This window comes from Kitasatospora sp. NPDC127121 (assembly GCF_042677305.1).
GTDB lineage: Bacteria > Actinomycetota > Actinomycetes > Streptomycetales > Streptomycetaceae > Kitasatospora.
On sequence record NZ_JBHXTQ010000080.1, the window covers coordinates 1 to 42,766 of the forward strand.

Genomic DNA, 42,766 nt, shown 5'->3' on the forward strand with positions numbered 1-42,766 from the left:
CCCACGACGCGCGCGGGAGTTCGAAGGCGTATCCGGGGGCTCCGGCGGGTCCCGCCCTAGCCGCAGAGGGTCCCGAAGGTGTACCCGCGCGCCTTGAGGGTGGAGAGGATCGTCGGAAGTGCGGCGGCCGTCTGGCTGCGGTCTCCGCCGCCGTCGTGCAGCAGGATCACCGAGCCCGGGCGGACGTTCTTCAGCACCCGGGACTGGATGGCCGCCGTTCCCGGCCGGGACCAGTCGGTCGGGTCCACCGACCACAGCACGACCTGCTTGCCGAGCGCCGCCGCGCGCGAGCGCACCGCGCCGTTGACCGCACCGTAGGGCGGGCGCAGGCAGCTCGGAGTGCGGCCGGTCTGGGCGCGGATCGCCTTGTCCGTGTTCGCCACCTGGGCGTTGACGGCGGAGGCCGAGAGCCGGCGCAGGTCAGGGTGCGACCAGGAGTGGTTCTGCACGCTGTGGCCCGCCCGGGCGACCTGCCCGGTGAGCGCCGGGTGGGCGGCGACGTTCTGCCCGATCTCGAAGAACGTCGCGCGCACACCGTAGCGGGCGAGGATCCCGAGGATCCTCGGCGTGTAGGTGGGGCTGGGGCCGTCGTCGAAGGTGAGGTAGACGACCTTCCCGCCCTGGTCGGCCTTGGCGCCCTGGTAGGCCTTGGCGCCCGCCGCCTCGGCGGGTGCGGCCGGCACCGCGACCGCCGCTCCCGCCACCAGGGCGACGGCGAGTGCGCCGATCGCGGTCCGAATCCGCCCAACCGCCCTGCGCCTGCCGGAATGTACGGCCATGCCTGCCCCCTGCCCCTGGTGCCGGAACCGCCCTGTACCGACCAGTCTGCGCCGAAGGGCGCCGCCGCCGCGACCGGCCGGGGGTGAATTCGGCCAGCTGCTCGGCGGGTTGACCAGCGGCGAGCGGCGGGAACTGGCCGGGCACGGCACCGGGCACGGCGACCGCCCCCGGTGGGGATCCACCAGGGGCGGCAACCCCGTTGCGGGGCCGGGCCGTTCAGCGCGAGGCGCGGCCGTGCAGGACCAGCGCCCGGGTCAGGGCCGCCAGGCCCCCCGTGCAGAGCAGCGTGCGGAGCATGTTGGTGGCCACCCAGGTGCCCTCGAACTTGGCGCGCACGCCCGCGAAGTCGGTGATCTGGGACGGGTCGCCGGCCTGCGCCAGCTGGTTGTTGAGCGGGATGTTGACGCCCATGGTGACCATCAGGGCCACCACGTAGAGCACCGTCGCCCCGGCGGCCCACAGCGCCGCCTGCCGTCGCCCGGCCTTGTGCTGGAGCCAGGCCGCCACGCCCGTCGCCACGAAGGCGCCGACGAAGACCAGGCCGAACATCCCGTTCTCGATCGACTTGTTGATGTGCTGCATCGCCGTCACGTACGTCCGGTCGTCGCCCGCCGCGAGGCCCGGCATCACGGACACGTCGAAGGCGAAGAACAGGCCCGCCATCAGGCCCATCGCGATGGTGGCGCCCGCCAGGACGGGCCCGGCGGCCTTGCTCCGTGCGGCGGGGGCCGCCGAGGCGCCCGGCGCGAGGCCGCCGAAGGAGGATGGAGCGGAGTAGGAAGCTGGAGTCGCGGTCTGGTTCGAGCGCATCGGTAATCCTTCGATTTCTCCCCGGCCCCCGCCCAGCGCGGGGGCCACCACGGTGCCCGGGCACCGGCTTCCGTACCGCTCCCGGGTTCGACCCGGATGGACGGTCAGGAGGCCGGCGAGGCCCGGCACCGACGATCAACGGAACTGACTGGCCTGCGAGTTGTGCGGCACGGTGGGCGGCTCACACGTCCCAGACCCCGGACGCGGCGGCCTCGCGGGCGAACTCGGCGAAGTCCCGCGGCTCACGACCCAACGCCCGCCGCACCCCGTCCCCCAACGAGGCGTTACGACCGTCCAGGATCACCGAGAACAGCTCCGCGAAGTCCCCCGGCAGCCCCGCCTCCTCCAACACCCCCCGGTACGCCGCCTCCGACACCGCCTCGAACCGCACCTCACGACCCGTCGCCCGCGACAACTCCACCGCCACCTCCGCGAACGACAGCAACCGCGGCCCCGTCAACTCGTACACCTCCCCCGCATGCCCCGCCTGCGTCAACGCCGCCACCGCCACCTCCGCGATGTCCTCCGCGTCCACGAACGGCTCCACCGCACCCCCCACCGGCAACGCCAACTCCCCCGCCAGCACCGGATCCAGGAAGAAACTCTCGCTGAAGTTCTGGTTGAACCACGCGCACCGCACCACCGTCCACGCGGCCCCCGACTCCATCACCGCCTTCTCCCCCGCCTCCGCCGCCTCCTCACCACGCCCCGACAGCAGCACCAGACGCCCCACACCACGCCGCGCCGCCAGCCGCGCGAACGCCCCCACCGCCTCCACCGCCCCGGGAAACGCCAGATCCGGGTAGTACGTCAGATACGCCGCACTCACCCCCTCCAGCGCCGCCTCCCACGTCCCCTCGTCATGCCAGTCGAACGCCACCGCCCCCGACCGCGACCCCACCCGCACCCCGTACCCCAACCCCGCCAACCGCTCCGCCACCCGCCGACCGGTCTTACCCGTCCCACCCACCACCAGCACCACACCAGCACCGACCGGAAGATCCACAACACCCTTGGCAACCACAGCAGCCACCCCATTCGGAGAAGAAGTCGACGAAACCAGCGGACCCGGCCGGTTCTGCGAACCCTGCGCGTCCGTCCTCATGTCCACCAGTCAAATCCACTCCGGGCCGGCGAACCATAGCCTCCACACTCACATCCATGCGCGAGCGTCTACCGTCCCCCGGCGTGCCCCGAACCGGGTCCTGTCCGGCCGGACAGGACCTGGGGCGGGTCTGCTTCGCCATCCACCAGAACACACCCAACCCGCCACGAACCACCCTCCTTGAGGCGGCCTCCAGTGGATCTCCAGCGCCCGCACAGCGCCCCCACACCCCGGCCCGGGCCGCCGCAAACGGAAGGGCGCGCGTCGGGTGGGGGCAGGAGACGGACCCGGAGTCCAGGCCGGACGCGCCACCCGGGTGGGGGGGTGGTCGGCACCGGGTGGGCCGGCGGCGGCTCAGGGCAGCAGCAGGCCCGGGACGAGGACCAGGCCGACCAGGCCCGCGACCAGGGTCGGCAGGCCGGTGACGCCCATCCACACCAGGTGGCCGGCGAGCCCGCCCGGCGTGTCCGCCGACAGGCGGCCGGGCACCACCAGGACCGTGCGGGGCCGCGTCACGTCCTGCACGTCGGCGGCGCTGCACTCGTGCCGCTGCGCCGTGCCGAGCTGGTCGGTCACCCGGTAGGTGTACCGGAGCGTGCGCCGGGTGCTGCGGGAGTGGCCGCGGACGTCGTGCACCCGGTACTCCCCGAGGTAGGAGCCGGTGAACTCCGCCGGGCGGAGCTCGCCCAGTGCCTGCTGCTGGCGCCAGTAGCGGAGCTGCCAGGGCAGGTTCGCCGCCCAGGCGGCGCTCACCCACCAGGCGGTGAAGCCGGCCCAGACGAACCCGGCCCGCACGGGGTGGCCGAGCAGGGCCAGGGCGACGGACTCGGTGAGGCAGCCGGCGAACAGGGCGAGGAGGCCGAGCTGCCAGCCGGCGGGCCGCAGCGGCCTGGGCCGCCGGAACGGTTCGACGCGGATCCGCGTCGGGTCGGCCGGAGCCTCGGCGAGCCGTTTCAGCCGTTGCGCGTTGATGGCGTCGGCGAACGCCTGGGCCTTGGCGTCGGTCGTGCCCAGGCGGAACTCGGAGCGCTCGCCGCGCCCCGGCGGGTCGACCTCGACGCACAGGTCCCAGAGCACGCCCCGGCCGGGGACGGCGTGCACCCGGTGGATCCGGCCGTAGGGGATGTGGAAGGCCTCCGGTTCCTCCTGCCACACCAGCGCGGATCCGGTCATCCGCACCGAGCGCCGGCCGAACCAGGTGCGGAGTTCCCTCGGCGGTGCGAGTACTGCCTGCCCGGCCATCGCTGTTCTCGTGCTCCCCCGTGACGTGATCTCGGCCGCGTGATCATATAGCCGCGGCGGCCCCCCGAACGGCCGCGGCGGCCGGCCTCGGGCCGGCCGCCGCGACGCGGAGCGGTGCAGGTCAGCCGACCATCGCCGCCAGAACGGTGCGCCAGTCCTCGCCCGGCTCGGGGCTCAGCGGGGCGGCGAGGGTCTCCGCGCGGTAGTGCCAGGGGCGGCGGAGTTCGGGATCGGCGTCGGGGCGCAGGTCCAGCGGGCTGCCGGAGTCGAGCAGGCGCACGAGCTCACCGGTGAAGTCCGCCCAGGAGACGTGCCCGTTGACGGCGTTGACGATCCGGCCGGCCGCCGGGTTGCCGTCGGCGACGCAGGCGGCGAGCGCGCGGGCCAGGGCGGCGGAGTGCACCCAGGCGGCGCCGTACCAGGTGGAGCGGTCGCCGGGGGCGGGGGCGGGCAGGGCGATCGGGCGGCCGGCCAGGGCGGCCTGGTAGAGGTCGCCGGTGGAGCCCCAGCGGAGCTGGTCGCGCAGGCGCTGGTGCGGGCCCCAGACGATCGGGGCGCGGACCACGGTGGCCGGGCCCCGGCCGGTGGCGGCCGCCTCGAACAGGACGCGCTCGCAGTCCAGCTTGGCCTGCCCGTAGGGACTGACCGGTTCGCCGGTCGGGCCGCCTTCGGGGACGTCGGTGCCGGACGGGCGGCCGTAGGCGTCGATGCTGCTGACGAAGACGAACGGGCCGCCGCGCCAGCCCTCGACCAGGGCGCGCATCGCGGCGAGGTCGACGGCGTGCTCGGTGAAGGTGCAGGCGGCGTGGATGACGGCGTCGACGCCCTCGACCGCGCGGCGCAGGCTGTCGAGGTCGGCGAGGTCGCCCTCGGCCAGTTCGGCGCCGTGCAGGGCGGGCAGGTGGGCGGACTCGGGCCGGACCAGGGCCCGGACCGGGCGGCCCTGGGCCATCAGTTCCTGGAGGACGGCCGCGCCGACTCCGCCGGTGGCGCCGGTGAGCAGCACGGTGCCCGCGCGGGTGCGGGTGCCCGGGCGGGAGCCGGTGCGGGCGGGGGCGGCGCGGCGCTCGTCCTCGCGGGTGGCGAGCAGGGCGGCGAGGGCGCGCGGGGTGCGCTGTTCCAGCACGTCCAGGCCGGTGAGCGGCAGGCCGGTGCGGGTGCGCAGGCGTTCGGCGAGCTGGACGGCGACCAGGGAGTGGCCGCCGAGGGCGAAGAAGTCGCCGTCGGCGGGCGGGGTGGTGCCGAGCAGTTCGCCGAAGGCCGTCCGGACGGTGTCGAGCGGGCCGGACCGCTCGGGGGCGGTCGGGGCCGCGCCGGGCAGCCGGCCGCGGTCCGGGGTCCCGTCGGCGTGCCGGGGCAGCCGGTCCAGCAGGGTGACGGCGGCCGGCAGGTGGGCGGGGTCGACGTGGCGGCGCAGGGCGGCGCGCAGTTCGACGCCGGTCGGGGCGACCGGGCCGCGCACCACGGCGTAGGCGAGCGGCGGGCCGTCGGCGGTCTCGACGACGGCCGCCTCGACCACCCGGGGGTCGGCCGACAGCGCGGCGAGGGCCGGGTGTTGGGCGGTGGCCAGGCGGGTGCCGGGGAGTGCGGACAGGGGCTGGTCGGGGTCGGTGGCGACGGCGGCGAGCAGGTCCGCGAAGGCGGTGAGCAGGTGCTCGGCGGTGCTCTCGTCGAGGGCGTCCCGGTCGTGCTGGACCAGGCAGCGCGGCTGCGGGCCGTCCTCGACCAGCAGGGCGAGGCCGAACTTGGCCAGGCCCAGGTCGAGTTCGACGTCCTCGGCGGTGAGGCCGGGCAGTGTGAGCGGCTCGGCGGGGTGGACGAGGTCGCAGCTGACGGAGAGCAGCGGGGTGCCGTCGGCGCCGCGGGCCGCCGCGCCGAGCCGCTCGACGATCAGGTCGAACGGGATCTCGTGGTGCTGCTGCGCGTCGAGCAGCGCGGTCCGGGCCCGTCCGAGCACCTCGGTGAAGGTGGGATCGCCGGCCAGGTCGGCGCGCACCGCGAGGGTGTTGACGCCGAGGCCGACGGTGCGGCGCAGTTCGGGCCGCAGGCGCTGGCCGCTGGCGCAGCCGAGGGTGAGGTCGGCCTGGTCGGCGGCGGTGCGCAGGGTGGCGAAGGCGGCGGCCAGGACGACGGCGAACAGGGTGGCGCCGTGCCGGGCGCCGAGCCGGCGCAGGCCCTCGACGGTGGCGGGGGCGAGCGGGGCGGTGTGCAGGGTGGCCCGGCGCTCGCGCGCCCCGGGCGGGGTGGGCCGCAGCAGCGGCAGCGGGCGGGCGCCGGCCAGGTGTCGGGCGCGGGCGTCGGCGGCGCTGGTGAGTTCGGCGTCGCGGGTGCGCTCCTCACGGGCGTACTCGGCGTACGACGGTCCGGGCGGCGGGAGTTGGGGCGCCACGCCGTCGCGGGCGGCGACGTAGAGGGCGGCCAGGTCGGCGGCGAGGACGGGCAGCGAGCCGCCGTCGACGGCGATGTGGTGGATGTTCAGGAGCAGGGTGTGGTCCTGCGGGTCGTGTCGCAGCAGCAGGGCGCGCAGGACCGGGCCGGTGGCGAGGTCGAAGGGGCGGGCGGCCTCGGCGGCGAGCAGGGCGGGGGCGTTGTTCCCGGCGCCGTTCTCCCAGGTGGCGTCCACCGTGCGCAGCGGCACCGGGGTGACCGGGTCGGTCTGCTGGTGCGGCTGGTCGCCCTGGCGGCCGTAGCGGGTGCGCAGGACGGCGTGGCGCTCGGTGAGGCCGGTGAGGGCGGTGGCGAGGGCGGCGGGGTCGAGCGGTCCGCGCAGGCGGGTGGCGAGCGGGACGTTGTAGAGGGCGCCGCCCTGGCCGAGGTGGTCCATCAGCCACATCCGCTGCTGGGCGTGCGAGAGCGGGGCGGGGCCGGCCGGGCCGTCGCCCTGGCCGGCCGGCACGCTCTGCGGGGCCGCCGGGCGCCCGCCCGCGGCGGGGCGGTTGCGGCGGGCGCGGCGCAGCAGGTCGGCCTGGTCGGCGGTCTGGTCGACGGCCGGGTGCTCGGCGGTCATCGGGTGGCTCCTTGCGGGGTGTCGTCGTGCGCGGCGCGCAGGGCTCGTTCGAGCAGGTCGGCCTGGCCGGCGACGGTGGGGTGGCCGAGGAAGTCGGCGAGCGAGAGCTCGACGCCGAGGTCCTCGCGGAGGTCGTCGACGACCCACATGGCGAGCAGCGAGTGGCCGCCCTCGGCGAGGAAGTCGGCGGCCGGGTCGGTGATCGGGCGTTCCAGGGCGCGGGTCCAGGCGGTGGCGACGGCCTGCTGGATCGGGGTGAGGGCGGCGGCGGTGCCCGGTCCGTCGGCGGCCGTCTCGTCGGCGGCGGCGAGGGCGCGGCGGTCGATCTTGCCGGTGCCGGTCAGCGGCAGGGCGGCGAGTACGGTCCAGGCGGTGGGCACCAGGTGGGCGGGCAGCCGGTCGGCGAGCCGGGCGCGGAGGGTTTCGACGGCCGGTCGGCTGCCGTCGGCGAGGACCAGGCAGGCGGTGAGCGCGGCGTCGGTGTGGCCGGGCCGGCGGACCACGACGGCCGCCTCGGCGACCTCGGGGAACTGCAGCAGCGCGTGCTCGACCTCGCCGGGTTCGATCCGGAAGCCGCGGACCTTCACCTGGTCGTCGGTGCGGCCGTGGAACTCCAGTGCGCCGTCGGGGCGTTGGCGGACGAGGTCGCCGCTGCGGTAGGCGCGGCCGGTGCCGGGCAGGTCGCGGAAGCGCTCGGCGGTCAGCTCCGGCCGGTCCAGGTAGCCCTGGGCGAGCCGGCCGCCGGCGATCCACAGTTCGCCGACGGTGCCGGGCGCCACCGGCGCGAGCTCCTGGTCGAGGACGAGGGCGCGGGCGCCGCCGAAGGGCCGGCCGATCGGGACCGGGCCGGTGGTGCAGTCGGCCGGGGTGATCCGGTGCAGGGTGGTGAAGGTGGTGGCCTCGGTCGGCCCGTAGACGTTGAAGAGTTCGAGCCAGGGGAAGGCGCGCAGCACCGCCCCGGCGTACTCGGGCGACAGGGCTTCGCCGCCGACGGCCAGGGTGCGCAGCACGCCGAAGATCCGGGACTGCCGGGCGGCCAGGTGGTGGAACAGGGCGGTGGTGATGAACACGGTGGTGACGCCGAACCGCTCGATGTCGCGGACGAGCTCCTCGGCGGTGGGCCGGTCGGAGGGCGAGACGGCGACGGCGGCGCCGTGGGCCAGCGGGGCCCACAGTTCGAAGGTGGAGGCGTCGAAGCTGATCGTGGAGTGGAACAGGACCCGGTCGCGGGGGCCGAGCGTGAACGCGTCCTGGGCGGTGACCAGGTCGGCGACGGCGCTGTGCGGGACGATGACGCCCTTGGGCCGGCCGGTGGAGCCCGAGGTGTAGAAGAGCAGGGCGGGCGCGGCCGGCTCGGCGGCGCAGGGGGCGGCCGCACCGGCGGCGTCGGGGCCGTGCCCGGCCGGGGCGGCGGGCTCGGCCAGGACGAGCGTCGAGGTCAGCGCGAGGGTCTGCTCCTCGGCGAGTCCGGCCTCGGCGAGCAGCGTCTTGTCGCCGAGGACGAGCCGGACTCCGGCGTCCCCGGTCATCTCGGCGATGCGCTGACGCGGGTAGGCCGGGTCGAGCGGGACGACGTGGGCGCCGGTCCGCCAGATCGCGAGCTGGGCGACGACCAGGCGGGTGGAACGGGCGCAGAGCAGGCCGACGGCGCTGCCGGGGCCGATCCCCCGGGCGGCCAGGGTCGCGGCCAGCCGGGCGGAGGAGTCGAGGAGTTGACGGTACGTCAGAACGGTGGAGCCGTCGGTCACGGCGAGGGCGTCGGGGCGCTCCTGGGCGTGCCGGGCGATCAGGTCCGGGAGGGTCGCGGTGGGCATGATGGTTCCCTTCCGGGCGCCCCGGCCGCGAACGGCCGGGGCGCCCTGCGCAGGTCGTACGGGCGGGCGGGCGGTCAGACGGCGGCGGCGGCGGTCGGCTGCCGCTCCACCACCAGCCGGGCGACGGCCCGCAGGTCGGGCTGGCGCAGCACCAGGGGCGCGCGCAGCCGCACCCCGCACTCCTCCTCCAGGGCCTCCAGCAGCCGTGCGGCGGCGAGCGAGTTGCCGCCCGAGGCGAGGAAGTTGTCGCCGGGCCCGAGGTCGGCGCGGCCGAGCAGGTCGCGGCACAGGCGCAGCACGGTGCGCTCGGTGGGCGTGGCGCCCTCCTCCGCCGCGACCGGCTCGTCCGCGGCCGGGGCGAGCAGCAGGGCGGCGCGGTCGACCTTGCCGTTGGCATCCAGCGGGAAGGTGTCGACCAGACGGACGGCCGACGGGACGGCCTGCTCGGGCAGCCACGGCCGGACCGCCGCCAGCAGTTCGTCGGCGCCGGCCGCCGAGGGCCCCTCGACGGTCTGGACGAAGGCGAGCAGCCGGACGCCTCCGGTCGGCGCCGGGGCCGCGGCCACCACGGCCCGGCGCACCCGCGGGTCGCGCTCGAACGCGGCCTCGACCTCGGCGGGTTCGACCCGGACGCCGCTGACCTTGACCTGGTCGTCGAGCCGGCCGTGGAACTCCAGCACGCCGTCGGCGCCCATCACGACCCGGTCGCCGCTGCGGTAGACCCGGTCGATGCCGTCCACGCCGGGCGGCACGCCGACGAAGCGCCGGGCGGTCAGCTCGGGGTCGAGGTAGCCGGCGGCCAGGCCCCGGCCGCCGATGCGCAGTTCGCCGGCCTGGCCGCGCGGCACCGGCCGGCCGTCCTCGTCGGTGACCAGGACGACCGCGCCCGGGACGGGCAGCCCGATCGGGGGTGCGCCGGCGCCGTGGTCGAGGCCGGGCGCCATGGTGTGCACGGTGGTGGTGACGGTGGCCTCGGCGGGGCCGTAGGCGTTGTGGACGGCCGCGGTGACGTCCGGGCCGGGGGCGCGGCGCAGCCGGTCGCCGCCGATGGTGAGGTGGCGCAGCGCCAGCCCGTCCGGCCACGCGCGCGCCAGGATCGGCTCGGCGAGCGGGGTCGGCAGGATGCTGACGGTGACGCCGGCCTCGCGCCACCAGTCGGTGAGCGCGCCCGGGTCCCAGCGGACGGCCTCGGGGGCGAGGGTGAGCGCGGCGCCGGAGGTGAGGGTGGCCCACAGCTCCAGGACGTGCGGGTCGAAGGACACGCCGATCAGCAGGCTGTGCCGCTCGCCGGGGCCGAGGCCGGTCAGCTCGCGGTACCAGTGGAGCAGCGCGCCGAGGGCGGGCTCGCCGACGGCGACGGCCTTGGGGGTGCCGGTCGAGCCGGAGGTGAGCACCGCGTAGTGGGTGCCGGCGGGCACGTGGACCTGCTCGCCGGGGACGAACGCGGCGACCACGTCGGTGGTCGGGTCCAGGTCGAGCGCCAGCTGCTCGCCGCCCTGGGGCAGTCGGGCCGGGTCGCCGACCAGGCAGGCGGGCCGCAGCTGCTCGGCGACGGCCTGGAGCCGGCGCTCGCCGGGACGCGGGCCGAGCGGCAGGTGGACGGCGCCGAGCTTGGCGGTGGCGAGGGTGACGGCGGCCAGGGCGGCGGAGTGGCCGAGGCAGACGCCGACCAGGTCGCCGGGGCGGATCCGGTCGCGCAGCGCCGCGGCCACGGTGTCGGCGAGGCGGTCGAGTTCGGCGTAGCTGTAGGTGCGGGCGCCGTCGATCAGGGCGGGCGCGTCCGGGGTCCGGTGCACCCAGGTGGCGAACAGGTCGAGGACCGCGCCGTCCTGGTGCGGGCGGCCGTATTCGATGCTCAGGGTTTCCATCATCGTCTCCAGGTGGTTCAGGCCGTTGACAGGCTGTTGACAGAGCGTTGACGGTCTGTCAGTTCAGGCCCATGGAGCGGGCGATGATCACCTTCTGGACCTCGGAGGTCCCCTCGATGATCGTGGTCATCCGCACGTAGCGGTACAGGAACTCCAGCGGGTGGCCGCGCACCCAGCCGGTGGCGCCGTGCACCTGGAGCGAGCGGTCCACCGCGCGCACGGCGGTCTCGGAGGCGGTGAGCTTGGCGAGCGCCGCGTTCTCCGGCGCCTCGGTGCCGTCGTCGACCAGCCGGGCGCAGGCGAGGGTGAGCAGCTTGGAGCACTCCACCTCGGCCCGGGTGGCCACCAGGTGCTCCTGGATGTGCTGGTACTCGCCGATCACCTTGCCGAAGGCGCGCCGCTCGCGGGCGTACTCGACGCCCATGCGCAGCGCGTACTCGGCGATGCCGTTGCACATCGCGGCGACGACCAGGCGGCCCCGGGAGAGGCTGTCCATGGCGAGGGCGGTGGCCGCGCCGACGCCCTCCTCGCCGCCGATCACGGCGTCGGTGGAGACGGTGACCTGGTCGAGCAGCAGCTCGAACAGCGGTTCGCCGGACATGCCCTCGTAGCGCTGGCCGATCCGCAGGCCGGGCTGGTCGATCGGGAGGACGAAGGCGGTGGCGCCGGCGGTGGGCCCGGCCCCCTCGCCGAGGTCGGTGGCGGTGACGACGAGCACCAGGCCGGCCCGGTCGGCGTTGCTGACGAAGGTCTTGCGGCCGTTCAGCACCCAGCCGTCGGCGGTGCGCACGGCGGTGGTGGTGAGGCGGAACGCGTCGGAGCCGGCGTGCGGCTCGGTGAGGGCGAGGCAGCGGGTCTGCTCGCCGCGGACCAGCGGCACGAGGTGGCGCTCGATCTGCTCGGGGGTGCCGTGCCGCAGCAGCGGGCTGGGGCCGTCGGAGCCGGCCAGGGCGTACGGCGCGAGCGGGCAGCCGCTGCGCCCGGCGGCGTGGTGCAGCAGGACGACGGCGGTGAACGGCATGTCGGCGCCGCCGAGTTCCTCGGGGTAGTCGCCGGCGTAGAAGCCGAGCGCGGCGGAGCGCTTGCGGACGTAGGCGCGCAGTTCGGCGGGCACCTCGTCGGCGGTCTCGGGCAGTTCGGCGGCCAGCGGGACGAGCTCGCGGCGGACGAAGCTCTCGAAGGCGTCGACGAGTTCGCGGTGGGCGTCTTCGAGGACGGCGGAGGGGGCGCTCATGCGCGGTCTGCCTTTCCGGGGTGCTGGCCGGTGAGGGCGCTGGCCTGGTCGGCCAGGACGGCGTGGCGGAACAGGGTGCGCAGCGGCGGGCGGCTGCCGAGGTGCGGCTCCAGCCAGGCGGCGAGCTGGGCGGCGAGCAGCGAGTGGCCGCCGACCTCGAAGAAGTGGGACTCGGCGGTGAAGCGGTCGTGGCCGAGCACCTCGCGCCAGGCGGCGGCGATCAGTTCCTGGCCGGGGTCGGCGAAGGCGCTCTCGGCGGCCGGGGCGGCCTCCTGGGCGGGGGCCTCGTCGGCGAGCCGGGCGAGGGCGGCGCGGTCGGGCTTGCCGCCGGGCAGGGTCGGCATCGTCTCGACGGCCGTCCAGGTGGCGGGGACGAGCCCGCCGGGCAGCCGCTGGGCGAGCGCGGCGTGCAGGGCGGCCTGGTCGGGGCGGTCGGCGCCCTCCAGGAAGCCGATCAGGCGCGGGCCGGCCTGCGGGTCGGTGTGCAGCACCACCGCGCAGGAGCGGCCGCCGAGTTCGGCGGAGGCGGCGGCCTCGATCTCCTCCAGTTCGATCCGGTGGCCGCGGAGCTTGACCTGGTTGTCGGCGCGGCCGAGGAAGCACAGCCGGCCGCGCAGGTCGCGGTAGCCGCGGTCGCCGGTGCGGTAGACGCGCTCGCCGCCGAGGGCGGGCACGGTGACGAAGCGGGCCGCGGTCGGCTCCGGCAGGCCGAGGTAGCCGTCGGCCAGCAGGGCTCCGCTGACGGCGAGTTCGCCGACGCAGCCGGCCGGGAGCGGGCGCAGCGCCTCGTCCAGGACGTGCAGGCGCACGCCGTCCAGTTCGGCGCCGAGCGGGATCTCGCCGTCCTCGGCCACGTCGGCGGCGGTGACCTCGTACACGGTGGAGGTGACGGTGGCCTCGGTGACGCCGTAGGCGTTCAGCACGGTGGTGGCCTCGATCAGGCCGGTCAGCGCGCGGGCGGGCAGGCGCTCGCCGCCGAGGACGAGCAGCCGGGGCGCCCAGCGGCCGTCGCGCAGCGCCTCGCGCAGGTCCTCGCGGACGGCGAGCAGGTAGCTGGTCGGCAGGTTGGCGACGGTGACGCCGCGGGCGGCGAGCACGGCGACGAGCTCGGGCCCGGTGGGCACCTCGCGCTGCGGCACAACCAGGGCGGCGCCGGCGGCGAGCGCGGGCAGCACCTCCTCCAGCGCCACGTCGAAGGACGGGCGGGCGAACAGCAGCACCCGGTCGGCGGGGGTCAGTTCGTAGCGGGCGGCGATCGCGGCGACGTACCCGGCGAGCGCGTCGCGGCCGACCAGGACGGGCTTGGGCACGCCGGTGGAGCCGGAGGTGTGGATCAGGTAGGCGGCGCCCTCCACCACTGCGGCGGGCTCGGCCTTGGGGAAGGCCGGGCCGTCCAGCAGCGCGGGGGTGACGCCGTCGGCGGGCAGGGCGAGCGCGCTCTGCCGGGTGGCCAGCACCAGGGCCGGGGCCAGCCGGTCCAGCAGCAGGCCGAGCCGGGCGGCCGGGTCCTCGGCGGACAGCGGCGCGTACACGGCGCCGTACCGCAGGCAGGCGAGCAGGGCGACGACGCTGTCCACGCCGCGCGGCAGCACGGCGGCGACCGGCTGGCCGGGGGTGACGCCGGCGGCGCGCAGGCGTTCGGCCAGCTGGGTGACGCGGCGGTCGAGCTCGCCGTAGCTGAGGCGCTCGGTGCCGGCGATCATCGCGATCGCCGTGGGGTCGTGGGCGGCGGCCGGGTCGAGACCGGCCCGGGCGACGGCGGTGGCGGGTTCGGCGGCCGGGGCGGGGTCGAGCGCGGCCAGCGTGGCCTCGGGCCGGTCGAGGTAGCAGCGCAGCAGCTGGAGCAGGCGGTCGGCCAGCAGGGTGGCCTCGGCCTCGCCGAAGAGGTCGGCGTCGTAGTCCCAGACCAGGGTCATCCCGGCGCCGCCGTGCTTCTCGCCGACCACCCGGCGGTCGTCGGGCAGCAGCACCAGGTCGAGGTCGAAGCGGGTGGTGCCGGTGTTGAAGCCTTCGTACAGCGAGACTTCGAGACCGGGCGCCTGGACGTCCGGCAGCGCGGCGTCGTGCGCGCTGAACATCACGTTGAACAGCGGGTTGTCGGCGCCGCCGGTGTGCAGGCCGAGCCGGCGGGTCAGCTCCTGGACCGGCAGGTCCTGGTAGGGCAGCGCGCGCAGCAGGACGTCGGTCACCTCGTCGACGGCCTCGGTGCCGGGGGCGGACGGGTCCAGTCGCAGGTGCAGCGGCACGGTGTTCACGAACATGCCGACGGTGCCCTCGAAGCCCTCAGGGCGGTTGCCGACGGCGGTGCCGACGACGAGTTCGCGGTGCCCGGAGTGCCGGCGCAGCAGTTCGGCGAAGAGCGTGAGCAGGGTGCTGAACGGGGTGTGCCCGTCCTCCTTGCTGCGGGTGCGCAGCCGCTCGGCCAGGTCGGCGCCGATCGCCTGACGCATCTGGCCGCCGCGGTGGCGGCGCACCGCGGCGGGGTTGGCCAGCCCGGGCAGGGTGACCTCGCGCGGGGCGTCGGTCAGCTCCCGCAGCCAGAAGGCGAGCGCGCGCTCGCGGGCGTCCGGGTCGACGGCCGTACGGGCGTGCTGCTCGTACGAGGGCGCCTCGGGCAGCTGGTAGGGCTCGCCGAGGACGTGGGCGCGGTAGACGGTGAACAGGTCGCGCAGCAGGATCGCGAAGGAGTGGCCGTCGTGGACGAGGTGGTGCTCGACGTGGATCAGCCGGTGGTGGTCCGTGCCGAGGCGCACCAGGTGCCAGCGCAGCACCGGCGCCTGCTCGGTGTCCACCGGCTCCTCGGCCTCGGCGGCCAGCAGCTCGCGGAAGGCGGCGTCCGGGTCGGCCTCGGCGGCGAAGTCGCTGCGGCGCAGCGTCGGTTCGCAGTGCTCGGCGACCCGCTGGCCCGGCAGGCCCTCCGGGCGGGGGACCAGTTCCAGGCGCAGGCCCGGGTGGTGGGCGAGGACGGCGGCCAGTCCGGCGTGCAGCGCGTCCTCGTCGAGGGTGCCCCAGAGGTCGAGCACGGCGGTGAAGTTGTACGCACGACTGCCGGGCAGCATCTGCTCGTGCAGCCAGACGATCTCCTGCGAGGAGGAGAGCGCAAACATCGGTGACTCCCTTGTGTGGTGGGCGTGTTGGCCCTGCGGTGACGGGGCGGGCGTGGATGGCCCGGCCCTGGTTCCGGGCGCGCCGGGGTGGTGGCACGGCCCGGCGGTCGGTGTGGGGATTCGGTGGCGGCTTCGGTCCGGGGCGGGTCAGGCGTCCGGGGCGGGCGTCCTGATGCGGACGTCCGGTGCGGGTCCGGTACGGCTTCGGGTCGGGGCCGGGGCGGCTTCGGGTCGGGTCCGGATCAGGCGTCCGGATCAGGTGTCCGGATCAGGTGTCCGGCGCGGGGTCGGGCCGGGCGGGTCAGGCCGTCCGCAGGTGGCGGCGCAGCGTGGCGAGCAGGTCGTCGAAGGCGGCGGTGGCGGCGTCCTCGGGGAACCGTTCGCGGTCCCAGGCGAGGCGCACCAGCAGGTCGTCGCCGTGCGAGGCGGCGACCGCGAACGGCGCGGCGAGCGGCCGCCCGGCCAGGTGGATCTCCCGGCCGGGCACGCCGCCGAACACCAGCGGCGGGCGGCGGTGCAGGTCCTCCAGGGTGAGCATGCCGTCCAGGGCGCCCGTCCACGGGGCGCCGGCGGTGCGGGCGGCCCGGACCACCTCGTCGAACGGGGTGTCGGCGTGGTCGAGGTCGTCCCACCAGGCGTCGGCGAGGTCCTCCAGGGCGGTGGCCGCGCCGGGTACGGCGGGGTGCACCAGGGTGTTGAGGAAGCAGCCGAGCGCGGCGGGCGCGCCGGGCGGGCGGCCGCCCCACGGGTAGCCGAGGGCGAGCTGCCCGTCGGTCCGGTGCAGCCGGTGGGCGGCGGCCGCGGTGGCGTCCAGCAGTGCGGGGAAGAAGGCGGTGCGGGCGGCCCCCTCGGCGGCGGGCAGCCGGTGGCTGAGCATGCCGGTGGAGCCGGCCGCTCCCCCGCCCGTCCCGGTGACGCCGCCGAGCCGGCGGCCCCAGTGGGCCTGTGCGGCGGGTCCGCCGGCGGCGTCCTCGGCGGCCAGTTGCCGTTCGACGGCCTCCCGGTAGGCCGCCAGGGCGTCCTGGTCGGGGGCGGCGAGGGCCTCCTGGGCGTGGTCGTCCCGGGCGTAGGCGTCGGTGAGGTCGGCGGTCAGGATGCCGAGCGACTGCTCGTCGCAGGCCGCGTGGTCCACCGCGAGGGCGAGCAGTTCCTCCTCGCCGTCCGGCTCCCGGGCCACCAGCAGGCGCAGCGCGGGCCCGTCGGCGGGCCAGTCCAGCAGGGCCTCGCGCAGGGCGGACCCGGCGGTGCCGCCGGGCGGGACGGCGATCCGGGCGGCCTCGGCCGAGGGGGCGCCGACCCGCAGGACGGGCGTGCCGCGCACCGTCCCGAAGCCGCCGCACAGCGCCGGGTGCCGGGCGGCGGTGGTGGTGGCGGCGCGGGCCAGCCGGGGCAGGTCGAGGGTGCCGCCCGGGTAGGCGTGGAACAGCGGGACGACCTCGGGCCGGCCCTGCGGCGCGAGCCTGCGGGTGATCAGGAAGCGCCGCTGGGCGCCGGTGAGCGGGAGCAGGTCCGTCGGGGAGTCGGCGGCGGCGGAACGGTACCGGGCGAGGTAGGCGGCGGTGATGCTGGCGTGCACGGAACGGTCTCCGGTTTCCGGTCTCGGTTCGGTTCGGACGTCAGGCGGCGGGGCTCGTCGGGCGGCCGGGTGCGTCAGGCGGCGGGGCTCGCGACGGGCTCCTCCCCGGCCGTGGCGGCGGTTTCGGCCGGGAGGTCCCGCAGCCGGCGCAGCGGCGACAGCAGCAGCGGCACCGGGACCAGCAGGAAGCCCGCCGCGCACAGCCACAGCGCGGCGCGCGGTCCGGCCGCGTCGGCGACGGTGCCGCCGACGAGCGCGCCGATCGGCAGCGTGCCCCAGACCAGGAAGCGCATGGTGGCGTTCATCCGGCCGAGCAGCTCCGGCGGGCACAGGCTCTGCCGGAAGCTCACCTGGGCGACGTTGTAGGCCACCGCGCCGAACAGCACCACCGCCGAGGCGATCCCGAACAGCACCACGCCCGCACCCCGGCCGGACAGCGGCCACAGCAGCGCGAACGGCGCCGTCACCACGGTGGCGAGCCAGATCAGCCGGGCCTGGCCGAGCCACGCCGCCAGCCGCCCCGCGCACAGCGCCCCGGCCAGGCCGCCGACGGCGGAGGCCGACAGCAGCAGGCCGATGGCGCCCGGCGCCAGGTCGAGCACCCGCACCCAGAACACCGTCTGCACGGCCGCCAGCACGGCGGCGAACAGGTTGGACACGGCGGTCGCGGTGGCGATCGCCCGCAGCAGCGGGTGCCCGAGCACGAAGCGCACGCCCTCGGCGACCTCGGCGCGCAGCGACCGTCCGGTCGCCGGCTCCGGTTGGGGCTCCTCGACCCGGATCCGGGCGAGCAGCAGGGCGGAGGCGAGGTAGCCGACGGCGTCGGCCACGATGGCGAGCGACGCGCCGAGCAGCTGGACCAGGCCGCCGCCGAGCCCGGGCCCGACGATCTGCGCCGAGGAGCGGACCGTCTCGATCGCGCCGTTGCCCCCGACCAGTTGCTCGCGCGGCAGGACGGACGGCAGGAAGGACTGGTGGGCGACGTCGAAGAAGACCGTCGCCACCCCGGTGACCAGCGCCACCAGGTAGAGCTGGGCCATGGTCAGCACGCCGAGCGCGGCGGCCGGCGGGATCGACCCGACGGCGAGGCAGCGCACCACGTCGGCGCGGATCAGCACCGGAAGCTTGCGCATCCGGTCCAGCCAGGCGCCGGCCGGCAGGCCGACCAGCAGGAACGCGGCGGTCTCGGCGGCGGTCAGCAGGCCGACCTCGAAGGGTGTGGCATCGAGCACCACCACCGCCACCAACGGGAGCGCGACCAGGGTCACCTGACTGCCCGTCTGGGCCGTCGCGGCTCCGGTGAGCAGGAGTCGGAAGTCGCGGTGGCCGAGCAGTCGGTCGCGGCGGGGGCTTGGCGTCTCGTTCATCAGTGCGACTTTCGGTCACCACTTCGCTACTGGGCAAGCATCGCGTCCGTTTCCGGACGAACCACGGGTCGGCCCTATCGCGCCACTCCCACGACCTGCCCTTACGGCCCCCATACGGCCGAGCACGCTCCCGCCGGGACGTCCGCGCAGGCCGCCGACCAGGGACGGACCACTCGCGCGGCCACCCGGCACACCGCGGGCCCCGCACGTCCAATTCGCCGTCCGCTATGCGGGCATTCGCATTCCGGCCACCGGACGCCGTCACTCAACTTGGCTGGATCATGCGAAACACTGACTGTCCGTCACCTGATCGTGATATCGGCCGCGCCGCGGGAGGCCGTGGGAAGAAGCACCCGCGCCGCCGGACGGGCCGGGCCGGGCCCCGCCGCTCAGTCCGCCTCCCGGCAGGTCACCGCCAGCACCGCCATGTCGTCGTCCCGCGGCCCGCCCGTCCACCGCTCCACGTCCGCCACCAGCGCGTCGACGGCCTCCTGGGGGCCGTCGAACGGGCCGAGCGGGCCCAGGGCGAGCAGCGGATCGTAGAACTCCCCGGCCGCGTCCCGGGCCTCCGTCACCCCGTCGGTCACCAGCAGCAGCGTGCACCCCGGCGGGAACGGCCGGGTCTGCGGCACCGGCCGGGCCACGCCCAGCGAGCCCATCCCGAGCGGCAGCCCCGGGTCGGCGGCGTCCAGCCGGCGCACCGCGTCCGGGCCGCCCAGCAGGTACGGCCCCGGGTGCCCGCAGTCGAGCGTGCGCACGACGTCCTCACCCGGCGGGAACTCGACCAGCAGTGCCGTGATGAACCCCTCCAGCCGCACCTCCTCGGCCAGCAGCGCGCTCTCCCGGGCGAGCGCCCGCTCCAACCCGTCGGCCAGCGCCGCGAGGTCCGGCGCGCGGTGGGCGTCCTCCCGGAACGCGCCGAGCAGCACCGACACCGCGCCGACCGCCTGCAGCCCCTTGCCCCGGACGTCCGCGATCAGCACCCGTACGCCGTACGGGGTCGCCTGCAGCGCGTACGCGTCGCCGCCGATCAGTGCCTCGGTCTGCGCCGCCCGGTAGCAGGCGGCGACCGACAGCCGGCCCACCCGCGCGGGCGGCTCGGGCAGCACCGCCCGCTGGGCGGCCTCGGCCACCGACCGCACCTGCGCCAGCCGCTCCCCGTGCCGGGCGACGACGCGGTTGACCCAGACGCCGAGCAGCGCGGCGAAGGCCGTGTTCACCAGCTCCAGGTAGCCGTCCTGGGTGCCGATCGAGCCGTCCCGCACGGCCAGCACGAGGATGCCGGTCACATTGGCGACGCCCACCGCGAGGGTGTCCCGCAAGGTCAGCAGCGCGCCGGTCAGGACGGCGGCGGCCGCCAGGAGCGGGTCGCCCCAGTAGTCGGTGGGATCCAGGGAGTTCCAGACGAGCCCGCCGACGATCAGCAACCACGGCGCGAACCGCACGTACGGCGGCCACTGCTCGGACCTCGGGGCCATCGGAGACCTTGCTTCCCGTCTCACCGCCTATCCGGAATATGCGATTCCGATCCTAGCCACCCCTGCTCACCCCCGCGCGCCCCCGGCTGCGCCGCGGGGAGCGAAGCGCGCGGCGGCGCCTCGCGGGGTCGGGAGTCGGGGTCGGGGGCCGTGGGCCAGCCTGGTGACCTGCTTCGGTACCTGCACGGCGCTCTCGCCGACGGCCGGACACCCGAGAGCGGCCGCGCCCGCTACCCGTCCAGGGTGAACCGCCCCGCACCCGGGCCGGTGACCAGGCCGGGCGGCAGGCGGCGCCCGTAGGCGAGCAGCAGGAGGTGTTCGGCCCGGCCCTCCACCACGGCCGGGCCCTCGCCGTACGCCCAGCCTGTGTCCGTGGCCCGCAGGTGGACGCCGTCGAGTCGGGCGCCGAAGAAGCGCAGGCTGCGGCGGGAGACGGTGGCGAGCAGGGCGGTGACCCGAGGCAGCGGGAGGCGCGAGGGCAGGCCGAGCGCGGTCGTGATGTCGAGGCCGTGGACGACGTCGTGGCCGAGGGCGGCGATCCGGCCGCCGACCGGGGGGCGCCAGGGGTGTTCGGCGTGGTCGGCGAGGGCGGCGGCGAGTTGGCGGTCGGTGAGGGCGGCGGCGTCGCGGCGGGCCACCCGGTCGGTCATCCGGTGGAGGGAGCCGCCGGCCCGCATGAGGTCCGCAAGGTTGCGGGCCGTGGAGTAGCGAAAGCCGGTGCTCATATGGGCGGCGACCTCGCGGACGCGCCAACCGGCGCACAGCGACGGGGAGTTCCACTGGTCCCGGGTGAAGGTGGTGAACACCTCGGCGAGTTCCCGGCGTTCGGCCGCGATCTGTTCGCGGACCCAGTCGACGCCCTGGTCGTGCTGCACGGTTTCCATGCCTCCAGCCTGCGGCCGGGGCCCTCCGTACGTCCAAGACCGGGGAGTTCTTCCACCTATCATCAGAAGTTATGGAACTCCGGCAGCTCCAGTACTTCGTCACCGTGGCCCAGCAGGGCAGTTTCACCCGCGCCGCCGAGCTGCTGCACCTCACCCAGCCCGGGGTGAGCGCCCAGATCCGGCAGCTGGAGAAGGAGTTGGGCCACCGGCTGCTGGACCGCAGCGGGCGCGGCGTCCGGCTCACCCCGGTCGGCGAGGCGGTGCTCCCGCACGCGCGGGCGGCGCTCGCCTCCGCCGCGGCGGCGCGGCAGACGGCGCAGGACTTCGGCGGGCTGCGGCGCGGGCACGTCCGGCTCGGGCTGGTCTCCGGGGCAGCCCTGGGCCCTGTCCCGCCGGCCGGGGCGGACGACCTCCCCGGACTCGCCACCACGCTCGCCGCGTTCCGCCGCGACCACCCGGGCATCGACCTCTCGCTGGCCGAGGACGGTACCGCGCGGATGCTCGGCGCGCTGCGCGAGGGGCACTTGGACCTCGCCGTGATCGGCCTGCCCACCGCCGCCAGCGGACGGGACGACGACGACGGCTGGCGGACGCTGGCCGGGCTCGCCCTGCACACCGTGCTGGAAGCCCCGCTGGTCGCCGCCTTCACCGGGCACCACCCGCTGGCCGGCGGACCGGACGGCCCCCTGCCGGTCGCCGCGCTGGCCGGGCACGCCCTGGTGAGCACCCCGCGCGGCACCGGCCTGCGGACGGCGCTGGAGCAGGCCCTGGCCGCGGCCGGGGCGCGCCCCACGGTCGCGGTCGAGGCGGCCGCCCCGCCGCAGCTGGCCGAACTCGCCGCGCACGGGCTGGGCGTGGCCGTGCTGCCGGATCCGCCGCCCGCCGCCGGGCTGCGGATCCGGCCGCTCACCGACCCCGTACCGCTGGTGCGGATCGCGCTGGCCTGGCCGACCGGCCGCCCCATCGCGCCGCCCACGGCCGCGCTCCTGGGCCACTTGCGGACGTCCTATCCGGGCCCGGGGGCCCGTACCTGACGCTACCGGGGGTCCGCCCTCCGCAGGCCGCCGTGTCAGCGCGACGGCGGTGGTGACGTCACGTCAGAGCGTGGCGGCGGTGCCCCGTCAGGACGCGGCGGCGGCGGTGCCGTCGCCGATGTGCAGGATCGCGTCGGCCCCGTCGAGGACAGCCCGGTCGAGCGGGAAGTAGCCCTGCTCAGGCGTGGTGTCGGTGCGCGTCCGGCCGCCGGCGGCCGCACCGGGCTCGACCAGTCCCCAGGTGGCGGCCCCGCGCTGGAGCGCGCCCTCGCGGGTGTCCGGCTCGGGCTCCTGGAGCCCGACGGCCGCGCTGCGCCCCAGGCTGCCGGGGACGAAGGTGTACGGCTCGTCCAGGGAGTCCAGGATGGCGCCGGCGCCGCTCCAGGCCAGGTCCAGGTCCGCCAACCGCATGGTGCTCGGCTGCCGTTGCAGGTGGAGGTTGTGGGCGAAGACGAGGGTTCCCCCTCGGCGGGCCTCGCCGCTGCGGATGTCGAGGAGGTTCTGGGCCATGAGCACGTCCCGGGTGCCGAGGAGGCCGGACAGCCGGGCGCCCGGCTCCAGGTGCTCGGCCGACTGCCGGTGGTAGCGGAGCAGGCCGAGGCCGGCGGTGAGATGCGTCCTGGCCCTGCGCCACTCGGCGCGCGAGGTCGCCGCGACCAGTTCCGGGGCCCGCGCGTACAGCAGGGTGAGCAGGTCGTCGGCGATCGTCCGCAGCTTCTCCGCCTCGGCGGAGGCGCCGGGCGACATCTCCGGGTCCAGGACCGCCTCGGGGCGGCTCCAGCGCTGGTCGTCGCCGACCAGGCCGGCGAGGTCGAGGTCGAGCCCGAGGTAGTCGCGGGCGTGTTCGAGGTAGCGCCGCGGGCTGGGTGCGCTGGTGTTCTCCGTCTGCGCGTCGAAGCCGTGGAAGGCCAGACGGTCTGCCGGCGGCCGGCTCCGGTTGTACTCGCGCATCCAGGCGACCAGCCGCCGGTTGCCGTCCAGCTCTCCGAAGCCGTGGGAGAAGCCCTCGCCCATCACCGAGTCGAGGGTGCCCACCCCCTCCTGGACGAAGTCGTTCACGGCGAGCGCGGCCACCCGGTCGGTTTCGAGGGCGATCGACCGGAATCCCCGGTCGACCAGCTGGGCGAACAGCTCGTTGCGGATCCGCGCGAAGGCCGGTTCCCGGTGGGTGGGTTCACCGAGCGCCAGCAGTGCGCACGACGAAGGGACGAGGTCTCGCAAGTCCTGACTCATGGTCCTCAAGCGTATCCTTGAAAGAACGGTTGAGACTTTTCCTGCTCCGACCGCCCGATCCTCCGCTGAAGCCTCAAACCGGTGACCACCATGCGCCCCTCCGACCTCGCCCGCGGGCACGGCCTCTCGGCCCAGGCCGTACGCAACTACGAACGGGACGGCTTCCTCCCGCCCGCCGAACGCACCGCCAGCGGCTACCGGATCTACACCGAGGTGCACGCGGCCGCGCTCGACGCCTACCGCTCCCTCGTCGCGGCGTACGGCCACGCGACCGGCGGCCGGATCATGACCGCGCTCCACCGGGGCGGGCTCGACGACGCCCTGACGGCCATCGACCGCGGGCACGGCCAACTGCTCCGCGACCGCGACACCCTGGACGCGGTGCGGAAGGCCGTGCACCACCTTGCGGCGCGGCCCGACGCGGCGCGGGACATTGCGGCGCGGCCCGACGCGGCGCGGCCCGACGCGGCGCGGGACATTGCGGCGCGGGACATTGCGGCGCGGGACATTGCAGCGGATCTTGCGGCGGGCCCGTCGGCGGAGCCCGCGGTGGACGGTGCCGTCCTGAGCATCGGCGAACTCGCCCACCGGCTCGGCGTCACCCCGGCGACCGTGCGCAACTGGGAGGGCGCAGGCATCCTCGCCCCCGCCCGGGACCAGGCCACCGGACACCGCGTCTTCCGCGCCGACGACATCCGCGACGCCGAACTCGCCCACCTGCTCCGGCGCGGCGGCTACCCGCTGGACCACATCGCCACCGTGCTCCGACAGGTGCGGACGGCCGGCGGCACGGCCTCCCTGGCCGACGCCCTCGACGGCTGGCAGCGCAGGCTCACCGCCCAGGGCCTGGCCATGCTCGACGCGGCCGCCCGGCTCGGCCACTACCTGGGCCTGACCGGCCGCCCCCGGCCGGAGCAGATCTAGGGTCTTCGTCAGCGATGCGGCGGGCCGCCGCCGCGGTGGGCTCAGCCGACGCGGGTGAGCCGGGTGGTGCGGGGCGGGGTCCGGTCGGCGGTGGTGGCGGGGCCGGCGGCGCGGTCGGGCTCGGGGCGATCGGGGTTGGCGAGCAGGATGGAGCGCTGGAGCCGTCGCAGTCCGGCCGAGGGTTCCATGCCCAACTCCCGTACCAGGGTGTTGCGCAGGCGCTGGTAGGCCTCCAGGGCCTCGCCCCGTCGGCCGGAGCGGTGCAGGGCGATCATGTACTGGCCGTGCAGGCTCTCGTGGGTGCGGTAGCGGTCGACCAGGACGGTGAGTTCGGCGAGCAGGACGCGGTGGCGGCCCAGCCGCAGGTCGGCCTCGATCCGCTGGTCCAGGGCGCAGAGCCGGGTCTCCTCCAACCGCTTGGCCTCGACGGCGAGTTGACCGCCGAGCGGGATGTCGGCGAAGGCCGGACCGCGCCACAGACCGAGCGCCTCGCCCAACTGGCGGGCGGCGAGCGGGAAGTCGCCGCCGTCCATGGCCCGGTAGCCGAGGCCCGCGAGGCGGTCGAACTCCTGGAGGTCGACCAGCCCGCCGCCGCTGTCGAGCCGGTAGCCGCCGGGCGAAGTCACCAGGACGTCCTTGGCTCCGCACGCTCCCCCGGCGTCATCGCGGTGGGCGAGCGCCCGGTCGATGAGGTCGCGCAGTTGGAGGACGTAGGTCTGGACGGTGGTGCGCGCGCTGCGCGGCGGATGGCCGGACCACAGTTCCTCGGCGAGGACGCCCGCCGAGATGACCTGGTCGGCGCGCAGGGCCAGCAGGGCGAGCACTTGCCGTGGCTTCGGCGCCGAGGGCACCACCGACACCCCGCACACCTGGACCCCCAAGGCCCCTAACACCCGGATCTCCATGACGTCCACCCCAATCCAGACGGATCGGCGACCCCGACGGCCACCGGCCGGCCGGTGCTGCGGCTACCGCACAGCCGAGCACCGGGTGCTCATCCAAAAACAGGACGGACGGTTTGTCAATACAAAACCGAACGAGCTGTTTGTTTTTGAACGGACAATCGAGCTCCGGACTGCTTCGACCAACCGGAATGACCGCCGCCGCGAGCGCCGCCGCGTCAACCCCGGACGCACACTCTCAGGCCTCGCCCGCACGGGCCGCCGCCAACTCGGCCACCACCCGCCCACCACGGTCCGAGCCCAGGTCCAGCGTGGCCAGCACCCCGGGGACGGTGATGCTCGGCATCACGTGCCGGTACAGCACGGCCACCCGGCGCTCCAGATCCGCCCGGCCGGACATCTTCTGGGACTGGATCTGCACGCCCGTCCAGGCACCCGTCACCAGCCACGCCGTCTCGGCCGGCAGCACGTGCGGCAGCAGCTCGCCCCGCTCGCCGGCCGCCGTCAGCACCGCCTCCAGCCGGGCGATCCAGCCGGGGATCGCGCCGCCGCCGAGGTCGCCGAACACGTCCTGGCCGAGCGAGAGCCGCGCGCCCGCGCTCAGCAGCGGGTCACGCGGCATGAGATGCGCGACGACCATCCCCAGGTCGACGAACTCCTGGAGCTTGCAATGCCGTTCGGGGATCTCGTCCCGACCGAACTGCTCCTCCACGACGCCCTGCGCGAGCTCCCGCTTCGACGCGAAGTGGAAGTACACCGCGCCCCGGGTCACACCCGCGCGGGCGACCACCTCGCCGATCGTCGCCCCCTCGTACCCGTGCTCGTCGAAGACCGAGGCCGCCGCCTCCAGGATCAGCCGACGCGTCCGGATCGCCCGCTCCTGCCGCACCACCGCAACCACCCCGCCTGAACCGCTCGACAAACAAAACCAAACACCCTGTATCTTACCCGCCGGTCAACCGGCGGTCCCTCCTCCCCAGGTCGCATACACCCGCCTTCGAGCGAAGGAAAACCGCGTGGACGGCACAGGGCGGGAAAGCGACCGCCACCCCTCCCCCAGCCGACAGAGCCGGAATCCGACTCCCCACTTCTGGCCGCATCCCACCGAAAACGGCCCGCTGTGATAATGCACCTGTCATCCCACTTTTGGGGATTCCTTTGCAGGCCAGGCGGCATCCACCCCAGGCTCGGTCCACCCGGACGGCCATCACACGGCACCTGGAGCGACCACCCGACCACGCTCGGCCGCCAACGAACCTTCGTTCGGGCTCCTTGAAAACCAAACCGGAAGGTACGTATCTTACGAGCCCTGAGCAGCCCACCCCGCCCGCCACGGCCTTCCGGAGCGCTCCCATGACCCTGCTTGCCTACCGCGCCCCCGCCATCTCCCGCGCCGCCGGCGCGGACCACGGCACCACCCCCGGCCGCACCGCCGGGCCGTCCGTGCCGACCGGACCGGCACCGCGCCTGACCAGCACCGTTGCCAAGGAGTACGTCCACCGGGCCTGCCACGCCGAGGTCTTCCTCACCGGCAGCGAGCAGCTGAACGAGACGACCTTCGCCGTCACCGCGCAGTGGCCGCGCGCCCATACCTTCTTCACCACCCCCGACGGAACCCGGCACGACCCGATCCAGACCGCTGAAACGATCCGCCAAGCCGGGCTCTACCTCGCGCACACCCGGTTCGGCGTCCCGCTCGACCACAAGTTCATGATGTGGAACCTCGACTACACCACCCGCCCCCGCCAACTGCTCATCGGCGCGGCGCCCACCGACCTCAGCATCGAGGCCAGACTCGTCCCGCAGCCGCGCCGGAGCGGCACCACCATCGACTTCACCCTCAGCGCCGTCATCCGACGCGGCGCCCACCTCGCCGCCACCGGACACACCCGGTTCACCACCGTGCCGGACTCCACCTACCGGCGGCTACGCGGGGCCCGCCGCGAGGCCGACCCGGCGCCCGCCGTCTCCGGCGAGCCGCTGGCCCCGGGCCGAGTGGGCCGGATCCGCCCCTGCGACGTCGTCCTGACCCCGGCCGACGCACCCGGGACCTGGCACCTCACCCCCGATCCCTGGCACCCGATCCTCTTCGACCACGCCAACGACCACGTCCCCGGCATGGTCCTGCTGGAGGCCGCCCGCCAGGCCACCAACGCGCTCGTCTCACCGGCCACCGTCATCCCCGCCTCCGCCGCGACCACCTACCACCGGTACGCCGAGCACGACGCCGCCACCACGATCACCGCCCGGCACACCCCCGGTGACGACCCGGACGCCCTCACCACCACCGTCACCGGCCACCAGAACGGCGAGCCGATCTTCACCACCGTCCTGACCGGCCACGCCGACCAGCGGTGACCGGCACTGCCGGGCGCTGACGGGCGCTGACCGGCACTCACGGGCCCCCGTCGACCCGCGCCGGCCCCGACCAGTCCCGACCAGCACGGACCGGCCCTGACCAGCACGGACCGCCTGCCGCCCACCGTCTCACCCGGCCCGCCCGACCTCCACGGTCGGGCGGGCCGTCGGCACGTCGGAGACGAACCCCTCCCATGGACTGGCACCGGACGAACACCTGCGCGAGGATGTCAGCCCTTGGATTCGCAGTGACCGGGAGTACACCGTGCGTGAAGTCGCTTCGCACCAGAACGAGTTGATCAGACTGACGGACCGCCCCGGCACCGACGACGCCATCGGGCACGAGGGGCGCACCGGTGGCCGGAGCGTACGGGTGCGGGTGCTGGGGCGACACGCACCGGGCTCCCTGCTCGGCCACGACTGGCTGGACTGCGAGATCACCGTCACCGCCGACTCGGCCCGCGGGCAGTTCGTCACGCTGGTGACGGAGCGTCAGCTCCAGCAGTGGGAAACCGCCCTGGAACGGTTGGCGCGGCGCGAGGCAGTGCGCTGGCTGGACGAGGAGCACGGCCCGGAGCTGCGGATCGAGCCGGGGCGGCCCGGCGGCCTCTGGGTGACCGTCTCCGACGCCGAGGACTCCGGAGTCACCCTCCGGGTCGTCCTGTCCCCCGCCCCCGGCTGGCTGGACGAGCAGCGCGCCCTGCTCAAACTCGTCCGGGACGCCTACCCGTTCGAGGTGGTCGAGATCACCCCCGGCATCCACGCCTGGCGTGGGCAGCAGAGGAACGGCAACTGACGGATTGTCCGGATCCTTTTGATGACAGGGCCGACGCCCGGCGCAGCGAGCGGCCGGGCAGGGCAGGGCAGGGCGGGGCAGGGCGAGTGGCAGCATGACCGGTCCGGTGCCGGTGCCGGTGGCGGTGGCCCGGCCGCCACCGATAATGGCGACATGATCGAGAAGCAGCTCCGCGTCGTCCTCGCCGAGGACTCGGTGATCCTCCGGGACGGCATGGTCGAACTCCTCACCGCGCGCGGGTGCGCCGTGGTCGCCACCGCCGGAACGGCCCCCGAACTCGTCGCCGCCGTGGCCGAGCACCGGCCCGATGTGGCCGTGGTCGACATCCGGATGCCGCCCAGCCACACCGACGAGGGCATCCGCGCCGCCGTCGAGCTCCGCTCCACCTCGCCCGGGGTCGGCATCCTGGTCTTCTCCCAGCACGTCGAGACCGCCTGGGCGGCCCGGCTGCTCGCAGGTGGCGCCGCCGGCGTCGGCTATCTGCTCAAGGAACGCGTGGCCCGCACCTCGGAGTTCGTGGACGCGCTGCAGCGGGTCGCGGCCGGCGGCACGGCGCTCGACCCGGAGATCGTCAACGGCCTGATGCACGGCGGGCGGCGCAGCCGCGTCGACGCGCTCACCCCGCGCGAACGGGAGGTGCTGGAGCTGATGGCGCAGGGTCACTCCAACCGCTCGATCGCCGGGCTGCTCGTGGTCTCGGAGCGGGCGGTGGAGAAGCACGTCGCCGCCGTCTTCGCCAAGTTCGACCTGCCGGCGACCGAAGCCGACAACCGGCGGGTGAAAGCCGTCCTCACCTACCTCGCCGAGAACGGCGGCTGAGCCGGGAGCAGCGGTACCGTGGACGGCCCCCGCCGCGGGCACCCGTCACAGGCTGCTCGGCAGTTCGGCGGTGACAGTCGTCGGCCCGCCCGGCGGGCTGTCCACCCGCAACACCCCGTCCACCGCCGCGAGCCGCTCGGCCAGGCCCGAACCGGAGCCCGAACCGGAGCCTCTGCCGGAGCCCCCGCCCGGAGCGGCGCCCCCGCGGCCGTCGTCGCGCACCGTCAGCCGCACCCGCCCGTCGGCTGCGCTGGCCGTGAGCTCCGCCGCCGCCGCGCCGCTGTGCTTGGCGACGTTGGTCAGCAACTCTGCCGCGCAGAAGTAGACGGCCTGCTCGATCGCCGCGTCCGGCCGCTCCCTCAGATCCAGCCGGACCGTGACCGGCACCGGCGCGGTGGCGGTGAGCCCGGGCAGCGCCTGGGCGAGGCCGCCGTCCAGCGCCACCGGGTGGATGCCCCGGGTGAGCCGGCGCAGTTCCGCGATGGTGTCGTCGGTCTGCCGGCGAGCCCGGTCGACCAGGGTGCGCAGGCGCTCGGCCTCCGGAGTGCCGGGCGGGCCGGTCGGCCCGGTCGGCTCGGGCTGGGCGACGCCAACGACCTCGCCGGTGACCTCGCTGAGGGCGTCGTCGGCCAGCGAGAGCGTGATGGCGAGCGCGACCAGTTGCGCCTGCGTCCCGTCGTGCAGATCGCGTTCGAGACGGCGCAACCGGTCGGTGTTCTCGGCGAGCAGAGTGGCCCGGGCGGTCTCCAACTCACGCACCCGCTCCTGCGACCGCACCGGGCCGAGCAGCAACCGGGCGAGGCCCCGATTGGCCGCGCTCACCGCCCGCAGCGCCGCCGGCACCACGGCCAGTACGGCGAGCCCGACCGGGGCCCCGGCCACGTCCGGCCAGCCGACCGGCCTCGGCCCGGACTCCAGCAGGCGCACCCACAGCGGGAAGCCGACCAACCAGACGCAGCTGAGCGGCAATCCGACCGCGACCAGGAAGCCGAGCACCCCCAATGGCAGCCGCAGCAGCAGGTAGAGCAGTGCCCGCCAGGCCACCGGGTCGGTCAGCACCGCCCGGCCCCGGGCGATCGCCCCGGACGGCCGGGGCAGCGCCCCCGGGGCCGGCACCGGCTCGCCGAGCAGCCGCCCGACCAGTCGCCGGTGCAGCCCGCCCAACCCGCGCGCCCCGGCCAGGGCGGCCACCACGAACGGCAGCCCGAGCACGGTGAGCGAGAGCAACGCCCCGGCATAGAGCACGGCCACGGCGTAGACCCCGCCGAGCACGCCGATCGGCAGCCCGAGCAGCGCGAAGGCCAATTCGCCACCGCGCACCGACAGATACCGCCGACGCTCAGCCACCGTCCACCTCACCACTCCCACTCACCGCGCTCACCGCGCTCACCGCGCTCACCGCCTCGACAACACACCCAGGCGGCTTCGACCCGACCCCGCCGCACCTGGCGAAGGGCCCGGTCACCCCCGCTCACCCCCGCTCACCGCCGACCGCCTCGACCGCGCGCCCCCGGATCGCCCGCAGGCCGGTGCCCAGGATCCCCGGTACCGTCAGCGCCGCCGCGCCCGCCACCACCCAGCCGCACGCAGCGCCGGGTACCACCGGCAGCACCGACCCCGTCACCGCCCGGGCGAACGCCCCCGTGGCGACGGCCGCCACCGCCGCACCCAGCAGCACGCCGACCGCCGTGGTGAGGGCCGCCTCGACGGACAGCATCCGCAGCAGTTGCCGCCTCGTCGCGCCGACCAGGCGCAGTAGCGCGAACTCGCGCCACCGGTCGGCCGTCAGGGCGACCAGCGTGTTGACGGTGGAGACGGCTGCGAAGCAGACCAGCATCCCCAGTTCCGCCTCGCGCAGCCAGACGTCCGTCGCCTTGGTGACGCTGGTCGTGGCGCCGGTCGTACGGACCACGTGCTCGGCGGTGCTCGTCATGATCAACATGGTGCCCGACAGCCCGACCAGGAGCGCGACCGGCACCACGGCCGAGGAGAGCCGGGCCGCGTAGCCGCGCAGGTTGGCGTCGGCGAGCCAGCCCGCCCCGGGGGCCAGCACCCGTACCGGCGCGCCGAGCACGGCGGCCACGGCCCGTGCGGCGAGTGGCCCGAGCAGCGCGAGGGCGATCAGCAGCACCAGCGAGCCGAGCATCGTCGCCTGCCCCGCCTTGTCCAGTTCGCCGGCCCCTCTGGTGGCGGCGAGCCGCAGCAGCAGCACCCCGCCCGCCAGGACGGCCAGCCCGGCCAGCACCCGCAGCACGCCCGCCCGCCGCTGGCCCGAGGTGTCGGCGGTCAGCGCGGCGGCCGGGGTGAGCCGGGTGATCCGTCGGGCGGCGAGGGCGGTGGCGGCCAGGCCGACCAGCAGCGCCACCGCCAGTGCGACCAGCATCGGCACCGGCGTTCCGGGGATCCGCAGGCCGGGTGCGGCCAGCCCGCGCCGTTGGAGCGCGGCGAGGAAGCCCCGGGCGGCGAGGGTGCCCGCCGCGCCGCCGGGCACGGCTATCAGCAGGATGGTCGCCGCGACCTGGGCCCGCACCAGCCGACGCACCTGACGGGGTGTCGCGGCGACCGTCCGCAGCAGGGCGAGGTCGCGGTGCTGCTGGCGGAGGGTGAAGCCGAGCGCATTGACCACGACGAACAGCGCGACCAGGACGGCGATCTCACCGAACGCCCCCGCGATCAGCAGCAGGCCCGGCCCGGCCACCGCCCGGCGGGCCACCGCGACGGGGGCCGTGGCCTGGGCGGCGACCAGCGAGCCGAACAGCGTCACCGTCGCCACCGCCAGGAACAGCGCCACCGCCAGCCCGACGAAGGAGGCCGGTCGGCGCCGGAGCTGGCCGGCCGCCAGGGAGAGGACGGGGCTCATCGTGCTCCCCTGCCCAGCCGGCTCAGCCGCTCGCCGACCTGTGCGGCGGTCGGCCGGTCGAGCTCGTCCACCAGCAGCCCGTCGGCCAGCAGCAGCACGCGGTCCGCGTAGCCGGCGGCCACCGGATCGTGGGTGACCATCACACACGTCCGCCCGTCCAGGTCCACACCGGAACGCAGCAGGTCGAGGACGTCGTGCCCGGTCGCCCGGTCGAGCGCGCCGGTCGGCTCGTCCGCGAACAGCACGGCCGGCCGCGCGACCAGCGCCCGGGCGATCGCCACCCGCTGCTGCTGGCCGCCGGACAGCTGCCCGGGCCGGTGCCGCTCCCGCCCGGACAGGCCGACCCTGGCGAGCGCCTCCCGCACCTGCGCCCGGTCCGGCCGCGCCCCCGCGAGCCGCCCGGGAAGTTCGACGTTCTGCGCGACGGTCATCGCGGGCATCAGGTTGAACGCCTGGAACACGAACCCCACCCTGGTGCGGCGCAGCTGCGCGAGCCGCCGCTCGGGCAGCCGGGACACCTCCGTCCCACCCCAGCGGACGATGCCCCGGGTGGGGCGGTCCATCCCCGCGAGGCAGTGCAGCAGCGTCGTCTTGCCGGAACCCGAGGGCCCCATCACCGCCGTGAACGTCCCCGGCGCGAAGGCCACGGACACCCCCCGCAGCGCCCGGACGGCGGCCGCGCCCCGCCCGTACTCCCGGTGCAGCCCGTCCCCGGTCAGGGCCGCGCCCGCCACCTCACCGCTCGCCGCCACGGCGGCTGTCGTCATCCCGTTCATGCCCTCCATCCTGGACATGAACGGCCGCACAATCGATTGGGCTGGCCCCCCAATTCGGGGTTCGGAAAACCGAACCCCGCAGGTGGTCCTACCTCCGGACCCAGGACGCGTACGTCGGGTCGAGGCCGTCCCGGTCCCCTCCCACCTCAGTGCCATCGAGGTCGAGGTCGAGGTCGCGGTCGCGGTCGACCGACCCGAGCCACCGTCACGGCGCCCGCCGGTGCGGTACTAGGCTGGCTCCCGTTTGACCGGGGGACGGGGGACGGATGTCTGAGGACGGGGGTCACGTGACCTTGCTGGAGAACGATCCGCGCGAGATCGGCGGGTACCGGCTGGAGGGCCGGATCGGCGCGGGCGGCATGGGCGTCGTGTACCGCGCGCGGTCGCTGTCCGGGCGGCAGGTGGCGCTCAAGGTGATCCGCCCCGAGCTCGCCGGGGACGAAGAGTTCCGGGCCCGGTTCCGGCACGAGGTCGAGGCCGCCCGCCGGGTGAGCGGGGCGTTCACCGCGCCCGTCGTCGACGCGGACCCCGACGCCCCGTCGCCCTGGCTGGCCACCCTGTACGTCCCGGGCCCTTCGCTGGCCGAACGGATCGCCCGGCAGGGCCCGTTGAGCCCGCCGGAGGTACGGCGGCTGGCGACGGGCCTCGCGGAGGCGCTGCGGGACATCCATCGCGCCGGGCTGGTGCACCGGGACCTCAAGCCCGGCAACGTCCTGCTCGCCGAGGACGGCCCCCGCGTGATCGACTTCGGCATCGCCCGCGCCCTGGACGGCACCCAGCTCACCAGCACCGGAGTCGCCGTCGGCACACCGCCGTTCATGGCTCCGGAGCAGTTCCGGCACGGCGACACCAGCCCGGCCACCGACGTGTTCGCGCTCGGTTCGGTACTGGCCTTCGCGGGCACCGGGCGCGGTCCGTTCGGCACGGACTCCTCGCACGCGGTGGGCTTCCGGGTCGTCTACGAGGAGCCGGACCTCGCCGGGCTGGCGGCGGAGCTGCTCCCGATGGTCGCGGCCTGCCTCGCCAAGGAGCCGACCCGACGGCCCACCCTGGAGACGTTGCTGACGTGGTCCGTCGCGGGCGTGGAGCCTCCCCCGGCCGCGCCCGACACCCGGCCCGCGACCGTGTGGGAGCGGCCCGCCGTGCCGCCCGTTCCGACCGAGCCGGACGTCCGCTCGGCACCCCTCGCGCCCGCCTTCCCCCCGCCCGCCGGGCCCCCCGTCATACCGGCACCGACCGGCCCCGCCGTCCCCCGGCCCCGCCGCCGGACGGCCGCGCTCGTCGTCGCGGTCGCCGTCGTGTTGGCCGCGGCCGGCGGCACGGCCGTCCTGCTACGGCAGAAGGAGAAGGACAACGGCGGTGCCGGTGCCCTGCCCCCGGCCGCCTCGGCGCCGTCCACTCCCGGCCAATCAGGCCACTCAGGCCAGTCAGGCCCGCCCGACTGCCCCTCGGCCCGCGCTGTCGTGGGCGGAGACGGCCCGTTGGAGACCGTCATGAGCCGTTGGACGGCCGACTACCACCAGGCGTGCCCCACCGCGAACGTGACCGCCACCGACGTGAGCGGCACCGCCGGCCAGCAGTTCGTCGCCGGCCAGGTCGACGCCGTCACCCTCGACGACGCACCCCTCGGCGACGAGGCCGCCGGCCTCGGCAAGCGGTGCACGGCCGCCCGGCCCGCCCAACTCCCGCTCGCCGCCCTGCCGATCGCCGTCGTCTACAACGTCCCCGGGCTCGACTCGCTGGCGCTGGACGCCCCGACGGTGGCCCGGATCTTCAACAGCCAGATCACCAGCTGGCGGGACCCTGCGATCGCCACGCTCAACCCCGGCCGGGTGCTGCCCGACACGACCATCACCGCGGTCCACCCGTCGGGCGTGTCGCCGATCACGCTCGGCTTCACCCGCTACCTCGCCAAGGCCGCGCCCGCCGCCTGGCCGTACCCGACGGTCGCCCACTCCTGGCCCGCTCAGGCGATGGGCGGCCTGACGGTCGGTGACCTCGGCGCCGTCCACTCGACGGTGGCCGGCAAGTCCGGCGCGATCGCCTTCCTCCCGCTCAAGGACGCCGACGGGTTGCGGACCGCCAAACTGTCCGCCGGCTCCGGCCCGGTGGCCGCCACCACCGAGGCCGCCACCGCTGCCCTGGTCGGCGCCAAGGTCACCGGCACGGGCGCCGACCTGACAGTCGACGTCGACTACGCGAACCCCGGCTCCGGCGCGTACCCGCTCGTCCAGGTCGGCTACGCGGTGTTCTGCGGCACCGACGCACCGGACAACCGCGACAACCACCCGACCCGGGCACTGGCAGGCCTGCTCTCCCACGCGGTGAGCGCCGCCGGCCAGCCGGCCGCGACGCAGTCGGGCTACGCCGCGCTGCCGCCCGCCCTCGCCCGTCAGGTCACCGACGCGCTGAACGGCCTGACGGCCGGCTGACCCGGCAACGGCGGGCGGTGGGCCCGCCGGCCTCCCGCCCGGCGAGTCGGTGCCGCCGCTCACCGGCCGCGACGCCCGACGGCAGGACGCGGCTCGGGCCACCGCCGCGGTACGCCCGCGAGCCGAGCCTCACCCGCCCCGGGCCCCGCGCCGCCCATCCGACGAGGGATCATGAACGGGTGACCATCGACCTGCTGCCCGGCCACGGCGTCCGCCTGCCCGCGCCGCTGCCCGAACTGCGCTTCGGCCTCACCGAGGCGACGGTCCGCCGCCTGCTGGCCCCGCACCGCGAGGCGCTCCCGGGCGGTGTGCACCCCACCTTCGTCTGCGGCTCCAACTGGGCGCTGCACTTCACCCTGCCCGGGGTCGGCGTCACCCTCTGCTCGGGCCCGGGCGAGCACCTCCGGGCCGTCTTCCTGTCGCGCTGCCCGGTGGAGCCGGTGGAGGGTGCGGCCGCCTGCCCGGTCGGCCTCCACGGCATCGACGTCTTCGGCTGGCCGGCCCACGAGGTGGTCGAGGCGCTGCGCGCCGAAGGCCTGCCCGTCCCCGACCCCGTCCACGGCAACGTCCGGTACGACACGCTGCGCCTCAGCCGAAACACCCCCGTGCGCTGGACCCCGGCCGGCGGGCGGAAGCCGCGCCACGAACCGCCGTTCACCTTCGGCCTCGTCTCCCTCTCCTCCTCGGCCCCCGCCGCCCCGGACGAGGCGGCGCCATGACCGGGCCGCCGGGCCGTGGCACCCACCGGCCGGTTCCTCGGGGCCGGTTCGTCGGGCCGTTCCTCGGAAGCCCACCACCCCTCACCCCCTCACCCCCTCACCCCCTCACCAGGAGTCGACATGACCACCACCCCCGCGACCACTCCCTCGACCATCGCCGTCCTCGGACCTGGCGGCGTCGGCGGCCTGATCGGCGGCCTGCTCGCGCGCGCCGGGCACCGGGTGATCTGCCTGGCCGGCGAGGAGACCGCCGCCGTCCTCAACCGGGACGGACTGCACGTCCGCAGTGGGCAGTTCGGCGATTTCACCGCCCGGGTCGAAGCCTCCACCGAACTGCGCGAGCCGGTCGACGCCGCGTTCGTGACCGTCAAGGCGACGGCGCTGGCCGACGCGCTCGACCGGATGCCGCCGCAGGCCCTCGGCTCCGCCGTCGTGGTACCGCTGCTCAACGGAATCGACCACGTCGCGGCGCTGCGCGAGCGCTACCCGGCCGGGCAGGTCGCGGCCGGCACGATCCGGGTCGAGGCCACTCGCACCGCGCCCGGGCGGATCGAGCACACCAGCCCCTTCGCGGTGCTCGAACTGGCCGGTCCGGTAGCTGACTTGGCCGATCGGCTGCGGCGCGCCGGCCTCGATGTCACGCTGCGCGAGGACGAGACCGCGATGCTCTGGAGCAAGCTCTCCTTCCTCGCCCCGTTCGCGCTGCTCACCACCCGCCACCGCAGCGAGGTCGGCGTCGTGCGCACCGAGCACCGGTCCGAACTGCTCACCGTCCTCGACGAGATCGCGGCCGTCTCCGGCGCGGCGGGCGCCCCGGCGGACGCACAGACACTGCTCACCGCCTTCGACCGGGTGCCCGGGTCGATGAAGTCCTCGATGCAGCGCGACGTGGAGGCCGGCCGTCCGACCGAGCTGGACGCCATCGGCGGCGCCGTCCTGCGGGCCGCCGCCGCGCACGGGGTCGACACCCCGGCCCTCGCCGGACTGGTGCGCGACCTGTCCGAACCGGCCAACCGGTAGCACCCGCAGCCGACTTCACGTCATGAGGCAGGGCCTCTGACGTGAAGTCGGTGACATCGGCGAATTCGGCGAATTCGAGCCCGGAATCTGATGTTCCATCAACTCCCGTTCCCGGCCGACAGTAAAGGTTCACCCATGATTCACCCGATCGGGCGGAACCACGAGTGGGCGATCAGGCGTTGTTGCCGGCGGGAGGGATACAGACATGACAAGGAAACCGTACCGACTGGCCGCCGCCGCACTCGCGCTGCTCGCCACCGCTCCACTACTCAGCGCGTGCAAGGACGTCGACCAGGCACTCGACTGCGGCAAACAGGCCGTCAGCATCACCGGCGACATCCAGGACCTCGCCTCATCGGCCATCAACGTCGGCCAACTCACCGACCAGGAGCGCCGCAAGCACACCGCCGACGCCCTGAAGAAGGTCGGCGACGACATCAAGAAGCTCCGCGACCACAACAGCGGGGACAAGCTCGACAAGGCCACCGACAAGCTGAACAAGGCCGTCTCCAGCGCCCAGGACAACGTCTCCAAGGGCAAGATGCCCGACATCGGGGCGATCACCGACGCCGCCGGCGACGTGACCAGCGCCTGCGCCGGGTCCTGAGCCACCTACCGCACCGCCCGCTCCCGGCCCCGCACCCGCGGGGCCGGGAGCAACCCGGGCCCGCCCCGGCCTGTCGCCGCCGACCGGGCCCCGCCAGGCGGTAGGAATGGCACCGGGACCGAACCGCACCACGGAGGCACCGGTGAACCACCCGATCCTCGACCAGATCCGCGACCTGCGCGCCGAGTTGGCGCCCGGCGACGCCGCCCCGGCACTCGTCACGGCGCTCGCCGACGGCACAGCGCCCCGCTCGACCCTGGCCGAACTCGCCGCCCAGCAGCACCGGATCATCGCCTCCGACCGGCGCAGCCTGCTGCTGCTCGCCACCCGCAGCGCCGACCGTCCGGTGAGCGCCTGGTTCGCCACCCTCGCCGAGGGCGAAAGCGCCGCGCTGCGCACCCTGCCCGGCCTCGCCGCCGCCTGCGGCCTCGGCCCGGACGAACTCGCCGCCCGGCCACCGCTGCCCGGCTGCCAGGCCTACCCGGCCTACCTCGCCTGGCTCGCGCTGAACGGCGGGCCCACCGCCGCAGCCGTCGCCCTGGTCACCAACTTCGCTGCCTGGGGCGGCTACTGCTCCACCATCGCGCAGGCCCTGCGCGACCGCTACGGCTTCCCCGACCAGGCCTGCGCGTTCTTCGACTTCTTCGCCCAGCCCGCCACCACACTCGAACAGCAGGCCGCCGACGCCCTCGGGCCGGACCCGCTGGACGAGCCGACCCTGGCCGCAGCCCGCGAGTACGGCCGACTGCTCCAGGCGTACGAGCACCTGTTCTGGGACACCCTCGGACAGCTCGACCAGGATCCCCCGGGCCGCGGGAACGGGCCGACCGGGCACGGGAACTGACGGCTCGCCCCCCGAACCCGGTCGGCCTCGCTCAGGCCTGCCAGTGCGGCTTGCCGCTGACCATCCGGCAGTAGATCATCCCCCCGTTGGCGTCATGGGTGCTCTTGCCGAGATCGGCGTTGCGGCAGAACTGCCCGGCCGCATAGCAGTTCCCCGCGTTCGAGCGGAGCTCGCACTCCGCGCCGCCGGCCGCCGCGGTGTGCTGCGGCTCCGGGGCGGTCGGCGGCTGGGCCGTGGTGGTCTTCGGCTGCGGCGCCTTCGGGGTGGGCGACGGCGCGTGGGTGCTGGGGGCCGCCGGTGCGGGGGCGGCCGCTGTGCTCGGCGCGGGGTCGGACGCGGGCGGCGGCGTGCTGGCCGGGGGCGCGGCAGGCGGTGCGGCCGGCGGGGTCGACTGGGTGGTGGCGGCCGCCGGGGCGGTCACCGGGGGCGAGGCCTTGGCTCCGCCGTCGGCGGCCGACGGGTCGCAACCGGTCAGCGCCAGACCGATGGTGAGGACGAGTCCGGCGAAGCCGGCCAGGCCGGCGCGCCGACGCCCGCGTATGCGTGAAGGCATGGGTGGAGAACGCTCCGTTCCGTTTGGATGAGGTGTGCGATTCAAGCAGAGCCCGCACACGATCTGTGCACGGATCTCCCACTCGTTGGCAGATCGAGATCTGCCGGCCACCGAGCGTCGCCGCCCTCCGGTCCGCCGTCACGCTGCGCCGAACCGCCGAACGCTCGCCGGGCCACGGGCCACTGTTAGGGCAGCCCCGCCGTCCGGCGCTCGAACACCTCCGGGCGCGCGGTCTCCAGGGCGGTGGCGACCGCGCCGAGGAGGACCGCCTCCTCCCCCAGCAGGCTCGGCGCAAGCGTCGGACGCATCGGGGCGATCCGGTGCAGGGCCTGCTCCAGCGGCTCCAGGAGCAGGTCCGCGCTGTTGCCGATTCCGCCGCCGAGGACCACCAGGTCCGGATCCAGTACGGCGGACAACACGGCGACGGCGTAGGCGAGTTGGCCGGCTTCACGGTCGACGGCCCGGACCGCCGCCGGGTCGCCGGCCCGGGCCCGTTCGAATACCTGCTTGGCCGTGGGCGCGCCGCCCAGCCCGAGGTCCTGGGCGGTGCGCACCACGGCGTCCGCGGCGGCCTCCTGCTCGATGGTCGCCGGAGGCTCACCGGCGCGGGCGGGCAGCGGCACCAGGCCGATCTCGCCCAGCGCGCCGTGCGCGCCGAGCAGCAGTTCGCCGTCCTTGACCACGCCGACGCCCAGGCCGGTGCCGACCAGCAGGTAGGCGAACATCCGACTGCCCCGGCCGGCACCGAGGGTGTACTCGCCGAGCGCGGCCAGGTTGGCGTCGTTGGCCACGGTGACGGCCACCCCCAGGCCCTCCCCGATCCGGTCGAACAGGCCGGGCCGGCCCCAGCCGGGCAGGCTGGTGGCGTAGCGCACGCCGCGCCGCTGCTCGTCCCACACGCCCGGGGTGCCGATCACCGCGTGCACGATGTCGTCGGCGGCCAGGCCCGCCTCGGCGATGGCCTCGTGGGCGGCGGCGACCACGGCGTCGGCGACGGCGTTCGCCGAGCGGCCCCGGTTGGCCACGTCGCGGCGGGCGACGACCGTCCCGGCGAGGTCCGCGACGGCGACCCGCAGCCTGGCCCGCCCGATGTCCACGCCGAGCACGTGCCCGGCGGCCGGGTCGACCTCGTACAGCACCGCGGTGCGGCCGCGCTCGGGGGCCAGCCGGCCGGCCTCGCGGACCAGCCCGGCCTGCTCCAGGGCGGCCAGGGCGGCGGAGACGGTGGGCTTGGACAGGCCGGTGTCCCGGGCGAGTTGGGCGCGCGAGGAGCCGCCGCCGGTGCGCAGCAGTTCGAGCAGCAGCCATTCGTTGTTGCTGCGCAGCCGCTGCCGGTTCCACGGCACTGCCGGGGCCCCGGCCGCCGGGCGGTGGGTCGGCAGGTGGCTGCTCATCGGTTCCTCCGGTCTGGGCGGGACGGCTGGCGGGCGGGCTGCGCCGGGCGGTGCCGGCACGGCCCGCGGCGTCCGGTGTCGGGCGCCGCCGCCCAAGTATGACCGGCGATCATTCCGTTCCCACCCCGGCCGCCGGCCCTGTACCGTCCCGAGCAGCCCCGTACCGCCCTGAGCAGCCCCGAGCCGCCCCGAGCGGGACCATCGGGCCCGTCAAGCCCGTCAAGCCCGTCGGACCTGTCAGCCGCGTCAGACCCCGGGTCGGATCCCTCAGGCCACCCAGCCGCCCGTCATCCGCCGCACCACCGAGCCGTCCAGGTCGGCCAGCTTGGTGCCGGCGAAGGCCCGGGCCGCCTCGGAGGTCTGCACCCGCAGCGGCGGCCGCTCGGCGGTGAGGGCCGCGACGATCGGGGCGGCCGCCTGCTCCGGGGTCTGGGCCTGGGCGAAGGCCTTCAGCGTGCGGTCGACGTAGGCCCGCAGGGCGGGGGCGTACGGGCCGGCCGCGGCGGTCAGCGCGGGCAGGTCGATGGCCTGGTTGCCGATGAACTCGCTGGCGACGGCGCCCGGTTCGACGACGGTGACGTGCACGCCGACGGTGGCGGCGACCGGCGCCAGCGACTCCATGAAGCCCTCGACGGCGAACTTGGCGGCGCAGTACGCCTCGTTGAAGGGCTGTCCGACCACGCCGCCGACGCTGGTCACGGTGACCACCCGGCCGCCGGAGGCCCGCAGGTGCGGCAGTGCGGCCCGGGTGACCTCGACCACGCCGAAGAAGTTCACCTCCATGGCGGCCCGCACCGGCGCCGTCCCGTCCTGCTCGATCGTGCCGACGTGGCCGGCGCCCGCGTTGTTGACCACCGCGTCGAGCCGGCCGTGCCGGGCGAGGACGGTCTCCAGGCAGGAGGTGACGGAGGCCGGGTCGGTGACGTCCAGCTGCTCGACCTCGATCCGCCCGTCGACGCCCGCCTCGGCGGCGGCGCGCCGCAGGGCTTCGGCCCGTCCGGTGTCGCGCATGGTGGCGACGACGCCGTACCCGGCGCGGGCGGCGGCCACGGCGGTGGCGAGGCCGATCCCGGAGGAGGTGCCGGTGATGAGGACGATCGGGGCGGCGTCGGTGTCCATGGAGGTCTCTCCTCGGGTCTCCCCGGACTTCTCCGGGGCAGAGTGTGTGCGTGTGCACGCACTCTATATTTAGGTGCACGCGCACGCAAACGCGATCGGCAGCCCGTCGGCGCCGGGCGGGCTGCCGTCACACCTTCGCCAGGGCGCCCTCCATGTCCGCCCACAGGTCCTCGGGGTGCTCGATGCCCACCGACACCCGCACCGTCCCCGGGCCGATCCCGGCGGCGGCCAACTCGGCGTCGTCGAGCTGGCGGTGGGAGGTGCTGGCCGGGTGGAGCACGAGGGTGTGCACGCCGCCGAGGGAGGGGGCGAGGGCGGCCAGGCGGACGGACTCGGTGAAGGTGCGGGCCGCCTCGCGGCCGCCGACGAGGTCGAAGGCCAGGACGCCGCCGTGGCCGTCGGGCAGGAGCCGGCGGGCGAGGTCGCGGTCGGGGTGCCCGGGCAGGCCCGGGTAGTGGACGGCGCCGACCGCGGGGTGGGCGGCGAGGCGGCCGGCCAGGTCGAGCGCGGTCTCGCAGTGCCGGCGGACCCGCAGGGCGAGGGTCTGGAGGCCGCGCAGGGTCAGCCAGGCGGCGAACGGGTCGGCGGCGGCGCCGAGTTCGATGGCGTAGTGCCAGACCTTGCGGTACAGTTCGGCGTCCGCGAGAACGGCGACGCCGGCCAGGACGTCCGAGTGGCCGCCGAGGTACTTGGTGGCCGAGTGGATGACGACGTCCGCGCCGTACTCGATCGGCCGGCAGAGCAGCGGCGTCGCGAAGGTGTTGTCCACCACGCTGACCACCCCGGCCCGCTTGGCGACGCCGATCAGCCCGGGCAGGTCGGTGACCCTGGTGGTGGGGTTGGAGATGGTCTCCAGGTGCAGCAGCCGGGTGGTGGGCCGCAGCGCCGCCTCGACCTCGGCCGGGTCGTCGCCCCCGACGTGGGTGACCTCCACCCCCCAGCGCTCGGCGAGGTCGGCGAGCACGGCGAAGGTGCCGCCGTAGAGGCTTCGCTGGGCGATCACGTGGTCGCCGGAGCGCAGCAGGGCGAGCAGGACGGTGTTGATCGCGCCCATGCCGGAGGCGGTGGCGATCGCGCCGGCGCCGCCTTCGAGGTCGGCCACCGCCGTCTCCAGCGAGCGGACGGTCGGGTTGCCGTAGCGGTTGTAGAAGAAGGCCCCGCCCGGGCCGCTGAAGGCCTGGGTGAGCGCGTCGCTGGTGTCGAAGGCGAAGAGGTGGCTCTGGTGCAGCGGCACGCCCATCGGACGGCTGCCGGCGGTGTCCGCGAGGGGCGGGTGGACGATCCGGCTCTCGGGGCGCAGCGCGCCGGGGGCCCGGTGTCCGTCGGGGGTCCGGTGTCCGTCGGGGATCTGCTGTCCGCCGGGGGCCTGGTGGCCGTCGGGGGTCTGGTGGCCGAGGTAGTCGCTCATGCCGCCCATCGTCGGTCCGGTCGCATGCCGCGCCCAGGGCCAATCGCGCCCGGGTGGCCCGCCCCGGTGCCGCAGCGGCGCCGGGGCGGGCCACCGCGGCTCACTTGCGGCGGCCGAAGATCCGCTTCGCGGCGTAGACGATGCCGACGATCAGCAGCACGAAGAACAGGATGATCAGGATGACCACGACGATCAGGAACTTGCCGAGCTTGGCGAAGAAGCCCGACTTCTTCTTCTCGTCCTTGGCCGCGAGGTGGGCGGCCGGCGCGGTCTGACCGCTCCGGGTGCTGACGGAGACGGCCGGGCCCGCCGCCGGGGCGGCCGGGCCGGAGCCGGTGACGGAAACGGTGGTGGCGGCGGCCGCGACGGGCCGGGGTGCGGCCGTCGCCGTCGCGCTCGACGCCGCGGCGGTGAGGCCGACGGCGGCCAGCAGTGCCACCAGGGCGCCGGCTATCGAACGTGCGATCCGGTGAGTCATCGTGCTCCTCGTACGGGTTCTGAGCAGCACAGAGGAGCCTGGCCGACCGGATCCGCTGGTCTGACCAGGTGGTTTTCTCATCTGCGCCTAGTAGGGCTTGGTCAGGTTTGTATGGATTTGGGTATGTCGCGGTGGCAGGTGGGGCAGGCGCCGGCCCAGGTTGCGAGGAGGAACTGCATTTCGCGGACGACCTGGTAGAGACTCAGGCCGGTGCCGTT

Annotated in this window: 34 protein-coding genes; 10 read left to right on the forward strand and 24 right to left on the reverse strand. The window is 75.5% G+C overall.

Annotated features, from left to right (window positions below):
* Nucleotides 1-56: 56 nt before the first annotated feature.
* The 13 genes from ACFVHI_RS30120 to ACFVHI_RS30180 form a co-directional block, all read right to left on the reverse strand.
* Nucleotides 57-779 carry a polysaccharide deacetylase family protein gene (locus ACFVHI_RS30120; RefSeq protein ID WP_380344721.1) on the reverse strand — a complete coding sequence of 241 codons (723 nt, stop codon included), beginning with the start codon at nt 777-779 and terminating at the stop codon, nt 57-59.
* Nucleotides 780-996: 217 nt separating this feature from the next.
* Nucleotides 997-1,590 carry a DUF1772 domain-containing protein gene (locus ACFVHI_RS30125; protein WP_063350756.1) on the reverse strand — a complete coding sequence of 198 codons (594 nt, stop codon included), beginning with the start codon at nt 1,588-1,590 and terminating at the stop codon, nt 997-999.
* A 181-nt stretch (nt 1,591-1,771) separates the two neighbouring features.
* Entirely contained in the window at nt 1,772-2,695 is a 924-nt protein-coding gene (locus ACFVHI_RS30130; RefSeq protein WP_380344724.1) for an NmrA family transcriptional regulator, read from the reverse strand.
* 354 nt (nt 2,696-3,049) lie between these two features.
* Nucleotides 3,050-3,937 carry a hypothetical protein gene (locus tag ACFVHI_RS30135; RefSeq protein ID WP_063350755.1) on the reverse strand — a complete coding sequence of 296 codons (888 nt, stop codon included), beginning with the start codon at nt 3,935-3,937 and terminating at the stop codon, nt 3,050-3,052.
* Between the two features lie 121 nt (nt 3,938-4,058).
* Nucleotides 4,059-6,944: a condensation domain-containing protein gene (locus ACFVHI_RS30140; RefSeq protein WP_380344727.1), complete on the reverse strand. Its 2,886-nt coding sequence runs from the start codon at nt 6,942-6,944 to the stop codon at nt 4,059-4,061.
* The gene (locus tag ACFVHI_RS30145; protein WP_380344730.1) at nt 6,941-8,758 is read right to left on the reverse strand and encodes an amino acid adenylation domain-containing protein; all 1,818 of its coding nucleotides are present in this window, start codon (nt 8,756-8,758) and stop codon (nt 6,941-6,943) included. Before ACFVHI_RS30145 ends, ACFVHI_RS30140 begins: the two co-directional genes overlap by 4 nt.
* A 74-nt stretch (nt 8,759-8,832) precedes the next feature.
* Nucleotides 8,833-10,626 (reverse strand): AMP-binding protein, encoded by a 1,794-nt coding sequence (locus ACFVHI_RS30150; protein WP_380344733.1) that lies wholly within the window; start codon nt 10,624-10,626, stop codon nt 8,833-8,835.
* A gap of 58 nt (nt 10,627-10,684) precedes the next feature.
* Nucleotides 10,685-11,860 (reverse strand): acyl-CoA dehydrogenase family protein, encoded by a 1,176-nt coding sequence (locus ACFVHI_RS30155; protein WP_063350751.1) that lies wholly within the window; start codon nt 11,858-11,860, stop codon nt 10,685-10,687.
* Complete coding sequence (locus tag ACFVHI_RS30160) at nt 11,857-14,967, reverse strand: non-ribosomal peptide synthetase (protein ID WP_063350750.1); 3,111 nt, start codon at nt 14,965-14,967, stop codon at nt 11,857-11,859. The genes ACFVHI_RS30155 and ACFVHI_RS30160 overlap by 4 nt, the downstream gene beginning before the upstream one ends.
* Nucleotides 14,968-15,268: 301 nt before the next feature.
* A complete protein-coding gene (locus ACFVHI_RS30165) occupies nt 15,269-16,543 on the reverse strand; it encodes a non-ribosomal peptide synthetase (protein ID WP_380344737.1) in 1,275 nt (424 codons plus the stop codon).
* A gap of 74 nt (nt 16,544-16,617) precedes the next feature.
* Nucleotides 16,618-17,910, reverse strand: a complete 1,293-nt coding sequence (locus tag ACFVHI_RS30170) for an MFS transporter (protein ID WP_380344740.1) — start codon at nt 17,908-17,910, stop codon at nt 16,618-16,620.
* A 389-nt stretch (nt 17,911-18,299) separates the two neighbouring features.
* Nucleotides 18,300-19,388: a PP2C family protein-serine/threonine phosphatase gene (locus ACFVHI_RS30175; protein WP_063350747.1), complete on the reverse strand. Its 1,089-nt coding sequence runs from the start codon at nt 19,386-19,388 to the stop codon at nt 18,300-18,302.
* Nucleotides 19,389-19,618: 230 nt separating this feature from the next.
* Nucleotides 19,619-20,272 (reverse strand): maleylpyruvate isomerase family mycothiol-dependent enzyme, encoded by a 654-nt coding sequence (locus tag ACFVHI_RS30180; protein ID WP_380344743.1) that lies wholly within the window; start codon nt 20,270-20,272, stop codon nt 19,619-19,621.
* Between the two features lie 71 nt (nt 20,273-20,343).
* On the opposite strand from ACFVHI_RS30180, the gene ACFVHI_RS30185 reads away from it, so the two are divergent.
* On the forward strand, nt 20,344-21,306 hold the full coding sequence (locus ACFVHI_RS30185; RefSeq protein ID WP_380344746.1) for a LysR family transcriptional regulator: 963 nt from the start codon (nt 20,344-20,346) through the stop codon (nt 21,304-21,306).
* 87 nt (nt 21,307-21,393) lie between these two features.
* Here ACFVHI_RS30185 and ACFVHI_RS30190 read toward each other — a convergent pair whose 3' ends face one another.
* A complete protein-coding gene (locus ACFVHI_RS30190) occupies nt 21,394-22,539 on the reverse strand; it encodes an erythromycin esterase family protein (RefSeq protein WP_380344749.1) in 1,146 nt (381 codons plus the stop codon).
* Between the two features lie 81 nt (nt 22,540-22,620).
* Between ACFVHI_RS30190 and ACFVHI_RS30195 the strand changes: the two genes are divergently transcribed.
* Entirely contained in the window at nt 22,621-23,463 is an 843-nt protein-coding gene (locus tag ACFVHI_RS30195; protein WP_380344752.1) for a TioE family transcriptional regulator, read from the forward strand.
* Nucleotides 23,464-23,504: 41 nt separating this feature from the next.
* On the opposite strand, the gene ACFVHI_RS30200 is transcribed toward ACFVHI_RS30195, so the two are convergent.
* Both ACFVHI_RS30200 and ACFVHI_RS30205 read right to left on the reverse strand, forming a co-directional pair.
* Entirely contained in the window at nt 23,505-24,368 is an 864-nt protein-coding gene (locus tag ACFVHI_RS30200; RefSeq protein ID WP_380344755.1) for a BTAD domain-containing putative transcriptional regulator, read from the reverse strand.
* A gap of 235 nt (nt 24,369-24,603) precedes the next feature.
* Nucleotides 24,604-25,257, reverse strand: coding sequence for a ScbR family autoregulator-binding transcription factor (locus tag ACFVHI_RS30205; protein ID WP_380344758.1), 654 nt, complete (start codon nt 25,255-25,257; stop codon nt 24,604-24,606).
* 461 nt (nt 25,258-25,718) lie between these two features.
* Between ACFVHI_RS30205 and ACFVHI_RS30210 the strand changes: the two genes are divergently transcribed.
* From ACFVHI_RS30210 to ACFVHI_RS30220, 3 genes are all read left to right on the forward strand, one after another.
* Nucleotides 25,719-26,723: a ScbA/BarX family gamma-butyrolactone biosynthesis protein gene (locus tag ACFVHI_RS30210; RefSeq protein ID WP_363378626.1), complete on the forward strand. Its 1,005-nt coding sequence runs from the start codon at nt 25,719-25,721 to the stop codon at nt 26,721-26,723.
* A 265-nt stretch (nt 26,724-26,988) separates the two neighbouring features.
* Nucleotides 26,989-27,519, forward strand: coding sequence for a DUF5959 family protein (locus ACFVHI_RS30215; protein ID WP_380344762.1), 531 nt, complete (start codon nt 26,989-26,991; stop codon nt 27,517-27,519).
* 153 nt (nt 27,520-27,672) lie between these two features.
* Nucleotides 27,673-28,338, forward strand: a complete 666-nt coding sequence (locus ACFVHI_RS30220; protein ID WP_363378622.1) for a response regulator transcription factor — start codon at nt 27,673-27,675, stop codon at nt 28,336-28,338.
* A 45-nt stretch (nt 28,339-28,383) separates the two neighbouring features.
* Here the strand turns inward: ACFVHI_RS30220 and ACFVHI_RS30225 are convergent, their stop codons facing one another.
* From ACFVHI_RS30225 to ACFVHI_RS30235, 3 genes are all read right to left on the reverse strand, one after another.
* Complete coding sequence (locus ACFVHI_RS30225; RefSeq protein ID WP_380344765.1) at nt 28,384-29,685, reverse strand: sensor histidine kinase; 1,302 nt, start codon at nt 29,683-29,685, stop codon at nt 28,384-28,386.
* 124 nt (nt 29,686-29,809) lie between these two features.
* Entirely contained in the window at nt 29,810-31,198 is a 1,389-nt protein-coding gene (locus tag ACFVHI_RS30230; RefSeq protein ID WP_380344768.1) for an FtsX-like permease family protein, read from the reverse strand.
* On the reverse strand, nt 31,195-31,965 hold the full coding sequence (locus ACFVHI_RS30235) for an ABC transporter ATP-binding protein (protein WP_380344792.1): 771 nt from the start codon (nt 31,963-31,965) through the stop codon (nt 31,195-31,197). The genes ACFVHI_RS30230 and ACFVHI_RS30235 overlap by 4 nt, the downstream gene beginning before the upstream one ends.
* Nucleotides 31,966-32,261: 296 nt before the next feature.
* Here ACFVHI_RS30235 and ACFVHI_RS30240 point away from each other — a divergent pair, with 296 nt between their 5' ends.
* From ACFVHI_RS30240 to ACFVHI_RS30260, 5 genes are all read left to right on the forward strand, one after another.
* The gene (locus ACFVHI_RS30240; protein WP_380344771.1) at nt 32,262-34,406 is read left to right on the forward strand and encodes a serine/threonine-protein kinase; all 2,145 of its coding nucleotides are present in this window, start codon (nt 32,262-32,264) and stop codon (nt 34,404-34,406) included.
* 179 nt (nt 34,407-34,585) lie between these two features.
* Complete coding sequence (locus tag ACFVHI_RS30245) at nt 34,586-35,125, forward strand: hypothetical protein (RefSeq protein WP_380344774.1); 540 nt, start codon at nt 34,586-34,588, stop codon at nt 35,123-35,125.
* Between the two features lie 120 nt (nt 35,126-35,245).
* Nucleotides 35,246-36,145, forward strand: a complete 900-nt coding sequence (locus ACFVHI_RS30250; protein ID WP_380344776.1) for a ketopantoate reductase family protein — start codon at nt 35,246-35,248, stop codon at nt 36,143-36,145.
* Between the two features lie 205 nt (nt 36,146-36,350).
* Nucleotides 36,351-36,752: a hypothetical protein gene (locus ACFVHI_RS30255; RefSeq protein ID WP_063350735.1), complete on the forward strand. Its 402-nt coding sequence runs from the start codon at nt 36,351-36,353 to the stop codon at nt 36,750-36,752.
* 142 nt (nt 36,753-36,894) lie between these two features.
* Nucleotides 36,895-37,596 carry a transcriptional regulator gene (locus ACFVHI_RS30260; protein ID WP_380344779.1) on the forward strand — a complete coding sequence of 234 codons (702 nt, stop codon included), beginning with the start codon at nt 36,895-36,897 and terminating at the stop codon, nt 37,594-37,596.
* A gap of 31 nt (nt 37,597-37,627) precedes the next feature.
* On the opposite strand, the gene ACFVHI_RS30265 is transcribed toward ACFVHI_RS30260, so the two are convergent.
* The 5 genes from ACFVHI_RS30265 to ACFVHI_RS30285 all read right to left on the reverse strand — a co-directional run bounded on the left by ACFVHI_RS30265 (nt 37,628) and on the right by ACFVHI_RS30285 (nt 42,548).
* Nucleotides 37,628-38,149, reverse strand: a complete 522-nt coding sequence (locus ACFVHI_RS30265) for a hypothetical protein (RefSeq protein ID WP_380344782.1) — start codon at nt 38,147-38,149, stop codon at nt 37,628-37,630.
* Between the two features lie 185 nt (nt 38,150-38,334).
* Nucleotides 38,335-39,543 (reverse strand): ROK family transcriptional regulator, encoded by a 1,209-nt coding sequence (locus ACFVHI_RS30270; RefSeq protein WP_063350733.1) that lies wholly within the window; start codon nt 39,541-39,543, stop codon nt 38,335-38,337.
* 267 nt (nt 39,544-39,810) lie between these two features.
* On the reverse strand, nt 39,811-40,662 hold the full coding sequence (locus ACFVHI_RS30275) for an SDR family NAD(P)-dependent oxidoreductase (protein ID WP_380344786.1): 852 nt from the start codon (nt 40,660-40,662) through the stop codon (nt 39,811-39,813).
* A gap of 127 nt (nt 40,663-40,789) precedes the next feature.
* Nucleotides 40,790-42,070: a trans-sulfuration enzyme family protein gene (locus tag ACFVHI_RS30280; RefSeq protein WP_380344789.1), complete on the reverse strand. Its 1,281-nt coding sequence runs from the start codon at nt 42,068-42,070 to the stop codon at nt 40,790-40,792.
* A gap of 100 nt (nt 42,071-42,170) precedes the next feature.
* Nucleotides 42,171-42,548, reverse strand: a complete 378-nt coding sequence (locus ACFVHI_RS30285; protein ID WP_063350731.1) for a hypothetical protein — start codon at nt 42,546-42,548, stop codon at nt 42,171-42,173.
* Between the last annotated feature and the right edge of the window lie 218 nt (nt 42,549-42,766).

Bases quoted from the DNA above. Each gene is read 5' to 3' on its own strand.
- ACFVHI_RS30200 (WP_380344755.1), bottom strand. From the start codon at position 24,368: ATGGAGATCCGGGTGTTAGGGGCCTTGGGGGTCCAGGTGTGCGGGGTG.
- ACFVHI_RS30210 (WP_363378626.1), top strand. From the start codon at position 25,719: ATGACCCTGCTTGCCTACCGCGCCCCCGCCATCTCCCGCGCCGCCGGC.
- ACFVHI_RS30145 (WP_380344730.1), bottom strand. From the start codon at position 8,758: ATGCCCACCGCGACCCTCCCGGACCTGATCGCCCGGCACGCCCAGGAG.
- ACFVHI_RS30175 (WP_063350747.1), bottom strand. From the start codon at position 19,388: ATGGCCCCGAGGTCCGAGCAGTGGCCGCCGTACGTGCGGTTCGCGCCG.
- ACFVHI_RS30135 (WP_063350755.1), bottom strand. From the start codon at position 3,937: ATGGCCGGGCAGGCAGTACTCGCACCGCCGAGGGAACTCCGCACCTGG.
- ACFVHI_RS30220 (WP_363378622.1), top strand. From the start codon at position 27,673: ATGATCGAGAAGCAGCTCCGCGTCGTCCTCGCCGAGGACTCGGTGATC.
- ACFVHI_RS30150 (WP_380344733.1), bottom strand. From the start codon at position 10,626: ATGGAAACCCTGAGCATCGAATACGGCCGCCCGCACCAGGACGGCGCG.
- ACFVHI_RS30285 (WP_063350731.1), bottom strand. From the start codon at position 42,548: ATGACTCACCGGATCGCACGTTCGATAGCCGGCGCCCTGGTGGCACTG.
- ACFVHI_RS30280 (WP_380344789.1), bottom strand. From the start codon at position 42,070: ATGAGCGACTACCTCGGCCACCAGACCCCCGACGGCCACCAGGCCCCC.
- ACFVHI_RS30160 (WP_063350750.1), bottom strand. From the start codon at position 14,967: ATGTTTGCGCTCTCCTCCTCGCAGGAGATCGTCTGGCTGCACGAGCAG.
- ACFVHI_RS30180 (WP_380344743.1), bottom strand. From the start codon at position 20,272: ATGGAAACCGTGCAGCACGACCAGGGCGTCGACTGGGTCCGCGAACAG.
- ACFVHI_RS30190 (WP_380344749.1), bottom strand. From the start codon at position 22,539: ATGAGTCAGGACTTGCGAGACCTCGTCCCTTCGTCGTGCGCACTGCTG.
- ACFVHI_RS30130 (WP_380344724.1), bottom strand. From the start codon at position 2,695: ATGAGGACGGACGCGCAGGGTTCGCAGAACCGGCCGGGTCCGCTGGTT.
- ACFVHI_RS30265 (WP_380344782.1), bottom strand. From the start codon at position 38,149: ATGCCTTCACGCATACGCGGGCGTCGGCGCGCCGGCCTGGCCGGCTTC.
- ACFVHI_RS30125 (WP_063350756.1), bottom strand. From the start codon at position 1,590: ATGCGCTCGAACCAGACCGCGACTCCAGCTTCCTACTCCGCTCCATCC.
- ACFVHI_RS30275 (WP_380344786.1), bottom strand. From the start codon at position 40,662: ATGGACACCGACGCCGCCCCGATCGTCCTCATCACCGGCACCTCCTCC.
- ACFVHI_RS30235 (WP_380344792.1), bottom strand. From the start codon at position 31,965: ATGACGACAGCCGCCGTGGCGGCGAGCGGTGAGGTGGCGGGCGCGGCC.
- ACFVHI_RS30255 (WP_063350735.1), top strand. From the start codon at position 36,351: ATGACAAGGAAACCGTACCGACTGGCCGCCGCCGCACTCGCGCTGCTC.
- ACFVHI_RS30170 (WP_380344740.1), bottom strand. From the start codon at position 17,910: ATGAACGAGACGCCAAGCCCCCGCCGCGACCGACTGCTCGGCCACCGC.
- ACFVHI_RS30270 (WP_063350733.1), bottom strand. From the start codon at position 39,543: ATGAGCAGCCACCTGCCGACCCACCGCCCGGCGGCCGGGGCCCCGGCA.
- ACFVHI_RS30120 (WP_380344721.1), bottom strand. From the start codon at position 779: ATGGCCGTACATTCCGGCAGGCGCAGGGCGGTTGGGCGGATTCGGACC.
- ACFVHI_RS30185 (WP_380344746.1), top strand. From the start codon at position 20,344: ATGGAACTCCGGCAGCTCCAGTACTTCGTCACCGTGGCCCAGCAGGGC.
- ACFVHI_RS30140 (WP_380344727.1), bottom strand. From the start codon at position 6,944: ATGACCGCCGAGCACCCGGCCGTCGACCAGACCGCCGACCAGGCCGAC.
- ACFVHI_RS30155 (WP_063350751.1), bottom strand. From the start codon at position 11,860: ATGAGCGCCCCCTCCGCCGTCCTCGAAGACGCCCACCGCGAACTCGTC.
- ACFVHI_RS30250 (WP_380344776.1), top strand. From the start codon at position 35,246: ATGACCACCACCCCCGCGACCACTCCCTCGACCATCGCCGTCCTCGGA.
- ACFVHI_RS30230 (WP_380344768.1), bottom strand. From the start codon at position 31,198: ATGAGCCCCGTCCTCTCCCTGGCGGCCGGCCAGCTCCGGCGCCGACCG.